Source organism: Streptomyces glaucosporus (assembly GCF_039533345.1).
GTDB lineage: Bacteria > Actinomycetota > Actinomycetes > Streptomycetales > Streptomycetaceae > Streptomyces > Streptomyces glaucosporus.
Map to the genome: position 1 here is coordinate 1 of NZ_BAAATJ010000035.1, position 55,509 is coordinate 55,509.

Sequence of the window (55,509 nt, forward strand, 5' to 3'; positions counted from 1 at the left end):
AGATCACCAGCCGAAACGACCAGGGGCCCTGCCGCGTTACGGCCCCCGACCACCAGACGCCCTCCTCACCCGCGAACCACAGGATGAGAAGCGTTCAGTGAATACCTTCTCGGATTCACCGGTCCCGGTCACCCAGTTGACCAACACATCACGAGGAGATTGATGGTTCTTTTCCGGGTGGGGGTCCTCTCCCCGCGCCGCGCGATCCAGCGCGTCGTAGAGATCGACGCCTATCGATCCCGTGGAGTCCGTGCCCGATCTCAGTTTTCCGGCGTTGAACCACATGTCGAGGCCGATGTTCGCCGTCAGAGTGATCGCCAACTCTTGATCGGCCAGGAAGGCGTCACGGAGAATTTCATCCAGCTCTCGTTGTGCCTCGGTCACGTCTTCGCCTTTACGGGGATCGGGCTGGTCCACAATGCACTGAGCCCTCTCCACCACCGCCTGTCCACCGTCCACGACGACAACCATGACCGCCCTCTGAAAACGAGTGACGGCGTCTTTCAGCCTGCGTTGCGCACTCTTGAGTTCGCCGACTCCGTCCTCCATGGTGCGTTGGACCGCGCGGGCCGTCTTGATGGCAGCCGCGACCTGACGCTGCATATTGTCGATCTGCGTCCAGGCGTAACCGTTCCCGGAACTCCCGGCGTTCGGCAGTCAGCTCGCTTCCTTGTGGATACCTCATGCTTCGGTGACACCGCACAGAGCAGGCCATGGTCAGCCCGTTACGGCATCACGAGTTCATCCTCAGTAGCACACCGGGTGGGGGCTCCGCTGGGGTTCACGGAAAGGTCGCCGCGCGGATGCCGGGGCTGGCCGCGGTCCGCTCGTGCCGGTGGAGTTTCTGATTGACGAGCAGGCTGAGGCGTACGGGAAGTTCGCCGAGGAGCCCACGCGTCCGGAGCTGGAGCGGTTCTCAAGATCGTGATCAATCTGAGCGCCAACGGCTGTACCGATGTTCCCACCCAAGGCAGGGCCCGCCGTGTCGGGCCAGGTCGCGGGCCCGGCAAGGCTGCTGCCGCGCACTACCAGTTCATGTCCGACCACACCGTCCGCACCAACCACACGCCGTAGGCCACCAGGCAAGCCGCCGCGATCAGGCCGATACAGCAGCCGAGCCACTCAGGCATGTCGGCTACATCTCGGGGGGAAACCTCGGGTACGGGAGCGTAGTAACCCAACTGGGTGACCTTGACGGCTCGCAACTTGCCTGCCTTGTCGAGCTTGAAGTCGAACGACACACGCTCGCCGGGTTCCAGGGTCTTGTAGCCGTTGCGCTGAATGTCGGTGCGATCGACATGCACTTCCCAGTGGGCGGGGACTGTGACGTCGGAGCCCAGAGGGCCGTCGAACCAGCGGCTGCCATCGTCGGGGACGATGAAGCCATAGCCCCGAACGTCATCGAACCATCGGACCGTGCCTTCGGCCATTGCCCCCCCTACGGTCGTACCTCACGCCCTTCCACTTACCCCGTCAGTCGCCGTCCGCCACCACCAGGAGCACGGGCACGCAGGAGGGAAGTCGGGATTCGGCGCCCGCTTACCGCGCGGCCTGACCAGCACCCGAAGACGGTCGGCCCGCCGCGGCGTGCAACACCTCCTGCGACCGGCGCGGCAACCCCGGACAGAGCGCAGTCCAACCGGGCCCCGGCCGAGGGCGGACCGCGGGCTCTGAAGTCGAGCGGTCCCGTCTCGCTGCCGCGGCTGAGCGAGGAGCAGTTCGCACAACTGGAGCGAGAGCCGGCCAAGGGGCTGGCCGCGCACGGCTGGGAGGACCAGCGCCGGCCCTGGGCCGGATCAAGACGGTGATCGGCCGACGCTTCCACCTGACCTACACCATTCAGGGTGTGTGCAAGCTCCTGGCCCGCAATGGCCGGTCCTGCCAGGTCCTCCCCCAGCCTTCGGCCGGGCGGTCCCCCCAGCCCGCCGGGGCATGGAACGCGACGACGAGGCCATGGCCGGATGGGTGAAGGTGGGGGTGCCCCCGCTTGCGGGGGAACGTGGCCCTGCGCGGAAGACTCGCGGCGGCCCATGGAGCCTGGCTCGTCCTCGAGGACGAAGCCGCGTTCTCCATGACGCCGCCGCACTCCCGCACCTGGTCCCGACGCGGCCATACCCCGGTGATCAGGGTCCGGGGCCGCCCCCGCCGACGCGTCTCCATCGCCGCCCTGACCTGCTACAAGCCCGGCGAGCGGTCCCGGCTGGTCTACCGGCCCCGCCGCGACGACGGCCGCCGCGACGGGCACAAGAGCTTCGCCTGGACCGACTACCGCGACCTGCTGATCGCCGCCCACCACCAGCTCGGCGGCCCCCTCGTGCCCATCTGGGACAATCTCAACGTGCACAAGGCCGCCGACCTGCGGAAATGGGCGGCAGCCCGGGACTGGCTGACCATCCACTATCTGCCGCCCTACGCACCCGACCTCAACCCCGTCGAAGGGATCTGGTCCCTACTGCGACGCGGTTGGCTCTCCAACATCGCCTTCAGCACTCCGGAGCACCTGATGCAGCGCATCCGGCGCGGTCTCCGCCACATCCAGTACCGCAGCGACCTCATCGACGGCTGCCTCACCGAAACCGGTCTGACCATCAGCCCCTGACCGGCAAAGACGACATCACAAGTCCAACCTCAGTGACGGCCCCGGCTGGCAGGCCGCCCGAAACCAGCCACGCGGCAGAATCCCCACTCCCCACCCGGACCGGGGCGGGCGCGGCTACGTGCGGTGACAGGGCGTTGGGAGACGGCGGCGCCGTCATGGCCTCATGCGGACCGGTGGCGGAGAGCTCCGGCGATTCGGCAACCCGTACGCCGCGTCGTCGTACGAGTACTTTCGGCGGACACCGCTCGTTGCCTTCCGTGAGCGTGGAGAGGCCGGCCGGGTGCGGCGGCCTGCGTACGGGAGGGATGACGGTCATGACGGACGGTGCGGTCGCCGGAAGCGGCGGGAGGGGGAACGAACCCCGGATCCAGCCCCCGGTCCAACGGTCGGGCGGCGGCGAACCGGAGACGTCGGAGGGCCTCAAGGCGTTCGGGGAGGTCGTCAAGGCGTTCCGGAGGCGGGCCGGACTGACGCAGGAGGCACTGGCCCCGAAGGTGCTGTACTCGCCGGAGACGGTCGCCTCCATCGAGCAGGGCCGCCGCTTCCCTCCGCACGCCTTCGTCGAACGCGCCGAGGAGGTCCTGGACGCGTTCGGCGCGATCCGGGGCGCGGCCCGCCACCTGTCGCGCAAGCCGGGACTGGCGAAGTGGTTCCAGCAGTGGGCGCAGTTGGAGGAGGACGCGATCAGCCTCTACACCTACGAGTGCCGCCTGGTGCCCGGCCTGTTGCAGACGGAGGCCTACGCACGCACGTTGTTCGCGAACCAGCTCCCGCCACTGGACGACGACCGGATCGAGGTCCAGTGGGCGGCGCGGGCGGACAGGCAGCGCCTGCTGCGGGAACGCCCCAACACGGCGTTCAGCTTCATCCTGGAGGAACACCTGTTCCTGCGCCGGACAGGCGGTCCGGACGTGACGCGCGAACTGATCGACCACGTTCTGGAGATCGCGGAGTTGCGGAACGTCGAGGTGCAGGTGATGCCGCTGGTGCGGGGAGCGCACGCTGGTCTCGCAGGCCCGGTTCAACTCCTGGAAACTCCCGATCACCGGTGGTTCGCGTACAACGAAACCCAACGCGGCGGCCTCTTCGTATCCGATCCCAAAGAGCTGAGCGTCCTCCAAATGCGGTATGCAAGGATGCGCTCACAGGCTCTCCCCCTCGAAGACTCCGTGAGCCTGTTGCAGCGGATGCGAGGAGCACAGTGAGCATGAGCGAACTGACCTGGTTCAAGAGCAGCTACAGCAGCAGCGGGGACGGCGACTGCGTCGAGGTGGCCTCCTGCCCCGGCACCGTCCATGTCCGTGACTCCAAGGACAGGGAGGGCCCGCGGCTCACCGTCACCCCCGAGGCGTGGAGCCGCTTCCTCTCGTACGCCGCCCGGCGCTGATCCCTGCGCGGCACGGCACCCGGCACGACCGAGCGGACGTCCCGGACAGGAGGGAAGCGGTGGACGTGGCACCACAGGACTGGCTGCGGGACTACGCGTTGCTGGCGCTGCGCGTCAACCGGCACATGGCGGGGGCCGCCACGGGGACGGTGCTCGTCTACCGGGGCCCGCGGGAGTGGAGCGAGCGGGTGGAGGGCGAGGAGCCGGTCCCGCCCGGCCGGCTGGCCGATGACGCCGAGGCGCTGCTGGCCGAGGTGCCGTTCACGCCCGACCGCGTCCGCTACCTGTCCGCGCAGGTGCGGGCGGTGCGGGCGGTCGCCCGGCGGCTGGCCGGGGAGGAGCTGCCACTGCCGGAGTACGCCCGCGAGTGCCTGGGCGTGCCGGTGGAGTGGCTGCCGGAGGAGCTGTTCGAGGAGGCGCACGCCCGTCTGGACGCCGCGCTGCCGCGCGGTGCCGGTTCGGTGGCCGAGCGGCTGGCGGCGTGGAAGGCGGCCCATTCGCTGCCGCAGGATCAGTTGGAGCGGCGGCTGCCGCCCCTGGTGGACCTGGCCGTCGCCGAGACCCGGCGGCGGACCGGCGCCATCGTGCCCCTGCCGGACGGTGAGGAGGTGTGCTGCCGGATCGTGCCCGGTGCGCTGTTCAGGGGCGCCGGGGACCACGAGGGCGGGCTGCGCTCGACGATCTACATCGGCGGCGGACGGCCGTTCAACCTGGCCGACCTGCTGTACGTCGTCGCGCACGAGGGGCATCCGGGGCACATCGCCGAGTCGCTGCTCAAGGAGCGCGCGCTGGTGGTGGAGCGGGGCCTGCTCGACCAGCAGGTGCGGTTCATGCTGGCGCCCGCCTTCGTGATCAGTGAAGGGCTCGGGCTGCACGCGCAGGAGATCGTCTTCCCCGGTGACGAGGCCCAGAGGTGGCTGACCGACCATGTGCTGGCCGCGGAGGGCATGGCCCCGGACGGCAGCGACTTCGCCGCGATCCACCGGGTGCAGAATCTGCTGTTCGGGGTGTGGGCCAATGCCGCGCTGCTGGCCGCCGAGGGCCGCCCGGACGGCGAGGTCGCCGCTTACCTGTCCCGCTGGGCGCTGCTCTCCGACGACGAGACCGCCAGGGCGCTCGGCTCGCTGCGGGCGGCGGGCATGGCGCTGTACATCTTCGCCTACTTCCACGGCTGGCGGCTGCTGGACGGCTGGCTCGCCGCGCCCGACCGGAACGCCCGGGTGCGGCGGCTGCTGACCGAGCAGCTCCTGCCGTCCGATCTGCACCCCGCGGCCTGACCTCCGTCCCGGCCGGCCGCCGCCCCGGGGCGGGCACAGCCGCGAGGAGCGCGGCGGGCGGTCACGCGGGACGGTCCCCCGCCGGGTCGCCGTGCGCGCGGGCCGCGTCCCCGGCCGGACGCGGCGCACCGGCGTCCCCGGTGGCGGCGAGGCTGCCCAGCAGGTCCAGGGCCTGCTCGGAGGGGCTGCCCGGCTCGGCGTGGTAGACGAGCAGTTGCCGGCCGGGGGCGCTGTTCACGGTCAGCGACTCGTATTCCAGCGTCAGTTCTCCCACCAGGGGATGGCGGAAGCGTTTGGTCCCATGGGTTTTCGAGCGGACGTCGTGGCGGGCCCACAGGCTGCGGAACGTCTCGCTGCGCAGCGACAGTTCGCCGACCAGCTCGACCAGTTCGGGGTCGTCGGCGTGGGCGCCCGCCGCCGCCCGCAGCCCGGCGACGGTGTCGAGGGCGACCTTCTCCCAGTCGGGGTAGAACTCCCTCGCGTCCGGGTCGAGGAACACCATCCGCGCCGGGTCGTCGGCGTGGGTGCGGCCGTCGTAGAGGGCGCGGCACAGCGTGTTCTGGGCGAGCACGTTCAGCCGAGGGCCCAGGACCGCCGCCGGGGTGCGGTGCCAGCTCTCCACCATCCGCAGCAGGTGCGGGCCGACCCGCTCCTCCCGCCGTGCGCCGGTGCGGCGGCGTGCGGCGGGGACCGGGCGTGCCAGCCGGTGCAGATGGGCGGTGGCCTCCTCCTCCAGGCACAGCACCCGGGCCAGCGCGTCGACCACCTGCGCCGAGGGGCTGCGTTCCCGGCCCTGCTCCAGCCGTACGTAGTAGTCGGTGCTCACCCCCGCCAGCACCGCGACCTCCTCGCGGCGCAGCCCCGCCACCCGGCGCCGGTCGCCGGCCGGCAGGCCCAGGTCCTCGGGCCGCACCAGCGCACGGCGGGCCCGCAGGAACCGTCCGAGCGGGTTCTCGCTGTCCATCGCGTCCATGCCGTCGACGGTACGGGCCGGAGGGGGTGCGCGGGAACCGGAAGGGTGGGTGGGTTACTCCCACGATCGTCTTCCCTCAGGGAGGAGCGGCCCGGTCGCCCCGCCGGGGCTCCCGCACGGTGGCGGGCATGACGAACTCGTCCGGAGCGTTCACCGTCGCCGCGAACCCGTCCCTTTCCCTGGCCGGGCGGACCGCCGTCGTCACCGGCGCCTCCAGTGGGATCGGCGCGGCCGACGGCCGACGGGGCGGCCGTGGCGCCGCCGTTCAGGCGCCGGGCGGCGCGGTGCGTTCGGCGTCGAGCCGGGCGACCAGTCGCTTCGGCGCGACGGTGCGGTAGCTCTCCTCCACCCAGTCGCACAGCAGCCCGGCGTCCGGCGCGCCCGGCTCGCCCAGCGGGACCGTCACCCAGCCCGCCCGGCCGAGCCCGTACCCGGTCGGCACGGCGCCCGGGGCGGACAGCGCGTGGGCGTGGGCCTCGGGATGGGCGAGTTTCACCGTGACGGTGGGCGGGGAGTCGCCCTGCCCGGCGACGAGGTGCCCGAGGAAGAGGAAGACGAAGATCTTCCGGTTGACCTTGATCACGCACTCGTTCCAGGGGAAGTCCTCGTACGCGCCCGGCAGTTCCAGTGCGAACTCCCGCACCCGCTCGCGCACCGCCGCCGCTTTCCGCTCCCTCACGCGCTCGTCCATGCTCCCACCGTAGGGTCGGGTACCGACAGAGGTTTCCGTCCGCTCCACCCTCGTCCCCAGGAGGCGCAGAGTGTCCCGCAACGACCGCGAGTACGACGTGGTGCTGTTCGGCGCGACCGGTTTCACCGGCGGGCTGACGGCCGAGTACCTGGCCGCCCACGCCCCCGACGGCTGCCGCTGGGCGCTGGCCGGACGCAACCGCGACAAGCTGCTGCGGCTGCGCGAGCGGCTGGCGGAGACCGACCCGGCCTGCGCCGGCCTGCCGGTGCTGCACTCCGACGCCGGCGACCCCGCCTCGCTGCGCGGGATCGCCGAGAGCACCCGTGTGGTCGCCACCACCGTCGGCCCGTACACCCTCCACGGTGAGCCGCTGGTGGCCGCCTGCGCCGAGGCCGGGACGGACTACGCGGACCTGACCGGCGAGCCGGAGTTCATCGACAGGATGTACCTGCGCCACCACGAGCGGGCCCGGGAGAGCGGGGCGCGGCTGGTGCACGCCTGCGGCTTCGACTCGGTGCCGCACGACCTGGGCGTGCTGTACACCGTCGAGCGGCTGCCCGAGGGTGTGCCGCTGCGGATCGACGGCTACGTCCGCGCGTCCGGCACCCTCTCAGGCGGGACGCTCGCCTCCGCGCTGACCGTCGTCTCCCGGCGGCGGCAGACGGAGGCCGCGGCCCGGGAGCGGCGGCGCGTCGAGCCCCGTCCGGCCGGACGCCGGATCAGCGCGCCGCTGGACCGGCCGCGCCGCAGCGCCAAGGCCGGGGTGTGGGCGCTGCCGCTGCCCACCCTGGACCCGCAGGTCATCGCCCGGTCGGCCGCCGCCCTGGAGCGTTACGGGCCGGACTTCCGCTACCGCCACTACGCGGGCGTGCGCCGGCTGCCCGTCGCCGTGGGCGCCGTGGCCGGGGCCGGGGCGCTCTCCGCCCTCGCCATGCTTCCCGCCGCCCGCCGCGCGCTGTCGGCCCGGCTGGCGCCGGGCGAGGGGCCGGGCCCGGAGCGGCGCGCCAGGAGCTGGTTCTCCGTCCGCTTCTTCGGGGAGGGCGGTGGCCGGCGGGTGGTCACCGAGGTGTCCGGCGGCGACCCCGGGTACGGCGAGACGGCGAAGATGCTGGCGGAGTCGGCGCTGTGCCTGGCCCTGGACGAGCTGCCCGAGACCTCGGGTCAGGTCACCACGGCGGTCGCGATGGGGGACGCGCTGATCGGGCGGCTGACGCGGGCCGGGATCGCCTTCCGCACCGTCTTCTCGTCGGAGCGCCCCTGAGGGCCGGGCTGCCGGACCGGCCCTCAGGTGCCCGTCACCCAGGACGCTATGACCCAGACCATGGCTATCAGCCAGCCCAGGGCGAGCGTGCCCGCGAGCGCGAACGCCAGCGCGGGGCCGCGCCCGAAGTCCGAGGCCAGGCCGGGGGTCGGAACCGTGGTGCGGTGTGCGTTCTGCATGATCCTCTCCATGTCATCAGGGTGCCGTCCACGACGGCGTCCAAACATCCGTACGTCTACTCAGATGCGTTGTCGATCAAGGTAGTTGCCTCCACTGACAATCCGATCCGGTTTCCGGGCGGCACAATGCGTGCATGGAGCAGCGGTCATGGGCCCGGCTGTGGGCCGAGCTGGGCGGCGATCCCGCCCTGTCCGAGTACGTCCGTCTCGTCCCCCGTGGCCCGGCGGACGTGCTGCCCGCGCGGCTGCCGGTGCGGGAGCTGGCCCGGGCCGCGGTCGCGGTGTGCGCCCTGGCGGCGGCCGAGTGGGCGGCCGTGCGCTCGGGCGGCCGGGTCCCGTCCGTGCGGGTGGACGACGGCGCGGTGGCCACCGCGTTCACCAGCGAGCGCCACCTGCGGATCGACGGCCGTCCGGCCGCCACGTTCGCGCCGCTGTCCCGCTTCTGGCGCACCGACGGCGGCTGGGTGCGCACCCACGCCAACTACCCGCACCACCGCGCCCGGCTGCTGTCCGCCCTCGGCGTCCGCGACGACGGCAGCGGCGGCGACGGCAGCGGCAACGAGGCGGCCCTGGTCGGGGCGGTCGCCGCCGAGCTCGCCGGCCGCCGCGCCGAGGACGTGGAGGAGCTGGTGTACTCCGCGGGCGGTCTGGCCGTCGCCGTCCGCACCCCCGGGCAGTGGGCGGCGCATCCCCAGGGCGCGGCCGTGGCCGGGCTGCCCCTGGTGGGGCGGGAGCGGCTGGACGACGCGCCGCCGCTGCCGCTGCCTCCCGCCGGTCCGCGCGTGCTGGACCTCACCCGGGTCATCGCCGGTCCCGTGGCCGGCCGCACCCTGGCGCTGCTGGGCGCCGACGTGCTGCGGATCGACCCGCCGCACCTGCCCGAGAGCGCGGACGCCCACGCCGACACCGGCTTCGGGAAGCGCTCGGCGCTGCTGGACCTGGCCTCGCCCTCCGGGCGCAGGACCTTCGAGGAGCTGCTCTCGGCCGCCCATGTGGTGGTCACCGGCTACCGTCCCGGCGCGCTGGACCGCCTGGGGCTGTCGGCCGGGGAGCTGGCCGAGCGGCGGCCGGGCCTGGTGGTGGCGGAGCTGAGCGCCTGGGGCGGGGCCGGAACGGGGCCGTGGGGCGGCCGGCGGGGCTTCGACAGCCTGGTGCAGGCGGCGAGCGGCATCGCGGTGGCCGAGGCGGGCGGGGACGGCCGGCCGGGCGCGCTGCCCGCGCAGGCGCTCGACCACGGCACGGGCTGCCTGCTGGCCGCCGCGGTGCTGCGCTCGCTCACCGGGCAGCAGCGCGACGGCGGCACCCGGCGCGTGCGTCTGGCGCTGGCCCGTACCGCGCACTGGCTGCTGCACGAGCTGGAGGCGCCCGCGGAGCCGGACGGTCCCCGGGAGCCGTACGACCCCGCCGGCTGGCTCACCGAGACGGACAGCCCCCTGGGGCGGCTGCGCCACGCCGTCTCCCCGGTGGAGTACGAGGGCGGGCCGCGGAAGTGGGCCCGCCCGCCGGGCCGTCCGGGCGCGGACGCGCCCGTGTGGGGGTGAGGGGGCGGATCACCGGTCCCGGTCGTCCGGCCGCCCGCCGTGACCGTGCCCGTGGCCGTGACCAGGGCCGCGGCCGTGGCCGTGGCCGTGATCATGCCCGTGGCCGTGATCATGCCCGTGGCCGTGCTCCAGGCGCCCGGGCTCCCGTTCCTCCCGCCGGCGACGCTCCGACTCCCGCTCCACGGGCTTGCGTTCGACCCCGACCCCGCCCCAGAAGGCGAGGCCCGTGATCACCACGCGCGGCGCCCCCGGCTCGCCCGAGCCGACGGCGCGGTGGTCGAAACCGCCCATGATGCCGATGCCGCGCACCTCGACCTCGGCCTCCGGAGGGACGGTGACGTGGATGCCGCCCATGAGCGCGAAGCAGCGGATCTCCACCTCGCGGTCCTCGAACCGGGCCTCGCGCAGGTCGACCTCCCCGCCGCCCCAGAAGGCGAAGCCGGTGAAGCGGCGGGGGACCGTCCACGGTCCCTTGCGGATGAAGGCGCCCATGATCGCCACCCCGCCGCGGGAGGTGGGCGTGCCGCCGAAGCGCTCCGCCCAGCGGCGGCGGCCGGGCCGCTCGGGCTCCCGCTCCCCGGTGGTCTGCGGCAGGTCCCGCACCAGCGGCGCCAGCTCGCCCTGGGTGCGGGCCCGGTAAGCGGAGTCCAGGCGCTCCTGGAACTCCTCCATGTCGAGCCGCCCCTCGGCCACGGCCTCCCGCAGCGTCTCGGCCACGCGTTCCCGGTCGGCGTCGGAGGCCCTCATCTCGGGCAGGTCGTCGGTCATACCGGCAGGCTACGCGCTCCCCGCGGCCCGGTCCCCGGCAGTCCTCGGACCGGGCTCCGGGGACCGCCGGGGGGATGTCTCATACCAGGTCAGACCAGGTCGATCCCCGGGTAGAGGGGGTGCTCGGCCAGCAGGTCGGCGGCGCGTCCGGCGACGGACTCGGCGACCTTGGGCTCCAGCAGGTACCGGGCCTTGGAGGGGGCGCCGGCCGCGGTGGTGCCCGGTTCGGCGGCGGTGAGGACGGTGTGGATCAGGTCGGCGACCTCGTCCATCTCCGCCGTGCCCAGGCCGCGCGTGGTCAGCGCCGGGGTGCCGATGCGGATGCCGGAGGTGTACCAGGCGCCGTTGGGGTCGCGCGGCACGGCGTTGCGGTTGGTGACGATCCCCGAGGCCAGGAGGGCGTCCTCGGCCTGGCGGCCGGTGAGGCCGTAGCCGGTGACGTCGATGAGCGCCAGGTGGTTGTCGGTGCCGCCGGTGACGAGGGTGGCGCCGCGGCGCATCAGGCCCTCGGCGAGGGCGGCGGCGTTCTCCACCACCTGCCGGGCGTAGGCGCGGAAGGCGGGCTGCCGGGCCTCGGCCAGCGCCACGGCCTTGGCGGCCATGACGTTGGGCAGGGGGCCGCCGAGGACCATGGGGCAGCCGCGGTCGACGTGCTCGGCCAGCGTCTCGTCGCACAGCACCATGCCGCCGCGCGGGCCGCGCAGGGACTTGTGGGTGGTGGTGGTGACGATGTTGGCGTGCGGCACGGGGTCGTAGTCGCCGGTGAACACCTTGCCCGCGACCAGGCCGGCGAAGTGGGCCATGTCGACCATCAGGGTGGCGCCCACCTCGTCGGCGATCTCCCGCATGATCCGGAAGTTCACCTTCCGGGGGTAGGCGGAGTAGCCGGCCATCAGGATGAGCGGGCGGAACTCGCGGGCGGCGGCGCGCACCGCGTCGTAGTCGAGCAGGCCGGTGGCCGGGTCGGTGCCGTAGCTGCGCTGGGCGAACATCTTGCCGGAGATGTTGGGGCGGAAGCCGTGGGTGAGGTGGCCGCCGGCGTCCAGGGACATGCCCAGCATCCGCTGCTCGCCCAGTTCGCGCCGCAGGGTCTCCCAGTCCTCGTCGGTCAGGTCGTTGACGTGCCGGGCGCCGGCGCGCTCCAGCGCGGGGCTCTCCACGCGCTGGGCGAGGACGGCCCAGAAGGCGACGAGGTTGGCGTCGATGCCCGAGTGGGGCTGGACGTAGGCGTGGTCGGCGCCGAACAGTTCGCGGGCGTGCTCGGCGGCGAGCCCCTCGACGGTGTCGACGTTGCGGCACCCGGCGTAGAAGCGGCGGCCGACGGTGCCCTCGGCGTACTTGTCGCTGAGCCAGTTGCCCATGGCCAGCAGCACGGCCGGGGAGGCGTAGTTCTCGCTGGCGATCAGCTTGAGGGAGGCGCGCTGGTCGGTGATCTCGGCGCCGATGGCGTCGGCGACGCGGGGCTCGACGGCGCGGATCACGTCCAGGGCGCTGTTGAAGGCGGTGGAAGCCGTGGAGGCGGCGGCGTTCGGGGTGGTATCGGTGGCCATGGGCCCTCCTTGACGTCGTCGACGACGGTGTGGACGGCCCAGGCGCGCGGCTCTTCTTCGCACGGGGCGAGGGCCGCTCCCCGATGGTCGATCCCATCTCTACGCGCCAGTCACGGCCCGGTCGGAGCCTAGCACTCGCGCGCCCCGGCGGCCTGGGGCACGGTGGACGGAGAGAACCCTTCGTGACCAACCCCTCACAGGAGGCCACCGTGACCAATCACGTCTACCGGGTGACCGAGATCGTCGGCAGCTCGCACGAGGGCGTCGACCAGGCGATCCGCAACGCGATCGAGCGCGCCTCGCAGACCCTGCGGCACCTGGACTGGTTCGAGGTGACCCAGGTCCGCGGCAACATCGCGGAGGGGAACATCGAGCATTACCAGGTGGGCCTGAAGGTCGGTTTCCGGCTGGAGGGCCCGGAGGCGGGCTGACCCGCCCTCCGCGCCGCCCGATCTCCTCCCCGCTCCCCCGCCGTGCTCCGGAAGGGGCCCGGATTCACACCCCCGGCCCCGCCGGAGCGGGGGTAGAGAGCGCCGCCGTGTGGCACTCGGCCGACCGGACAACCGCGTGATTCGGTCATTCCGGGAGGAACGCAGATGGGCTCGGCAGCCGTCAACAGCACGGTCACGGTCAGCGACTCGCCCGCCCACGGCCGGTTCGAGGCGCGGATCGGCACGGCGCTCGTCGGCTTCGCGGACTACCTCCGCACCGACGGCCTGGTGACCTATCCCAGGGTCGTGGTGTCCCGGCCCCTCCGGGGCCGGGGCATCGGCGACCGGCTCGCCCGGGCCGCCCTGGACGACGCACGGCGGCGCGGTCTGCGAGTCCGTCCGGCCTGCGAGTTCATCGAGAAGTGGATCGGCCTGCACCCGGAGTACCGGGAGCTGGTCGCGGTGGACGCGCAGGGCCCGGACGGCGCCTGAACGGCCGCGGCCGGCGGGGGCGGCGCACCGGCGCCGTCCGCCCGCCGGCCGCGGCCGGGGCGTGCCTCCCGTTCAGGTCCTCCGGGGCCCGGGTGCCGGGAGCCGGGTCACGGCGTGTTCCACTTCTGGTTGGCCGCTCCCGTGCAGGTCCAGATCTGCGTCTTGGTGCCGTTGGCGGAGTTGTTGCCGGTCACGTCCAGGCACTTGTCCGCGTTCGGGTTGACGATGTCCTTCGCCGGGGTGACGACCCACTGCTGGGCGGCCGTGCCGTTGCAGTCCCACAGCTGGACCTTGGTGCCGTCGGCCGTTCCGGCGCCGGAGACGTCCAGGCACTTGCCCAGCGCCCGGATGGTGCCGTCCGTGCCGACCGTCCACTGCTGCGCGGCGTTGCCGTTGCAGTCGTGGATCTGCACCGGGGTGCCGTTGGCGGTGTCCGCCCAGGCCACGTCCAGGCACTTGCCCGCCAGGCCGGTGATCGTGCCGGTGCGTCCGGTGCCGCCGCTGTCGCCGCCGGTGACGCGGACGTAGTCGACGACCATCTGCTGCGGGAAGGAGGTGCTGGAGTCGGGCAGGCCGGGCCAGTCGCCGCCCACGGCGAGGTTGAGGATCAGGAAGAACGGCTTGTCGAACACCCAGCGGTCGCCGCCCAGGTCGGCCGGGGTGCGGCGCTGGTAGACCTGGCCGTCCACCGACCACGTGATGGAGTTGGGGGACCAGTCGACGGCGAAGGTGTGGAAGTCGTCGGCGAACGCGCGGCCGCCCGGCAGGGTGTAGGAGGCGCCGATGCCCTCGCCGCCGGAGTAGCCGGGGCCGTGGATGGTGCCGTGCACCTTCCCGGGCTCGTGGCCGACGTTCTCCATGATGTCGATCTCGCCGCTGTTGGGCCATCCGACGCCGGGGTTGTTGATGTCCGCGCCGAGCATCCAGAACGCGGGCCACATGCCCCGGCCGCGCGGGATCTTGATGCGGGCCTCGATGTGCCCGTAGGTGGTGGTGAACTTCCCGGCGGTGTTCATCCGGGCCGAGGTGTACTCGCAACGGCCGTACCAGCACTGGTAGTTGCCCGGGTTCTCCTTGCGGGCGGTGATCACCAGCCGGCCGTTGCCGTCGAGCGCGGCGTTGGCGTTGCCCGGGGTGTAGTACTGCCGCTCGTGGTTGTTGCCGCTGTTGTCGCCGGTCTCCAGCTGCCACTTGGAGCCGTTGACGGCCGATCCGGCGGGGCCGTCGAAGTTGTCCTCGAAGAGCACCGCCATGGGCTCGGCCCCGGCGGCCTCCGCCTTCTTCGGGGCGGCGGCGCGGTCGTCCGCGGGGCCGGCCGCGGCCGTGCCGGTGAACGTCAGGGTCAGGGCCAGGCCCAGCAGGGCCGCCGCCGACGCCCACGGGCGCCGTCTGCGGGAGAGGGGCCTGTCGGTGTGGGGGGTGGGTCTCATGGAGCTCACTTCCGTCTGTCGGGCGGGAGTTCCGGTGGGGGTGTGCCGTACCGCCGGCGGCGGGGCGTCCACGGCCGCCGGCCGCGGCGCGGCCGGGTCCGCGGGGAGGCGGGACGGGCCGGGCGCCGCGGGCGGCGTGGACCCACCTCGTCCGCGGTGGGGGCGTACGCCGGTGGGGGCGGGCGGGCAGCGCTCGCGCGCCAACCGACCACCGTCCGGGCTCAGTTCAAGCCGTGAGTCAACTCCCGGAGAAAGCCGCTCGTCAAGAGCTTGGACGAGACCAATTGCCTTCAAGTCTTGAAGCTGAGAGCGCTCTTGAGAGCGCTCTCAAACGATCTGATTCAATTCCGACGTGAAGTCTTGACGCAGCCGCTCGCGGCCGTTTGACTCCCTGCCCATGCCCGGTACCGGTCCCGGAACCGGTTCCGCATTCCCCTGCCCCACCCCTGTCCCCACCCTCCCCTGCCCGCCTGCCGCGCCGACCCCGTGAGGAGTGCCCATGCGCGTCACCATCGCCGACGTCGCCCGCACCGCCGGGGTCAGCAAGTCGACGGTCTCCCGGGTGCTCAACGCCAAGGGCGAGGTGGACGCCGGCACCGCGGAGCGGGTGCGGGAGGTCATCGCGCGTCTGGGGTACGTGCCCAGCTCGCGCGCCGTCGGACTGGCCCGGGGCAGCAGCCGCACGGTCGGCATGCTCGCGCCCTCCCTCGCCTGGCCCTGGATGGCCGAGGTCCTCCAGGGCGCGGTGGACGCCGTGGAGGCGGCCGGATACGGACTGCTGCTGTTCACCTGCAACCGCGGCCGGGAGTCGATGGCGCTGTTCGCCGAACAGGTCTCGGCGCGGGCGTTCGACGGGCTGCTGGTGGTCGAGCCCGAGGACGGGATCGGCGCCGTCGTCCCGCTGCGCCGGGCGGGACTGCCCGTGGTGCTGGTCGACGACCGCGCCCGCCACCTGTCGTTCCCGTCCGTGACCACCACCAACGGCCTCGGCGGCGAACTGGCGGCGCGCCACCTGCTGGCGCTGGACCGCCGGGCGCCGCTGGTGATCACCGGCCCCCCGCGGTTCGGCTGCGTGCGCGAGCGGCTGGAGGGCTTCGTGCGCGCCTTCGAGGCGCACGGCCCCGGCCACGATCCGCGCCGCACGGCGGAGGGCGACTTCACCGAGCGGTCCGGCGAGGAGGCCGTGGAGAAGGCGCTCGCCGACGGCCTGGACATCGACGCCGTCTTCGCGCACAACGACCTCAGCGCGGCCGGCGCCCTGCGGGCGCTGCGCGCCGCCGGCCGGCGGGTGCCCGAGGACGTCGCCGTGATCGGGTTCGACGACATCCCGTTCGCCGCCTTCACCGATCCTCCCCTGACCACCGTCCGCCAGCCCCTGCGGGAGGTGGGCGAGGCGGCGGCGAACCTGCTGCTCGCCCTCGTCGGCGGGGGGCCGCCGCCCGGCTCCCCGGTCGTCCTGCCCACCGAACTGGTGGTCCGGGACTCCGCCCCGCACCCGTAAGCACCCCGCCCCCGTCCGGAAGACCGGATCCCAGCCGTACCCCACCCCGTTCTGAGAGCGCTCTCAGAACCAAGAGTCACCACCCCTCACCCACCGTCACACCCGGAAAGCCCATGGAGGAGACGCCATGAGAGTCCCCGCCCGCACCAGAGCCGCCGCCGCGGCGGCCCTGAGCACCACCGTCCTGCTCGCCGGCTGCAGCGCCGGCGCCGGCCAGGCCGGCACGCAGCCCAAGGGGGAGAAGGGCGTGCTGACCGTCGGCATGCCCAACGGCCCGCAGACCAACAACAGCAACCCGTTCCTGGGCACCTCCGCGGGCACCTCCCTGGGCTACCGCCACATGATCTACGAGCCGCTGGTCATGGTGAACGGCGTCCGCCCGGCCGAGAAGGGCACGCCCTGGCTGGCCAGCGAGTGGAAGTGGTCGGACAACTACAGGAAGCTCACGCTCACCGTGCAGTCCGGGCCCACCTGGTCCGACGGCGAGAAGTTCACCGCCGAGGACGTGGCCTTCACCTTCGAGCTGATCAAGAAGAACGAGGCGCTGAACCTCCACGCCGTCCCCTTCGACGGCATCAGCCTCAAGGGCGACACCGTCGAGCTGACCTTCCCCGAGTCGCAGTTCGTCAACCAGAGCAAGATCCTGACGACCTTCATCGTGCCCAAGCACATCTGGTCGAAGGTGAAGAACCCGGAGACCTGGCCCAACAAGAAGCCCGTCGGCACCGGCCCCTACACGCTCAAGAGCTTCACGCCGCAGACCATCACCCTCGCCGCCCGCGACACCTACTGGCAGGAGGAGCCGAAGGTCAAGGAGCTGCGCTACACCTCCTACAACGACAACAACGCGCAGACCACGGCCCTGGCCAACGGCTCCTGCGAGTGGTCCTTCGTCTTCACCCCCGACTACAAGAAGATCTACGTCGCCAAGGACCCGAAGCACAACAAGCTCTGGTTCCCCTCCGGCCTGGGCGTCCACGGCCTGTGGTTCAACACCGCCAAGAAGCCCTTCGACGACCCCGCGCTGCGCCGCGCGATCAACCACGTGATCGACCGCGAGGCCATCCACGTGCGGGCGCAGGCCACGCTCTACCCGAAGATCGAGAGCGTCACGGGCATACCGCTGCCGGCCGGCGAGCCCTTCATCGCGCCCGAGTACCGGGGCAAGAAGCAGACGGTGAACGTCGAGGCCGCCAAGAAGGAGCTGAAGAAGGCCGGCTACACCCTGTCCGGCGGCGTCCTCAAGGACCCCTCGGGCAAGCCGGTGACGATGACCCTCACCGACCCGGCCGGCTGGTCGGACTACCTCACCGGCCTGTCGATCATCAAGGACAACGTCAAGCAGATCGGCATCGAGGCCAAGGTCAGGACCCAGACCGTGGACGCCTGGACCACCGCGGTCAACGAGGGGAACTTCGACGCCACCCTGCGCTGGACCAACAGCGGCGCCACCCCGTACGACATGTACCAGAACGTCATGGACGGCGAGCTGTACCAGCCGCTGGGCAAGGCCTCCCCCGGGGGCAACTTCGGCCGCTTCCGCAACGAGGACGCCACCAAGGCCCTCAAGGAGTACGCCAACGCCGATGACGAGGCCACCCGCGCCGAGGCGCTGAACGAGCTCCAGCGGATCATGGTCGAGGAGGTCCCGCTCGCCGCCACCGCCGCCGCCCCGATCGGCGCCGAGTACACCACCCGCAACTGGGTCGGCTGGCCCTCCGAGGACGACCCGTACGCGCCGCCGCAGCCCACCCAGCCCAACGCGCTGGACGTCGTCCTGCACCTGAGGCCCGCCTCCTGACGAGGGCGAACAAGCCGTCCGCCCCGCCGCACGACCTGACCCCGATTCCCGCGCGGCGGCGGGGCGGACCACACCCCGCCCGCGGTGGCGACAGCGACCGCGGGCGGCGACAGGACGCAGGAACGACAGCCTCCGGCAGGAAGAACCAGCCATGTCCGAAGAACACACCGCACACCCCGCCGACGAGCGCGTGGTGCTGGAAGCCCGCGGGGTGAGCAAGCACTTCCCCGTGCGGCGCGGCCCGCGCTCGCTGCTCGGCGGTCCCCGCCGGGCCGTCCACGCCGTGGACGACGTCTCGCTGCGGCTGCGCCGCGGCTCCGTCACCGCTCTGGTGGGCGAGTCCGGCTCCGGCAAGTCCACCGTCGCCCGGCTGCTCGCCCAGCTCTACCCGCTGACCTCCGGGGAGATCCTGCTGGACGGCCGCCCCGCGCGGGCCGGCCGGGGGCGGGCGTTCCGCGCGTACTGCCGGCACGTCCAGATGGTCTTCCAGGACCCCTTCGCCTCCCTCAACCCCGTCCACACCGTCCGCTACCACCTGACCCGGGCGCTGCGCATCCACGGCCGCGCCGGGAACAGCCGGCAGGAGACGGAGGCGGCGCTGGCCGAGCTGCTGGGCCGCGTCCAGCTCACCCCTGCCGGACGCTACCTGGACTCCTTCCCGCACGAGCTGTCCGGCGGCCAGCGCCAGCGGGTGGCCATCGCCCGCGCCCTGGCCGCCGACCCCCGGGTGCTGCTGGCCGACGAGCCGGTCTCGATGCTGGACGTCTCCATCCGGCTGGGCGTCCTCAACCTGCTGCGCGACCTCAAGGAACGGCTGGACCTGGCGATCCTCTACATCACCCACGACATCGCCTCCGCCCGGTACTTCGCGGACACCACCCTGGTGATGTACGCGGGCCGGATGGTCGAGGGCGGCGACAGCGAGACCGTCACCCAGCGCCCCGCCCACCCCTACACCCGGCTGCTGCTGGCCTCCGCCCCCGACCCCGACCGGGTCACGGGCGGCGGGGACGCCGGCTCCGCGGCCCCGGAGGACGAGGACACCGACCCGGCCGCCGGCGAGCCGCCGAGCCTGATCTCCCCGCCGGCCGGCTGCCGCTTCCACCCGCGCTGCCCGATGGCGATGGAGCGCTGCCGCACCCAGACGCCGCCGCGCTTCGACCTCGACGACGGGCAGTGGGCGGCCTGCTGGCTGTACGACACCCCGGCCGCCGTCCCCGCCGGGACGTCCGGGGCGTCCGGGACGTCCGGGGCGGGATCGGAGGCGGCGTCGTGAAGTTCGTCCTCCAGCGTCTGGCCTTCTACCTGCTGACCGCGTGGGCGGCCATCACCATCAACTTCCTCATCCCCCGCCTGATGCCCGGCGACCCGGTGCAGTCGCTGATCGCCCGCTACCAGGGCCAGCTCTCCAGCAAGGCCATCTCCTCCCTGGAGACCCTCTTCGGGCTCGACCGGGACAGCTCGCTGTGGCAGCAGTACCTGGACTACTGGGCGAACCTGGCGCGCGGCGACCTGGGGCTGTCGTTCACCTTCTTCCCCACCCCCGTCTCCGAGGTCATGGCGCAGAGCCTGCCGTGGACCCTGGCCCTGGTCGGCACCACCACCCTGATCAGCTTCCTGGTCGGCACCGGCATCGGCATCTTCGCCGGCTGGCGGCGCGGCTCCTGGCTGGACGGGCTGCTGCCGGTGACCACCTTCATCTCGTCCATCCCCTACTTCTGGCTGGGCCTGATCGCCATCTCCCTGTTCGCCGTGGAGTGGCCCCTCTTCCCCGCGTCCGGCGGCTACGACACCAGCCTGGTCCCCGGCCTCGACGCGGCGTTCCTGTCCAGCGCGCTGTACCACGCGGTGCTGCCCGGCGTCACCGTCGTGCTCAGCGCGATGGCCGGCTGGATCCTGGGGATGCGGAACATGATGGTGACCGTCTCCTCCGAGGACTACGTGATGGTCGCCCAGGCCAAGGGCCTGCCGGAGCGCCGGGTGATGTTCTCCTACGCCGCCCGCAACGCGATCCTGCCGAACGTCTCCGGCTTCGCCCTCTCCCTGGGCTTCATCGTGGGCGGGACGCTGCTGGTGGAGATGGTCTTCTCCTACCCCGGCATCGGCTACGTCCTCTTCCAGGGCGTCAACGCCAAGGACTACCCGCTGATGCAGGGCGTGTTCCTGGTCATCACGCTCGCCGTCCTGGCCGCGAACCTCCTCGCCGACCTCCTCTACATGCTCCTCGACCCGCGCACCCGAAAGGAGGGCTGACCCGATGGCCGTCCAGGCGACCGATAGCGCCGTCGTCGGCGCCGCCGCACCCCCCGTGGCCCGCCGCGACCGGCTGCGCTTCCTGCGCAACGGCAAGACCGCGACCGGGCTGGCGATCCTGGGCCTGTTCGTCCTGCTCGCCGTCGCCGGGCCGTGGCTGGCACCCCACGACCCGTCCGCGATGAGCGACGACGTCCTCCAGCCGCCCTCCCTCGAGCACCCGTTCGGCACCACCCAGACCGGGCAGGACATCTTCTCCCAGGTGCTGGTGGGCACCCGCGGGGTGCTGGTGGTGGGATTCGTCGCGGGCTTCTTCGCCACGCTGCTGTCCGTGCTGGTCGGAGTGAGCGCCGGCTTCCTCGGCGGCGTCGCCGACGAGCTGCTCTCCGCGTTCAGCAACATCTTCCTGGTCATCCCCGGGCTGCCGCTGATCATCATCATCGCCAGCTTCCTGCCGGACTCGGGCGACGTGGTGATCGCGGTGGTCATCAGCCTCACCGCGTGGGCCTGGGGCGCGCGGGTGCTGCGCGCGCAGACCCTGTCGCTGCGCGGCCGGGACTACGTGCAGGCCGCCCGTGCCACGGGCGAGTCCACCTGGCGGATCATCGTCTTCGAGATCCTGCCGAACCTGACCGCCGTCATCGCCTCCGGGTTCGTCGGCACGGTGATCTTCGCGGTGCTGTCGGAGATCACCCTCGCCTTCATCGGCGTCGCGGACATCTCCCACTGGAACTGGGGGACCATCCTGTTCTGGGCGCAGAGCAACCAGGCCCTCGGCCAGGGCGCGTGGTGGTGGTTCGTGCCCGCCGGGCTGTGCATCGCGCTGCTCGGCACGGCGCTGTCCCTGATCAACTTCGGCATCGACGAGTTCGTCAACCCCCGGCTGCGCACCGCCGCCCGCGTGCGCGGCGCGGTCCGGATGCGGGTGGGCTTCACCCCCGTCGCCCGCGCGCCGCGCCGGGCCGCCGGGGACGCCCGGACCGCCGAGGACGCCGAGGACTCCGAGGACGCCGAGAGGACGGAGGGCACCTCCGCATGAGCACGCCCGAGACCACCCCCGTGACCGCCGCCGCCCCCGCCACCGCTCCCCCGGTGCTGGAGATCTCCTCCCTGTGCGTCGACTACGGCGTCGGCGAGGGAGCCGTCCGCGCCCTCCACGACGTGGACCTGACCCTGCGCCGCGGCGAGGTACTGGGCCTGGCCGGCGAGTCCGGCTCCGGCAAGTCCACCCTCGCCTACGCCGTCACCCGGCTGCTCTCCCCGCCCGGGGTGATCACCGGCGGGGACGTCCGCTACCACCCGCGCGAGGGCTCCCCGGTGGACGTCCTGGCCATGACCCCGCAGCAGCTGCGCGCCTTCCGCTGGCAGGAGGTCTCCATCGTCTTCCAGGGGGCGATGAACTCCCTCAACCCCGTGCACACCGTCCGCGCCCAGCTCACCGACGTGCTGAAGGCCCACCGGCCGCAGATGTCCCGGGCCGAACGCGTCGAGCGGGCACGGGAGCTGCTGTCGCTGGTGGGGATCTCCCCCGACCGGCTGGGCGCCTACCCGCACCAGCTCTCGGGCGGGATGCGGCAGCGGGTGATGATCGCGATGGCGCTGGCCCTGGAGCCGGAGATCGTCATCATGGACGAGCCGACCACCGCCCTGGACGTGGTGATGCAGCGCCAGATCCTGCGGCAGCTCGTGCGGCTCCGCGAGGAGCTGGGCTTCTCGGTCGTCTTCATCACCCACGACATCTCTCTGCTCATCGAGTTCTCCGACCGGATCGCCATCATGTACGGCGGCCGGATCGTGGAGCAGGCCGGGGCCGCCGACATCTACCGCGACCCCCGCCACCCGTACAGCGACGGGCTGCTGCACTCCTTCCCCGCGCTGCGCGGCCCGCGCCGCGAGCTGACCGGCATCCCCGGCTCCCCGCCGGACCTGAGGTCCATGCCGTCCGGCTGCGCTTTCCACCCCCGCTGTCCCAAGGCCTTCGACCCCTGCGGCCGGCGGACGCCCCGTCTGGCGCCCGTCGGCACGGACACCGGCCGCAGCGTCGCCTGCTGGCTGAACGACGACGACCACGACCGCCGATCTGGAGAGAAATGACCGCCCCCGCATCCGCGCCCGCACCGACCTCCCCCGCACCCGCACCCGCCGCCGAGCCCGTCGCCGGGCTGCCCGCGGACTTCCGCTGGGGGGTGGCGACCTCCTCGTACCAGATCGAGGGCGCCGTCGCCGAGGACGGCCGCACCCCCTCCATCTGGGACACCTTCTGCCGCGTCCCCGGCGCCGTGGCCGGCGGCGACAACGGCGACACGGCCTGCGACCACTACCACCGGATGCCGCAGGACGTGGAGCTCATCGCCTCCCTCGGCGTCGACACCTACCGCTTCTCGCTGGCCTGGCCGCGCATCCAGCCGGGCGGGCGCGGGAAGCCCGACCCGCGCGGCATCGCCTTCTACGACCGGCTGACCGACGAACTGCTGGAGCGGGGCATCACCCCGTGGGTCACCCTCTACCACTGGGACCTGCCCCAGGAACTGGAGGACGCCGGCGGCTGGCCGGAGCGCGACACCGCGTACCGCTTCGCCGACTACGCCGAGATCGCCCACGCCGCGCTCGGCGACCGCGTCCGGCACTGGACGACGCTGAACGAGCCGTGGTGCTCGGCGATGCTCGGCTACGAGCAGGGGGTGCACGCGCCCGGCCGCCGCGACTTCGGCGACGCCATGCGGGCCGTCCACCACCTGCTGCTGGGCCACGGGCTGGCCGCGCGGCGGCTGCGGGCCGCCGCCGACGCCCCCCGCGAGCTGGGCATCACCCTCAACCTGGGCACCTCCACCCCGGCCACCGACAGCGAGGCCGACCGGGAGGCCGCCCGCCGCGCCGACGGGCTCGGCGCCCGGATCTACCTGGACCCGCTGGTGCACGGGCGCTATCCACAGGACGTGCTGGACGACCTGTCCGCCAGGGGGGTGACCCTGCCCGTGGAGGACGGCGACCTGGAGACGATCTCCACACCGCTGGACGTACTGGGCGTCAACTTCTACTCCGGTCACGTCTTCTCCGGGGTCGCCGAGGACGGCTCGACCACCGGCGAGGACGGTCTGCCGGTGACGCGGATCATCCCGCAGGGCAGGCCGCGCACGGCGATGGACTGGGAGATCGTCCCCGAGCGCCTGACCGAGCTGCTGCTGCGGCTGGAGAAGGACTACGGCCTGCCGACGGTGATCACCGAGAACGGCGCCGCCTTCGACGACACGGTGTCCGCGGACGGCGCGGTCCACGACGCCGACCGCACCGCCTACCTGGCCGAGCACATCCGCGCGGTGGCGGCGGCCCGTGCCGCCGGGGCCGATGTGCGCGGCTACTTCGCCTGGTCGCTGATGGACAACTTCGAGTGGGCCTACGGGTACGCCAAGCGCTTCGGCCTGGTCCACGTCGACTACGCCACCCAGCGCCGCACGGTCAAGGACAGCGGGCTGTGGTACCGGGACACCATCCGCCTCACGCGTCAGGCCACCGCCGGCTGACGGGTGGGCGGCCCGGAACCGGATCCGGGCCGCCCTCCCCCGCCGGTGCCGCCTCCCCCGTCAGTGCCGCCTCCCCCGCCTCACGCGCCGCGCGGGACGGTGCCCGGGGTGGCGTCCCGCGCTGCCGGGGCTGCCTGGGCGCCGCCGTCCGGCCGGGCGGGCGGACATGAAACCGCCCGTCCCGGTCAAGTGATGGAAGGGGAGCGGACGAGTGGCCGGGCGGCGCGGCCGGGCCCGGCCGGAAGGGCGGCGAACGATGGGAAGCGGACGGATCGGGGTGCGGGCCGCCCGGGCGTCGGCGGTGCTGCTGGTGCTGGCCGCCGTCCTGGCGGGCTGCCAGGGCGGCGGCGTGCCGGAGGGGCGCTCCCCGTTCACCGGCGAGCGCGTCGGGGACCCGGCGGCGCCGGTGCTCGCGGTGAAGATCGACAACGTGCCGGCCGCGCGCCCGCCCACGGGGCTGGAGCGGGCCGACATCGTGTACGTGGAGCAGGTCGAGGCGGGACTGACCCGTCTGCTGGCCGTGTACTCCTCCGACCTGCCGCCCTCGGTGGGTCCGGTGCGCAGCGCCCGGGAGTCCGACATCGAGCTGCTGCGGCAGTTCGGCGAACCGGCGCTGGTCTACTCCGGGGCGCAGTCGAAGCTGGTCCCGGTGCTGGAGGACTCCCCGGTGCACCTGCTGCCGCCCGGCGCGGCCCCCGGCGCGTACTCCCGCGCCCCGGACCGTTCCGCGCCGCACAACCTCTACGTCGAGCCGGGGGCCGCGCTGGACGCCGCGCCCGACGGCGTGAGCGGGGCCGATGACATCGGCTTCCGCTTCGGCGCCGCCCCGGAGGGCGGCCGGCCCGACACCGGGGAGACCGTCCGCTTCCCGAACGCCGCCGTCTCCTTCACCTGGTCCGGCGCGGAGGACCGCTGGCTGGTGTCCATGGACGGCAGGCCCGCGACCACCTCCGGCGGCGACCGGCTGGGCGCTCCGACGGTCGTCGTCCAGCGCGTGGCGATCCGCGACTCCCGGTTCGGGGACCGCGGCGGCAACATCACCCCGTACTCCGACACCACCGGCTCCGGCGAGGCGACGGTGCTGCGCGGCGGGCGCGCGTACGAGGCGCACTGGTCGCGGCCGGCGCCGGAGGACGGCACGGAGTTCACCACCCCGGAGGGCGGGCCGGTGAACTTCGCCGAGGGGCAGGTGTGGGTGGTCCTCGCCCCGCGCTGACCGCCGGACGGCGGCCCGGACGCGGGATCTGAGGCGGGACCTGCCGCGGGCGGGGCCGTCAGGGCGCCGTGTGGCGGCGCAGGACGGCGCGGAGGTCGGCCTCGAAGGCGTCGTAGCGGCGGCGCAGCGCCGTGCCCGGCCAGTCGCCGGGCAGCAGTTCGGCGGGGAGCAGGGGGTCGGCGAGCAGGTGGCGCAGGGCCGCCGCCGCGACCGTGAAGCGCCGGGCCAGGTCCCCGGCCTCCTCGGCGGCGTCGGCGGCGTCCACCAGCGCGCGGGCCCCGGCGGCCCAGCCGTCCAGATCCCACAGGGCGGCGGCGAGGGCGGCCGGATCGCCCTCGGGGGCGCCGGTGAGGAGCGTGCACTGCTCGGCGACGACGGGCGGGCGGGGACGCACCAGGTTGGCGGGACGCAGCCAGGTGCCCTCGCGGAGTTCGGCCAGCCGCAGGACGGTCATGGCCTGGCGCAGCGCGCCCCGGTCGGCCGCGGCCCGGCGCTCGGCGGTGACGACGGCGATCTCCCACTCTCCCCGCCAGTCGCGGGTGCGGGGGGCGCGGCTGTCGTCCTGGCGGGCCTGGCGGGCGAGGAGGCGCCTGGTGAGGGCGTAGGCGCCGTCGGCGCGCTGGTCGAGGTCGCCGGCCGCGACCATCCTCGACAGCGCCACCCGCACGGTGCCCTCGGCGATCCCGAACAGCTCCCCCACCTTCACCAGGGTCCTGGCGGGCAGGGCGGGCGGGTGGTGGCCGAGCAGGGTGCTGAGCACGATCGAGCGGGCCGTCAGGGGGCGCGGGGCGGTCGGGGCGCCGCTGCCCGGGCGGGCGGGGACGCCCGTGCCGTCTGTTCCGTCTGTGCCGTTCATGAGCGGCGCCATCCTAGCCACCGGGCGCGTTACAGCCTTCCGCCACGTGTCCGGGATCTGTAATGTCAGAGTACGGGGCCCGCCCTTCCCGGCGTCCTTCCCCAGCCGTCCCGCCGTCCCGCCGCCTTCTGCCGCCGGAGGTCGCCGTGAGCGCCACCCACGAAGTGATCAACCAGCCCCCGCCGCTGACGTCCTTCACCGCGGCGGACGAGCCCGCCGTGCTGGAGGCGCTGCGCCGCCACGGCGCCGGGTGGGCCGAGCCGGAGGTACGGGAGCTGGGCGCCCTGGCGGGTTCCCCCGAGGTCCAGGACTGGGCCCGGATGGCCGAGGAGACCCCGCCCCGCCTGCGCACCCACGACCGCTACGGCCACCGCGTGGACGAGGTGGAGTTCCACCCGGCCTGGCACCGCCTGATGGCCGCCGCCGTGGAGCACGGACTGCACGCCGCCCCCTGGGCCGACGACCGCCCCGGCGCGCACCTGGTCCGCGCCGCCAAGTTCCACCTGTGGTCCCAGGCCGAGGCCGGACACGGCTGCCCCGTCTCGATGACGTACGCCGCCGTCCCCGCGCTGCGCGCCCAGCCCGGGCTGGCCGCCGCCTACGAGCCGCTGCTGACCGCCCGCGCCTACGACTTCGGGCTGCGGCCCCCGCTGGAGAAGGCCGGCCTGGTCGCGGGCATGTCGATGACGGAGAAGCAGGGCGGCTCGGACGTCCGGGCCAACACCACCGAGGCCGTCCCGGCGGGCGACGGCAGCTACCTGCTCACCGGCCACAAGTGGTTCACCTCCGCGCCGATGAGCGACGTCTTCCTGGTGCTCGCGCAGGCCCCCGGAGGGCTGACGTGCTTCCTGCTGCCGCGCGTCCTGCCCGACGGCACCCGCAACGCGATGCGTCTGATGCGGCTGAAGGACAAGCTGGGCAACCGCTCCAACGCCTCCTCCGAGGTCGAGTACGACCGGGCCGTGGCCTGGCCGGTGGGCGAGGTGGGCCGCGGGGTGCGCACCATCGTGGAGATGGTCAACATGACCCGCCTGGACTGCGTGCTGGGCAGCGCGGCGGGCATGCGCGCCGCGCTGCGGCAGGCCCTCCACCACACCACTCACCGGCGGGCCTTCGGCGCCGCGCTGATCGACCAGCCGCTGATGCGCTCCGTCCTGGCCGACCTGGCGGTCGAGTCGGAGGCCGCCACCACCCTGGGGCTCCGGCTGGCCGCGGCCGTGGACGCCGCGCAGGCGGGCGACGAGTCGGAGGCCGCCTTCCGCCGGCTGGCCTCGGCGGTCGCCAAGTACTGGGTGTGCAAGCGCGGCAGCGCGCACACGGCCGAGGCGCTGGAGTGCCTGGGCGGCAACGGCTACGTCGAGGAGTCCGGCATGCCGCGCCTGTACCGCGAGGCGCCGCTGCTGTCGATCTGGGAGGGCTCGGGCAACGTCGTCGCCCTCGACGTGCTGCGCGCCCTGACCCGGGAGCCCGCCGCGCTGGACGCGGTGCTGGCCGAGGCGGACGCCGCCGCGGGCGCCGACGCCCGGCTGGACGCGGCCGTCGCGGGCGTACGGGCCATGCTGCCGGAACTGAAGGACCCGGTGGGCGCCCAGTTGCGCGCCCGGGTCCTGGCCGAGCGGCTGGCGCTGGTCCTCCAGGGCAGCCTGCTGGTGCGCCACGGTTCCCCGGCCGTCGCCGACGCCTTCTGCGCCTCCCGGCTCGGCGGCGAGTGGGGCCACGCCTTCGGCACCCTCCCGCCCGGCACGGACCTCGGCGCGATCCTGGACCGCACCCGCACCGAGTGACGCCCCGCCCCGCCCCGCTCCTGGTATCCGGAGCGGTGCCCCAACTCCTTTGCTAACTTGGGCGCTTGACGCTGGGCATTACGGGCCGGGGGCGGCAGTGACGTCCGCGGGCGGAGCAGCCCGGACGTCACTGCCACGAGCAGCGCCAGGAGCGCGAGGGCGTCGGCAGACGACCCGCGTCACACCACCTCCCGGAAGGGTGTCCGTGCGTCGCACACTTCTCATCGCCATGGCGGTCGTCGTCGCGGTCGCCGCCGCAGTCGTCGGCTCGTTCGCCTACTTCGGCGACAAGGCGCTTTCCGACCTGGACAGGCAGGAGAAGGAGTGCTGCTGGGCGGACGGCGCCACCCCGGAGTGGATGAGCGAGGTGATCGGCGTCGAGATCCCCGCATCCGCCACCGACCGCCGCGCCGGATACAAGATCGGCTCCCGCCTCGACACCGGACTCCTCGCCTTCACCCTGCCCAGCAATGAGGCGGAGAAGTATCTCGTGGCGTTGAACCCGGGAGGGGCTGTGACAGTCGAGAATCTCCGCCCACAGCCCAAGGATTACAAACCCGCCGCGGCCTTCGCACATCTGGGGCTGCCGGAACCGGAGACGATCAGGGAGGCGCGGCGGGGCGGCTTCTGCGACGGTGATCTGGATTCACCCGAAGGCAAGGAAGCGAACTACTGCGTCAAACTCTTCGCCCATGAATTCAAGCCGGGCAGCACGCGGATCTACCTGCGGTCGACCATCGAGCCGGCCGTGAGTCCGCTGCCCACCCCGATCGTGTCGGCCGGGGACTGATCCGTCAGCAGGTGCGGAGCCAGGCGTCCAGGGCGAGGCGTTTGCGGATCGAGCTGAGGTCCAGGCGGCGCGAGGTGCCGCAGAACTCTCCGGTGGGCAGGGCGTATTCGGCGTGGAAGACGGCCTTGCCGCTCGCCGTGAACGGGGCGAGTTTCGCGCACTCGCCGAACTCGGCGCACTCCTCGTTGACGGCGAAGTCGAAGTCGTCCACCAGTTCCGGGATCTGGTCGAGGTCGTTCTTCAGTCCGACCGCCAGTCCCCGCTCGTGGGCGAGCCGCGCGACCATGCGGTTGAACGCCAGTTGGTGGGCGGCGGTGAGGGGGAAGCCGGTGTCGTTGCGGTAGCCGTCGAGGAGGTCGGGTTCGACGGCGTCGAAGCCCTTCTCCGCGCACATGTCCATCCGGGCGGCCAGGATCGGGCGCAGCGCGTCCAGGCGGCGGATGTCCACCCAGCGTTCGCCGGGCCACCCGTTGCCGCGGCCCAGGAGGGAGGGCGGGTAGGCGTCGCGGTCGGGCCGGAAGTCCTCCCAGGCGCCGGCGTTGAGGTAGCAGATCACCTTCCGGCCGCGGGCGTGGAGGGCTGCGACGGTCTCCGCGCCGTTCTCGAAGCCGTCGATGTCGTAGACCTCCGCGTCCACGTCCATCTCGATCCGGCCCTGGAGCTGCCACTGCCAGGTGGTGCCGGGTTCGGGGCGCCAGCGCTCGCGGGACGGGCCGGGTCCCGGGCGGCCGGGGTCCGAGCCGGGGTCGGAGCAGGCGGCCGTGAGCAGCAGCAGGAGGGCGCAGAGCAGCCGGGCGACCGGGCGGCGGGTCATCCGGCCTCGCCTCCGCAGGCGTCCGCGGCCAGGGGTGCCGACCGCCAGGGGTTGGCGCCCCGGCCCGGCACCGCGCAGTGCACCGCGGCGCCGCGCTCGTGCGCCGTGCGGGCCGCCTCGCCGCCCAGGTGCTCGGGCACGGCGTACACCAGGTGGCAGAAGCGGTACGGCGGGTGGGAGCGGGTCCACTCCGGGACCGCGGCGCGGCGGTAGTCCTCCCAGCGTCCCTCGAAGGTGACCAGCAGGTCGGCCAGGTGCGCGTAGCGGGGGTCGGGGTGGGTGCCCGGGTTGAGGACGGCGGTGGCCGCGCCCAGCAGCCGGGCGGCCCGCACGGTGCGGCGGTAGCGGGGCAGGGACGCCGCGTCGGCCGCGACCCGGTCGAGGAAGACGCCGTCCGCGCCGTACCAGCGGCGGTGGCGGTGGACGTCGCGGAGCACGGTGCGGGCCGGGCGCGCGCCGTAGGCGGTGTCCACGTACCCCAGCAGCGGCACCCCGGCGCGGCGCAGCCGGGCGGCGGCCGCGGTGAAGGCGGGGTCGGGGTAGGGTCCGGGGCCGTCGGCGGCGTTGAGGACCACCCCGTACAGCCTTCCTGACTCCCCGGCGAGCACCTCCCACGCCTCCGGGTCCACGGAGGGGTGGACGTACAGCGGGACGAGGAGGTGGCCGCGGGGTTCCGTCGTGCTCACCGGGGCGCCCCCTCGCGTGCGCCCGCCGTCTCCTCCCACAGGTCGGCGAGGGACTCCTCCAGGGTGCGGCGGGGCCGCCAGCCGAGGGCTTCGAGGGCCGCGGCGATGTCGGCCCGCTGCCAGGCGACGGCGGCCGAGCGTGACGACCCGGCGCCCTCCTCGTCGATCCGGCCGCGGAATCCGGCGGCCCGGGCCAGCGTCCGGGCGATGTCCCGCACGGGGCGGGCCCGGCCGCCGGCGATGTTGAGCACGGGCGGCAGCGGGCCGGGGGCGAGGGCGGCGTCGGCCGCGGCGCGGGCGACGTCGCGGACGTCGACGAAGTCGCGGTGGGCGGACAGGTCGCCGACCCGCACCACCCCGTCGGGGGCGGTGCGGCGCAGTTCGGCGGCGAGCCGGCCGGGCAGGGAGGCGGGCGGCGCGCCGGGGCCGACGGGGTTGAACACCCGCAGGACGACGGCGTCCAGGCCGGAGCCGGTGACGGCCAGGGTGCCGGCCAGTTTGGCGGCGCCGTACAGCCCCACGGGGCGGGCGGGGTGGGCCTCGGCCAGGGGGCGGCCCGGCTCGCCGGGCCCGTACTCCGCGGCCGAGCCGAGGTGGACCAGCCGGGCGCGGGGCGCGGCCTCGCGCAGGGCCGCGCAGAGGGCGGCCGGGCCGCGGGCGTTGGCGCCGGTCAGCGCCACGGCGTCGCCGCCGACCGCGCCCGCGCAGTTGACCACGGCGTCCGGGCGCAGGTCCGCCAGGAGCGCGGCGAGTTCGGGCACGGGCACGGCGGCCAGGTCCACGGCGAGGCCCGCGGCGGGTTCCCCGGCCGGGCCGGGGGCCGGGGAGGGGCCGGGGGCGCGGCCCGCGCCGAGCACCCGCACGCCCGGTCGGGCGCGCAGGTGCTCGGCGGTGTGCCCGCCCAGATAGCCGGTGGCTCCCAGGACGAGTACGCGCATGTCGGAGGGTCACGCTCCCTTGATCAGCCGGCCGCGGCGGGCGGTGAACTCGGCGTTGGCCCGGTCGTAGTCGTCGGGCCGTCCGATGTCGAGCCAGTAGCCGTCGAACTCGTAGGCGTGCGGCGGGGTGCCGTCCGCCAGCAGGTCGAGCACCACCTCGTCGAAGCCCAGCGGCAGTCCGGGGGTGTAGCGGGTGAGGGTGTCGCGGGAGACACCGTAGACGCCCATGGAGACGCGGTAGTCCATGCTGGGCTTCTCGGCGAAGCCGACGACCTTCCCGGCCTCGGTGTCGAGCACGCCGAAGTCGATGTCGACGGTGCGGACGTGGGTGGCGATGGTCAGCGGCGCCCCGGCGTCCCGGTGGGTGCGGAGCACCTCGGCGAAGTCGAGGTCGGTGAGGATGTCGCCGTTCATCGCCAGGAAGTGCTCCGGGAGCCGGTCGAGCATGGTCAGCAGCGGCCCCATGGTGCCCAGCGGGCTGTCCTCGGTGGTGTAGTCGACGCGCAGGCCCCACTGGGAGCCGTCGCCGACGTAGGCGCGGATGATGTGGCCGAGGTGGCCGATGGCCAGGGTGCAGCTGGTGAACCCGGCGTCGGCGAGCTGCCGCATCACGATCTCCAGGATCGCGTGCCGGTCGCCGATGGGCACCAGCGGCTTGGGCAGGGCGGTGGTGTAGGGACGGAGTCGGACACCCTTGCCTCCGGCCATGATGACTGCGTGCATCGGTGCTGTCCTCTCCACGAGAGCGGTGACGGATGGGTGGGACGGCGGTGCTCGGGTTCGGTCGTGCGGCGGGCGGTCCCCGGCCCGGTCCGGTTCGGGCCGGACGCCGGGTCGGGCGCCGGGTCGGACGTTGTAGCCGGGTCAGACGTTGTAGCCGGGTCAGACGTTGTACAGGTCGGTCTTGTAGCGGGCGAGGTTCGCCGGGTCGCGGAAGAAGTCGATGGTGCGGGCCAGGCCGTCCTCCAGGCTGTGGCGCGGCGCCCAGCCGGTGGCGGCGCGCAGCCGGGAGGCGTCGCAGACCAGCCGCATCACCTCGGAGTCGGCCGGCCGTACGCGCTGCGGGTCCTGGACGACCTCCACCTCGGCGTCCATCAGCTTGCCGATGAGCGACACCAGGTCGCCGATCGCGATCTCGCCGCCGGTCCCGGCGTTGAGGGTGCGGCCGACGACGTCCCCGGCGGGGGCGGTGCCCACGGCGAGGAAGGCGGCGGCGGTGTCCTTCACGTAGGTGAAGTCGCGGGTGGGGCGCAGGTCCCCGAGGGTGATGGTGCGCTGTCCGGCGGCGATCTGGCCGATCACCGTGGGGATGACGGCGCGCATGGACTGGCGCGGCCCGTAGGTGTTGAACGGCCGCAGGGTGACCACGGGGGTGCCGAAGCTGGCGTGGTAGCTGTCGGCGAGCCGGTCGCCGCCGGCCTTGGAGGCGGCGTACGGGGACTGGGTGTTGATGGGGTGGTCCTCGGTGATCGGCACGGTCTGCGCGGTGCCGTAGGTCTCGCTGGTGGAGGTGTGCACCAGGCGCGGGATCCGGAGGTGCCGCACGGCCTCCAGCACGTTGAGGGTGCCGGTGACGTTGGTCTCCACGTAGCTGTGCGGGGCCCGGTAGGAGTAGGGGATCGCGATGAGCGCGGCCAGGTGGTAGACGGTCTCGACGTCCTTGACCAGGCCGTTGACCGAGCCGGGGTCGCGGACGTCCCCGAGGACGATCTCGACGTCCTCCAGCACGTCCTCCGGCAGGGTCTCCAGCCAGCCGAAGGACGAGAAGGAGTTGTACTGGACCATCGCGCGCACCCGGTGGCCCTCGGCGACGAGCGCCTCGACCAGGTGGGAGCCGATGAATCCCTCGGCGCCGGTGACGGCGACCGTTGGTGCTGCGGACACGGGTCTCTCCTCTTCCACCGGTTCTGCACCGGTTCTCCTGCCGGTCCCGGGCCTGTTCCGGGCCGGTTCCGGGTCGGTTTCTCCGTCGGTTCTCGTGCCGGTCGTTCCGCCGGCCGCCGCCGGGGCGGCAGCCGGCGCGCGGGGCCGTGGGGCCGGCGCGCGGGCCGGGTCAGCGGTGGGCCGTGATCCGGCCGAGCAGGGCGGTGACCGCGGCGAGCAGGACGACGGCCGCGGCGCCGCACACGGCGAGCTGGACGGCGGCGGGTCCCGTCGCGCCGGGCGCCCGCCACACGAGCGCGGCGGCGGCGGCCCGGGCGGCGGCCAGGACCACCGCGGCGGGGGTCCGGGCGGCGCCGAACGCCTGGAGCAACAGCCCCGTCCACAGCACCGCGCCGAGGGCCAGGACCGCCGCCGGCCGGACCGGGTCCTCGGGCGGCCCGCCCGTCCAGATCCCGCCGACGGCCAGGACGAGGGCGGCCAGGACGGCGAGGTACCCGGCCAGGCACAGGCCCAGGGCCCGCGCGGCCCGCCACCGCAGGCCGGCGGGGGTGGAGGAGGCGGCCAGCGCGGCGAGCGCCAGGCCCCGGCAGCGGTACAGCAGCCACTCGGCCGCGCCCATGCTGAGGGTGAGGGCGACGACCACGGGTCCGGCCGGCGCGGCCCCGGCCCCGTGCCCGGCTGCGGCACCGAACGCCCCCCCGAGCGCGTCACCGAGGGCGGCCAGGGTGGTCAGCACACCGCAGCCCAGGCCGAACAGCCCGTAGGGCAGGGACTCCGGCCAGGCGGGGACCGCGCCGCCCGGACCGCCGGGCCCGTCCCGGTCGCCTGCGGCCCGGACCGTCTCCCGCGCCGCCACCGCCGACACCGCGCAGACGGTGCCGGCGAGGACCGCGGCGCGGAGCGCCGCGGGCGGGTCGGCCAGGGGCAGCAGCGCCGCGCCCGCCGTCAGCGGCAGCAGGGCGGCCAGCAGCAGCCTCTCGCGGCCCAGCACCAGCAGGGTTGTGGCCGCCGCCAGGTACACCGCCTGCCCGGCGGCGAAGGCGAGTGCCGCGCCGGGGGTGGGGACGGCGGCGGGGAACGGCAGGGCCGCCAGGGCGGCCACCGCCGCGCCCGCGGGGGCGCCCGTCCGCAGGACCCGTCCGGCCGCGGCGCGTCCGCCCGTGGCCAGCGCGGCGTACGCGCGGTGGGCGAGCGCCTGGTTCCAGGCCCAGCCGGCGAGCGCGGAGGCGGCCAGCGCGCCCGTGCCGGCGGGCAGTCCGAAGCGGTCGGGCGCCCCGGTGAGGAAGGGCGCGGCGAGGGCGTAGCCGAGACCGGGGAGGGTGAACACCAGCCCCCTCAGCAGCGCGGCGAGCGGGTCGGCCCGCCAGGGGTCGGGGGCGGGCGGGGGTTCGGGGAAGGCGCGCGGCACCCGGGCGTACAGCTCGGCCGCGGCCTCGAAGGTGTCGCTCCGCCCGTAGCGGCGCTGGATCTGCTCGTTCGTCAGGCCCTGGGCCTCCAGGTGGGCGGCGATCTCGTCGGGGTGGACGGCCGCGGCGCACACCTCGGCGGTCTCCTCGGCGAGTTCGTCCAGCGGGTCGGCGGCCCAGCTCGGCCGCCGCCGCGGCCGGCGTGCCGGGGCGGTGCCGGAGGCGTGGCGGGCGCCCGGGCCGGGGCGCGGGGCGGGGTCCCGTGCGGGGCGGGGCAGTGCGCGGGGTTCGGGCGCGCCGGGGACGAGTCTGAGCATTCCGCTCACCGGGCGCCTCCCGCGGCCCGTGCCAGGGCGAGGATGGGGGCGTCGGCCCGCTCGTCGTACCGTCCGGTGCGCCGTTCGCCGTGCCGTCCGGGCCCGGCGAGTTCGTGGTAGATGTCGCGGAAGGCGCTGATGGTCTGCCGGAGGGTGAACTGCTCGATCACCCGCAGCCGGGCGCCCTCGCCCATCCGGGCCCGGGTCTCCGGTTCGTTCAGCAGCCGCAGCGCGGCCCGTGCCATGGCCTCCGGGTCGCGGGGCGGGACGACCAGGCCGCACTCCCCCACCGCCTCGCGCACTCCGCCCACGTCCGTGGAGACGGTGGCGCGTCCGCAGGACATGGCCTCGATCAGGGTGAAGGGGAAGCCCTCGCTGACGCTGGAGAGCATCACCACGTTCCCGGCGGCGTAGGCGTCGCGGATGTCCTCCACGCGCCCTTCGAAGGAGACGCCCTCGGCGACGCCCAGTTCGGCGGCGAGCTTCTCCATCTCCGTCCGGTACGCCTCCGAGACCTTCGGGGTGCCGCCGAAGATCCGCAGCCGGGCCGCGGGGATCTCCTTGCGGACCAGGGCGAAGGCGCGGATGAGGGTGGCCAGGTCCTTGATGGGGTCGATGCGTCCGGCCCAGCTCAGCGTCGGTTCCGCCGGTTCGGGGCCGGCGGGCGGGAACGCGGCGGGGTCGACGCCGTTGTAGACGGTGCGTATCCGCTCGGGCGGGGTGCCGCCGTGCTCCTCCCAGCGGCGGTTGTAGCGGTTGCCGGGGGTGACCAGCGCGGCGCGCCGGTAGCCCTCCTCGGCCAGCAGCCGGAAGAAGCCCAGCATCACCGCCTTGACCGGCCACCGGTACGGTTCGGCGCGGCTGCTCAGATAGCGTTCGCGCAGGTAGACGCCGTGTTCGGTGAGCAGGAACGGTACGCCGCGCCGGTGGTGGGCGACGAGTGCCGGCAGGGTGGCCAGTCCGCCGCTGACCGCGTGGGTGATCCCGTCGGTCACCGGTGGGGCGGCCAGGGGGCGCAGGGCGTGCTCCAGCAGGTCGACGGCGGTCAGGGCGTCGTGGAGGGTGGGCCGCGCGGCGGCGGTCGGCAGGCCGGGCCGGTTCCACAGGCGGGCGAGGGTGCGCGCGGCGCCCTCCGAGCGCAGGGCGGGCGAGAGTTCGCCCCGGTCGGCGTGGTCGGCGAGGGTGTGGAGCGCGGCGGGGAACAGCTCCTCCGCCCCGGGGTCGAGGAGGCCGAGCAGGAAGTCCTCCAGGTCGGTGAGGAGGCGGCGCAGCCGCGCGCCGCGCGGGGCGCGCCCGGGCGGGGGCGGGCCCCACAGCGGGACGGTGCGGACCTCGCGGACGTGGGCGGGCAGGTCCCAGACGGGTGTCTCGTCCCCGGTGCCGGTGACGGCCAGGACGCGGAAGTCGACGTCCGGCATGCCGTGCACCAGCTGGTCGCACCACACGCTGACTCCGCCGTGGCTGTGGGGGTAGGTGCCCTCGGTGAGCAGGGTCACCGAGGGTGTGCCGAAACGGGGTTCGGCGAGCGGTCCGTGCATGGCGGTTCGTCGTCTCCGGAAGGCGTGACGGCGGTCGGGCCGGCGTCTAGCGGACGGTGGTGTCCCCGGGGCCGTACGGCACGGGGTCGGCGACGCCCGCGGGCACGGGGGGTTCCCCGGCGGGTTTCCCGCCCGGTGCCGCTTCCTTGTCCGGTGCCGTCTCCTTGTCCGGTGCCGTCTCCTTGTCCGGTGCCGTCTTCCCGTCCGGCGCGGGGGACCGCGCGGTGTCCGGGGTGATCGCGCCGCACAGCTTCTCCAGCAGGCCCAGGAGGTCCAGCAGGCGCAGGAACTCCGGGAGGCACCGGGGGTCCTGCGGGTCGCCGGGGGTGTCCGGGTCGTCAGGGGTGCCGGGGTCGTCCGGGGTGTCCGGCTGCTCCCCGGGGGCGCCGTCCAGTCGGAAGACGGCCGCCTGTCCGTCCCCGGCGGGCAGCGCCCAGCCCGAGCGCAGGCCGGCGTAGGGGCCGCCGAAGGCCCGGTCGGTGCCGTCCGTCCGCCGGGTGGCGCCCTCCGGCAGGGTGAGGGGGACGTGCATCCCGTCGGGGGCGGTGACGGTGACGGTGTCCCCGGTGCGGTGGGCGGTGACGTCCCCGGCGTCCAGCGCCGCCTTCCAGGCCGCGCGCCGCCGCAGTTCCTCGCCGATGTCCTTCATCGGCAGGTTGACCAGCGGGGTGTTGCCGGCGAAGAGGTCCGCGTAGCCGTCCAGGATCCGGTTGAGGACGGGGTAGGCGATGCGGTCCTCGGCCAGGTTGGACTGGTGGACGAAGTGCGGCCGCGGGTCGTTGGCCAGGACGTGCCGCAGGGCGATGTCGGCCTCCAGCGGAACGATGTACGACTCGTAGCCGGTCTCCGGGTCCAGCGGGGCGTCCAGGCAGGTGGTGGTGGAGGAGCCCTCGCAGATCCCGCTGCCGCCGTCGGAGGCGCGGGTGTAGAGCCAGTTGTACTCGTCGACCTGCTCGGCGGCGCGGCCCGCGTTGTAGAAGACGTTCATCGGGTGACGGGGGACGGTGCGGGCGGGGCCGGCGGTGCGCTGCCCGGGCTCGCGGGAGGCGTCGGAGGCCAGCCAGGTGACGCCGGTGTCGGTGAGCGCGGGGCCGAGTTCGGGGTTGTCCCGCGGCTGCTGCGGCAGGACGGCCAGGCCGGAGTGCTCGCCGGTGACCAGTTCGGCCGGGTCCACGGTGAGGCCGTTGGCGGCGGCCCAGGCGAGGTTGTCCCGGATCTGCGCGGTGATGGCGGACCGGTCCGTCCAGACGGTGTCGCCCCGCTCGTCGGTCTCGCACCGCCACGGCACCGCGGTCACGTTCTGCACGCAGCCGAGGAAGGGGTGGTCGTAGGTGTGGTTGATCCAGCGGTGGGCGTCCCGGTCGGCCAGGAGCCGGTCGGCGAGGGGGTCGGCGCCGCCGTTCTCCGCGCGGTGGGTGACGCTGCCGCCGCCGTTGAAGGCCAGGTCCAGGGTGAAGTCTCGGTCGGCGGACCACTGCGCGGCGTACTCGGCGTCCGCCGGGGTCATGCGGATCGTGTCGGGCTCCAGGCCCTCGCCGGCCGTGCCGCAGTCCACGTCGCCGGGGGTGCAGTTCAGCTCGGTGTTCCAGCGGTCGTCGGCGGCGAGGACGTCGTCGACGTGGACGGCGAAGTGGTTGCGGTCGGCGCCCAGGTGGACGCCCTGGGTCAGCCAGGCCACGATGCCGCGGGCCAGCAGCCGGAACTGCCGCTGGTACCGGTTGTAGACGAAGGTGACGACCAGTTCGCGGCGGCCGTCGTGGGCGTACTCGCCGACCAGCGAGCCGCGTGCGGTGCTGCCGGGGACGGGCGCGTCGACGTAGGAGGTGAAGGCGGCGCCGTCCGGCGGGTCGGCCAGCGGGGTGGCCAGGTAGCCGTAGCTCTCGTCGATTCCGGGGTCGTTGTCCTCGAAGGGCACCTCGCCGTCGAGGTAGCCGAACGGGCCGGCCTTCCCGGCGTCCGTGACGTGGGCGGTGATCCCGTCGAGGGGGCCCGCGTAGCCGGGGTCCTGGGGCCGGTTGAGCCCGACGGCCGGGGAGGCGTAGGTGTAGGCGTTCACCTGCCGGATCCCGAACGCCGCCTCGTAGGCGGCCAGCGCGGCCGTCTCGGGCGAGCCGGCGCCGAAGGGGTTGTCGTGGGGCAGCACCACGCCCTGGTACTTGGCGCGCGGGCGTCCGTCCACGGTGTCGGCGAGGAAGTCGGCGTCCACGGTGGGGCGTTCGCCGTCGGACAGGTCGACCGTGGTGTACGGGGTGCCCGCGCCGTCGAGCGCGGCGGTGACGGCGTCGATGGCGGGGCCGCCGTCGTCGACGACCAGGACGCGCAGGTCGATGCGTGGTTCGAGGTTCTCCGCGGGGTCGGCGGCGGCGGCGCCGACCGGTATGAGGGCCGCCAGTAACGCCGCCGCGACGCAGGTCGCGGCGGCACGGATCGTTCGCCTCATGGCTGTTCTCCCCCCGGGGCGGCGCGCGAGCGGGGCGCGCCGGCCTGTGTGAACGGCGCTCGGACACCGTGCGGCGGTGCCCGTCCGCGCCTGTTTCTCCCCTTCGGCAGGTGGTGGCCGGCCGCACCCGGGGCTCCCCTCCCCGGTCGGTGTGCGGCGGACACCGCGGGCGTCCGGACGCGGCCGGGTTCCCGGGACGGTGCTCCCCGGGTGCCGTCGGCCTGTCGGTCGCCCAGCCTTATAGTGCGCCATCGCCGGTCCTCCCGAACGTCCCCTCACCAAGACGTCGGGAGCCGTTCGTCTTTCCGTGACCGGAATTCAACGGAGCGCGACCGCCGCGGCGTGCTCCGCCGGTCCTTCCGTGCGGGGCGGCGCTCCCCTCGCACGCTGCACCATTAATGGTTTAGACCAGTTCTCGGGACGGAATGCGCCGCAGCGCACGGAAGCGACGCTTCCGACATACGCTCACCCGAAAATCGGCCGAATGACGACGGTTCGCTTTGCCGCCTTCCCCACGCCTTCGCCCCATTCGACCCCTCCCCATTCGCCCCGCCCCGCACGGCTGCGGCCGGGGGCGGGCGGCACCGGACGACCGCGTCCGGGCCGCGCGCCGCTCCCGGCCGCGTCAGCGCCGGACGTACCAGGTGACGGTGACGTCGTTGGCGAACGACCTGCGGTCGGCGACCTTGAAGAGGGTGGGGCCGAACTCCCCGTTGAACGCCGGGATCCCGGCCCCGGCGACCACCGGGTAGCTCTTGACGACCAGTTCGTCGATCTCGGGCAGCAGCGCTCCGGCGAGGAGGCCGCCGCCGCAGAGCCAGATGTCCTTGCCCTCCTCCTGTTTGAGGTCGCGGACCAGGGTGAGCGGGTCCCCGGAGACCACGGTGACGGCCGGGTCGGTGTCGGGCGGGAGCGTGCTGGACACGACGTACTGGCGCAGGTGGGCATAGGGGCTGGTGATGCCCGCGTCCAGCGCGGGGCGGTAGCTGCCGAGCCCCATCAGCACGGTGTCGAAGCGCCGGTTCGGCGCGTCCTCCACCCCCATGGAGGCGCGCCCGACGGTGGGGACGGTCTCGGGGTAGCGCTCGCTCATCCAGGCGCTGTAGGCGGCGCCCTCCTCCCCCTCGCCCACGGGGAAGAAGTCGTACTCCCCGCCGGGCCCGGCGATGCGGCCGTCGAGGGTGACGGCGACGTAGTACACGAGCTTTCGCATGGGATGACTTCCTTCGTAGTACTGTATTTATAGTGGTCACAACGTAGTACTACGAGCGGAGTGGTGTCAATGGTGCGCAGGAACGACGAACGGAGGGCGGCCCTCCTCGACGCCGCCATCGAGGTCCTGGCCGGGCGGGGAGCGCGGGGGCTGACCTTCCGGGCGGTGGACACCGAGGCCGCCGTGCCCGCCGGCACGGCCTCCAACTACTTCGCCAACCGCGACGAGCTGCTCTTCCAGACGGCCGCGCGGGTCTACGAGAGGCTGCACCCCGACGAGGCGACGATCGCGCGGCAGCGGGCCGCCGAACCGAACCGCGAGACCTACACCGTGCTGATGCGTGAACTGGTCGGCCGGGTCAGCTCTTTCCGGTCGGGCTACCTGGCCCTGCTCGAACTGCGTCTGGAGGCCACCCGGCGTCCGCGGCTCCGGGCACTGCTGACCGAACGCATCCGCGCCGACGTCGACGCCAACGTGTCCTACCACGAGGAGTCCGGCCTGCCCGGCGACGCGACCGCGGTCCGGCTGCTGTACCTGGCGCTCAACTGGCTGATCGTCGAGCAGCTCACCCTGCCCGAGGTGTTCCCGGAGGCCGAACGCGAACAGCTCGTCGCCGCCGCGGTCGAGCGCATCGTGACGCCGTAGCCGGGCGCGCGGAACCGGCCCGCGCGCCCGGCGGACGGCCCGTGGCCGCCGGACACGCGGACGGGCCCGGACTCCCCCTACGTCAGCCGCACGCCCTCTCCAGCCAGGGAGTCCCCTCGGGCAGGGCGTTCTTGACCCGCTGGATCTGCCTCAGCAGCCGGACGGGGTCCTGCCGGGGGTCGGCGAGGAACTCCAGGACCTTCTCGTGGAAGATCCTGCGGATCGTGGGCGGCATGACGTCCGAGGCGTCCAGGCACAGCCGCTCGGCCTGCCGGAACTCCCGCACGATGCGCCGGCTGACGGTGTCCTCCTCCGGGTACGCCTCCTGGGTGACGCCCCGGTGCGCGGAGAAGAAGGGCGGCTCGACGCCGGTGGCCCAGGCCCGCTGGGCCTCCAGGGAGGCCAGGAAGCGCATCAGGTCCCTGGCCTGCTCGCTCTCCTTGAACATCGCCGCGAAGTCCCCCGACACCTCGCGGTACCCGCTCTGGCCGTCCGCGCCGGGCAGCAGCATCGGGGACGCCACGAAGTCGGCCCGCGAGGCGTCGTCGCCGTACAGGTTGCGGGCGAAGCTGCCCTGGTGCTCCAGGTCGCAGTCGCGGCCGCGGTCGAACAGCAGCCCGTTCCCGCCCTCGGGGCCGCGGTGGTCGGTGGTCAGCGCGGTCTCGGCCGCCCGGTCGTCGCGGGACATGAACGCGCCCCAGGTGCGCCAGGCGTCCACCACCGGTTCGGCGGTCCAGTCCATCTCGCCGGTGGCCCAGGCGTCGTAGGCGTCGGCGCCGGACCGCTGGAGCAGGATGTCCTCGATCCAGTCGCTGCCGGGCCAGCCGGAGGTGGCGTCGGAGCCCATGCCGATGCACCAGCGGGACACGTCCTCCCGGGCGGAGGCGCCCGGCGAACTCCCCTTCTCGTACCAGACGATGCTCTTGAGGTCGACCTTCACCGGCAGCCAGTAGCGTGCGGACAGCCCGGTCGGCTGCGACAGCCAGGGGCCGCCGTACTGGTCGTCGTCGACGATGTCCTCGCCCAGCCGCCACAGCTGCTTCCGCTGGACGTAGTCGGCCAGGTCGCCGAGGACGGGCAGCACCGCGACGTCCGGCGGGTCGCCGGCCAGCACCCCGGAGAGCAGCACCTCGCGGGTGGCGGTGGTGCCCTGGTAGTCGACGCGGACGCCCTCGTGCTGCTGCTCGAAGCGGTTCAGCAGGTTCCTGAAGGACTTCTCCTCCCGCCCCGTCCAGGGCCCCAGGACGGTCAGGACGTGGTCGGTCTCGTCCCCCTGCCGGGCGCAGCCCGCCGGGCCCGCCGCGAGCAGCAGGCACAGCAGGCCGGCCACGGCCCGTCTCGCGCGCCCCGCGCGGTTCACCAGCGGAACCTGTACTGGCGCAGGTGCCGCTGGAGTCCGGCCAGGGACAGCGCCGCGACGGCGACCCCGCCGACGACGATCGCGGCGACCCCGGTCCCCCGGTCGGCCGTGGCGTCCATGTCCTGCGTGACCTCCTTCAGCGCTCCGGCGGTGACGTTCCTCATCCGGTCCAGCTCCTTCCCCTGGAACCCCTCGTCGGCCCACACCCCGCTCTGCCGGTTCACGACCTCCACCAGCTCCCGGCGGGCGTCCTCCATCAGCCGCTGGGTGCCCTGCGCCCACGTCACGGGCTTGACCGAGGCCAGGAGGATCAGGCACGCCGCCAGCAGCCAGGGGTTCAGCCGCTCCGGGAAGCGCCGGTACAGCACCACCTGGACGGCGGCCAGCGCCACCGCGAGCAGGACCAGGGCCGCCACGGCCGACTCCCAGCCCGCCCGCCTGGCGCCGGTGAACTTCGTCTGCTCGGACAGCTCGTCGAGCTGGTCGCGCTGGAGTTCGTCGAGCCGGGCCAGGATGCCGGTCTGCTTGCGGTTGAGGATGGTGTCGGCGCTGTGGAACCACGCCCTGCCCAGGGCGCCCCGCTCGGCGTGCCGCACCGACAGGACGATCGTCTCCTGGTAGACGACGAGCAGGGCGTTGACGGTGCTCAGCGCGCGCCTGCCGTCCTCGCCCGCGACCTGCCGGTCGCCGATCTGCGACACGCTCTGGACGGCCGCCGCGATCTGGGTGCGGTACGTCTCGTCGGTGCCGGCCTCGTCGGTCAGCCCCGAGGCCAGGTGGCCGCGCGCGGCCACGTGGGCGCTCATCAGCGCACTGCGGGCGGCGGCGACCTCCAGGACCGCCGGCGCGGTCCGGTCCCGTACGGCATCGGGGCGGCGGTGGGTGTCGTCGTAGGCAGCGGCCAGAAGCGCCGTGGCGAGCCCGGTCAGCGCGATCAGCGCACCGAGCTGGAGCCACAGCAGCCGCCGGGTGCCCGTCACCGCTCCTCCGTTCCGGAGCCGTCCGTGCTGCCGGGGGCGCCGTCGAGGAGGTGCCCGCAGTTCTCGCAGAACCGCGCCGGCCGCACCTTCTCGAGGCAGCGGGGGCAGACGACCGGCCGGGCCGCGCCGGACGGCGGGTCCGCGGACGGGGCGTGCCCGCTCGGCGGGGGCGTTGTGTGCCTGCTGAGGACCACCAGCTCCTGGACTCGTCCGGGGGTGATGTCGTCGCGGATCGTCACCTTCCCCATGGCCGTGTTCTCGACGGTCACCACGTTGCGCAGCCGCGCCAGGTGGGCGTCGTCCTTGAGGCGGTACGCCAGGCGCACCGCCTTGCCCAGTTCCCGCTCCGCCCCGGCGGTCCTGCCCTGGTACAGGGCCCTGGCGCCGGCGCGGATGGCGTCCCTCAGCTCGTCCTGGTGCCGGAAGTGCCATCCGACGGTGCCGGTGTCGGTGAGCGGCGGCTCCTCGCCGGTCCACCGGACCGTGACGTGCTCCTCCCCGGGCAGCGCCACCTCCTCGAAGTCCCGGGCCGCCAGCCGCAGCGAGGCGATCCGCTCGGTGTGCGGCTCCCGGCCGCCGGGATCGCCGGGGCCGCCGGGGCCGCCGGGGCCGCCGGAGGGGCCGGGGTCGACGCGCAGCCTCAGCTCGTACCAGCGCTGCTCGTCGCCCCAGGCGCCGGTGGGGAACAGGACGCGGTCGCCCTCGTCGACGGCGGTGTCCGTCAGGTCCAGGACGGTCGGCTGGAGCTGCCGGAAGAGGCCGACCGACAGGTGCCGCCCGGTGCGGACCTCCAGGGTGAGCTGCGGCAGGGTCCGGCGGACGGAGGCCCCGACCAGTTCGCGGAACAGCCCGGTGAGCTGCGCCTCGAACTCCTCGGCGCCGTCCGCGACGACCGCCTCCGCCCGGCCGTGCAGCCGGTCGGCGATCCGCTGGAGCTGTTCGGCGTCCCAGTCCTCGCCGATGCCCAGCGCGTCGCAGGTGAACTCGCCCGCGCAGGAGTCCAGGACGCGTTCCAGCTCCCCGGCCCGGCCGTGCTCGTCCTTGCCGTCGGTGAGCAGCAGCGCGTGCCGGAACGGGGCGTCGGGGCGTGCGGCGAGCAGCCGGTGGGCCAGGGAGAGCCAGGCGGAGATCCGGGTGCCGCCGTGGGCGTCCAGGGTGAGGGCGGTGCGGCGGCCCTCCTCGCGGGTGGCGTTGGTGGCGGCCACGGTGGCGGGTTCGGCCGGGTCGGCGAGCCGGTCCCCGGTGGGGTAGGCGAGCCGGGCGGTGTCGGTGCCCGCGACGAGGGCGAAGTGGGTGCCGTCCGGGAGCTGCCCGATCGCCGCCGCGGCGGCCTTCCTGGCGGCGGCGATCTTGCGGAGGGTGGGGTGCGCCATGGATCCCGAGCAGTCGATGATGACGACCTCGGACCGCTGCGGGGCGCGGCGCGGCACGACGGCCTCCAGGCCCTCGACCCGGATCTCCAGGTGGACGGACACCTCGTGGGCGCCGGGGCCGCCGCCGGGTGCGTACTGGTCCCGGTCGTACTCCGCGGTCATGCGGACGCGGGGCCGCCGGGGGGCGGTGCCGGGTTCCGGGCGGGCGGGGCGTCCCGCCGGGCGGCCCGCGGTGTCGTCGGCGGCGCGGTCTGCGGTGGGGTCGGTCATCGGGTCGGCTCCTCGGCCGGTCGGACGAACCAGGTGCGGGGGAAGACGGCGTTGGAGCAGTCCACGAGGTGTTCGCTCCTGGCCCGGTCGACGCCGGGCTGGCGGGCCAGGTCCCGGAAGAAGCGCGACAGCAGCATGCGCAGGGCGCGTTCGGTGGGCGGTTCCCCCGGCCTCCCGCCGAAGAGGGGGCCGCCCAGCTCCGCCAGGTGCGCGCCGCCCGCCCCGTCCGCGCCCCTCGCGGGGGCGTCCCCGTCCGCCGCGGTGGCCTTCTGGATCCAGTCCAGCGCCCACTCGCGGATCTCGGCCTCCAGCCGTGCGCGCTCGCCGGCGTCGAGGGCCAGGCGGGGCATCTCCCGCTGCACGGCCGCCAGGTCGCTCCGGTCGGGCAGGCCCTCCCGTCCGGGGGAGAGCCGGGCGGCCCGGATCCGCACCGCGGCGATCCGGGCGGCGTCGTAGTGCCGCGACATCGGCGGCACCCGTTCGAGCACGTCGGCGGCCTCCTCGCGTTCGCCCCGGGCCAGGTGGACCCGGGCCAGGCCGAAGGCGGCGCTGCCCTGCTGGGTGTTGCGCCGCCACACCGCGTGGTAGTAGCGCTCGGCCCGGTCCAGGGCGTCGCGGTGTTCGGCGCAGTAGCCCAGGGCCAGCTTGGGGGCGTACTCCCCCGGGAGCGCGCCGTGGACCTCCTCGAAGTGCTTCTCGGCGGCTGCCACCTCGTCCCGGGCGAGGCGGACCAGGCCGCGGTGCCAGGCGATGCGCCAGTCGGGGACGGACTCCCTCCCCGAGGGGAGGCCGAGGATCTCCTCCGCCTCCCTCAGCCGCCTCTCCGCCTCGCGGAGTCTGCTGCCGTGCTCCCGGTCCCCCGGCGGCATCTGGTCGCGGACCTCCAGGTGGGCACGGCACAGCCGCAGCCGGACCTCCACGCTGGGGTCCTGTCCCTCGCCGTCCAGGAAGCTCTCCAGTTGCCGCACGACCGCGCGGGGTCCCTGCGGCGCGGGCAGGCGCAGTTGGACGCCGGCCGGGTCGTCGCGGCGCGGCAGCGGCACCGGCAGCCCCACGGCGACCCGGGAGGGGGCGGGGCGGCCCGGGTCCAGCGGGGGGCTGCCGAAGGCCTTGCGGTAGGCCGCGGCCCGGCGGCCCAGCCAGCGCTCGATGCCGGGTACGGCGCCGAGGCCGGCGTCCAGCAGGGCGGGCGTGGGCGCGAAGACGCCGGAGGGCCGGGTGTACTGCCGTCCCGTCCGCAGCGATATCAGCTCCCGCAGGACGCCCTCCAGTTGCTCGGACATCTCGGCGGCGGAGGAGAACCTCCGCTCCGGCTTCGCGTGGGTGGCGCGCTCCACTAGCCGGTGGAAGGAGTCGTGGCCCTGACCTGCGCCGGCCGCGCCGTCCACGGCCGCCGCGGCCAGTTCCTCCAGCGTCCTGCCGACGGTGTGGATGTCGTGCGCGACGGTGGGCGGCTCCCTCCCCTCCTCGACCTCGGGGGCCGCGTAGCCCTTGGTGGTGACGGGGGTGCGGTCGAGGTCGTCGGGCCGCTGCACTCCGCCCAGGTCGATGAGCACCACCCCCCTGCCGCGGTGGATGACGTTGTCGGGCTTCATGTCGGAGTAGACCAGGCCCCGGTCGTGGAGGACCTCCAGGGCGCCCAGGATCCGGCAGCCGTAGCGGGCGACGTGCTCCAGGGTCAGGGGTTCGCCGGGGCCGAACGGGCCCGGGGGCCGCCCGGCGTCTTTCAGGATCCCGCGGAGCGACCTGCCGCCGACGTACTCCATCACGATGTAGTCGGCCGGGATCCTGGAGTCGCCGGGCTCGTGGGGCACGTAGTCGAAGATGCGGACGATCGACTCGTGGTTGATGGCGATCATCCGGTCCCGTTCCTCCAGCATCCGCTCCCGTGCCTCGGTGTCGAGCGGGTTGAGCACGCCCTTGAGGACGATCGGGCGGTTGCGCAGCCGGGTGTCGACCGCCAGGTAGACCCAGCCCAGACCGCCGTACGCCAGCGGGCCGCGCACCTCGTAGCGGCCGCCGTCGAGCGGTTCCCCGGACCTGAGCTGGGGGCGCAGGGAGTAGCGGGTGCCGCAGTTCGGGCAGAAACCCTCGTACCGGACGCGCGTTCCCGGGTAGTGCGTGCCGACCGGGCGGCGGCACCTGGGGTTCCCGCAGGGGCGGCCCTGGCGGGGCGGGGCGGGGTTCCTCAGGACGAGGGACCCGGGGTCGTCGGGCGGGAGCACCTCGGGCAGGTCCAGCAGTGTGCGGTCCGCGCCGGCGGGTTCCGGTGCCGCGCCGTGCGCCGTGTGCCGTCCGTTCACCGCTCCTCCTCCGCCTCCCCGTGCTCCCCCGGCTCCCGGTGCTCCCCCGGCCCTCCGTATTCTCTCGGCTCCTCCTGCCCGGCCCTCTCCTCCGGGGGCCAGCCGAGCACGCGGCGGACGGCGTCCACGTATCCGGCGACGGCCTTCCCGGCGCTCTCCGCCTCGAACCGCCCCCGGTGCAGCGCCTCGTGGGCCGCGCGGTACACCCCGTCGAGCTCGACGTCCTCGATCCGGCCGTGGCGGGCGGCCAGTTGGCGGTAGGTCCGCAGCTCCCCGCGGAGCTCCGCCCGTCGCTCGTACCCCTTCCGGGCCGCCTCCTCCGCGGTGTCCGCGTCCCGCTCCGCCCGCCGGGTGCGGCGCTCCAGGCGCTTCAGGCGGTCCTGCGCGGTCCGTGCCCACCCGGGTGCCGCGTCCTTGCCGGTGCGGTGGGCGTGCCGCAGCAGGGACAGGTTCAGGTGGAGGTCCGTCACGGCGTCGTCCGGGGGTTCGACGCCGGCCAGCCGGACCCTGGCCGGCGCCAGCCGGCGCAGCCGTCCGTCGAGCGCGTCGAGACGTTCGGCCAGGACGCCCATGCGGTGCCGCAGCGCCAGGTCCTCCTCGGTCGCCTGGTCGACGCGGGTGTCGCTGCCGTGGAAGACCAGCAGCAGACGGCAGCCCAGTTCGGCGAACTCGCCGCACAGCGCGAGCAGCCGCTCCGGTTCGGCGGCCTCGTTCACGCCCAGCACGGCGACGGTCAGCGGTACGCGGCCGGCGCGCAGCCGCTCCCGGGCCCGTGCCGGATCCGGCTCCTTGAGGTTCATGCGCCCGGCGACCCGCGCGGCCACCTCGTCGGCCGTCGCCCCCCGCGCGTCGACGGCCAGGTCGAGGCTGCCGACCGGGGGCACGGTCCCCGCGGGGTCGGCGGAGGTCACGGCGGGCGCGTCCGCGGACAGTTCGCGGTCGGCCAGGGCCAGGGCGCGCTGGAGGGTGCGGTCGCGCGCGGAGCCGCGCTCCACCTCGGTGACGTAGACCGGAGAGGGGTGCCGGCCCCCGAGCCAGGCGGCGAGCCGTTCGGCGTAGCCGGGGTCGCCGGTCCGCCCGGAGGCGGCCGAGGGGACCAGGCGCGGGTCCACCCCCGGGGGCCCGCTGATACAGGACCGTACGTCCGGCAGGTACCTGGCGATGGTCTCCACCGGGATCATGTGCGCGATGACCGGCGGCTCCGGTCCGACGGATTCGAAGTACCGGGTGACGACGATGCCCAGCACCCCGGACGGGTCGTCCGTGTCCAGCACCGGGCCGCCGCTGAGGCCGCGCCGCGGCAGGCGCGGGGAGTGCGGGTCGAGCCGGACCCGCTCCCCGGACGGCGGGCCCGCGGTGGCCGTCAGCTCCACGCCCCGGGCGTCGCGGACCGGGTCGGCGTACCCGCACAGCCGCACCCGGGTGCCCCGCGCCACCGCCGCCCGCAGCAGCGGCGCGGAGAGGCGGCCGGGCGGCGGGCGGTGCAGACGCAGCAGGACCACGTCCCCGCGGTCCTCGCCCCGCGGCGGGATCCAGCAGCCGTTGACGACGGTCGCGGTGGAACCGGCGGCCCCTTCCGTCCCGGGGAAGTCGACGATGACGGGCGATGTCCGGTCGGCCAGTACGTGGGCGCAGGTCAGGACCTTGTCACCGTCGATCAGCACACCCGATCCGATGACCCGGTCCGACCCCTGGGAGCGTAAGCGGACACACCACGCCTTTTGCCGGACGTGGCCCATGGTGTCCGATGTTCCCCGTGTGACACCTTCCCCCATGGCTCGGCAGCATACGCGCGTACCGCTTCTCTCTGTAACCTCTCGGTGTCAACTCGTAGAAGCGGCAAGGGAATCGGGCCACGCACGGGGGCCGGGCGGCGGCTGCTTCCGGGCCGGCCCGGAAGCAGCCGCCCGGTCCACCGGGCGGGGTCCGTCCGCCCGGCCGGGGCGTCAGAGCGCTTCGAGGCCCTGGCCGAAGGAGGGCCGCACACCGGCCCCCGCGAAGTGCTCCCGCCAGGCGCGCACCTCGTCGGGCGGCGCCCCTTCCGCGCGCCACAGCCGTACGAGGGTCTTGCCGTCGGGGGCGGGCGGCGTCCGGCCGTCGGCGGTCGTCAGCGCCCCTCCGGGAGCGGTCGGGCGGGCCGTCTCCCGGCCTCCTCCCGTATCCCGGAACTCCCAGACCAGCCCGCGCGAGACCACGCCCGTGACCGGGTGGTCGCGGTAGAGGTGCGCCCACTCCTCGAAGGTCCAGTCGCGGTCCTCCCCGGCCAGGCGGCGCAGCCGTTCGCGTTCGCCGTGCACCGCGGCGAGCACGCGGCCCGCGTACCGCCGCATCCACTCGACGCTTTCGGGATGGTGCCGCTTCTTGAAGCCGTGCGGTGCGGCGAACGGGTGGACGGTGCGCTTCTCCACCTCCCGGTCGGCGTAGACGAGGCTGACGGTGTGGGCGTCCTCGACGGTCACCAGCGCGGAGAACGTGGCCAGGAGCCAGTGAACCCCCCGCCCGAACCGGCCGCCGAACGCCACGGACCCGTCGGCCCGCAGCCCGTGGGCCGGGACGGTGCGCTCGGCCTGCCGCTCCGGGGGGATCCCGAGCCGGTCGGCCGCCTTGGGCAGCAGCCTCGCGTACAGCCTGTCGTGGGGTCTGCCGGGGAGCAGGTCCCGGTGGAGCGCCCACAGCGTCTCCAGCGCCGCCGGGTCGGTCCACTCCGCCAGCGCGTGGATCAGGGCGTCCATCAGCTGGTCGCACGGGGAGAACTCCGGCAGGTTCCCGCCGATCCGCCGGCCGACCGCCGCCAGGTCGGCGAGCACGGTCGTGTCGCCCGTCAGCGTGGCGGCCCACAGGAAGCCGCGGGCCACGCCCAGGTTGGGGTGCCCCACCAGTCCCCTGTCGTCCCAGGAGGCGGAGTAGACCGGGACGCGTCCGGGGCCGCACCGGGTGAGCAGCCGCACCCCGTCGTACACCGCCGCCCGCGCGTCCCGGTCCTCCAGCAGTCCCAGCGTGCGGCGCTTCCAGGTCTGCTTGGGGCGGGCCGTGTCCAGCGAGGCCAGGTGCGTCACCAGCTCGACCACCCGGGGCGGGGCGCCCTCCAGACGCCGGCGCAGTGCCCCGGCCCAGTTGTCGACCGGTTTCACCGCGTCCCCGGGCAGACTGATCGTTCCGTCGGTCATGCGGGCATCATGGCAGCGCCCTCCGACAACTCCCTTCCGCTCGGCTCGTGTTCAGGGCACGAGCGGGCGGACCTCCTCGGCGGCGAAGCGGATCAGGCCCTCGATGTCCGGTTCGTCGGCGGTGGGCTGGAGGACGACGGTGTCGGCCCCGGCCTCGGCCAGCCGCCTCACGGCCTCCGCGACCGCCTCGGCGTCCCCGGCGACCCCGAACGCCTCCTCCGGGGGGACCGGGCCGCGTTCGAGTTCGGCCGCAAGGCGCGCGTCCGCGTCCGGCCCGGTCGCGGTGTGGAGGTAGACGACCACCCGGTGGCGGCCGGTGCGTCCGGCCGCCTCGCGTCCCTCGTCGGCGAGGCGGCGGGCCCGGCGCACCCCGTCGGGCGGGGTGTCGGCGGTGAGGATGGTGCCGTCGGCGGCCTCGCCGGACAGCCGCAGCGAACGCGGCCCGGTCACCCCGGCGAGCACGGCGGGCGGCGTCCGCGGGGGCCAGTCGAGGGCGACGGCGTCGAGCCGCACGTAGCGGCCCTCGGTGGTGACCTCCTCGCCGCGCAGCAGCGCCCGCAGCGCGTCGAGGTACTCGCGCAGCAGCGTGAGCGGCGACTCGGCCCGTGCGCCGACCTGTCCCATCCAGCTCTGCACGCCGTGGCCGACGCCCAGGGCGAGGCGGCCGGGGAACATGCGGTCCAGGGTGGCGGTCTCCATCGCGGTCAGGGCGACGTTCCGCAGCGGCACGGGCAGCAGGCCGATCCCGACGCGCAGCCGCTCCGTCCAGGCCAGGGCCGCGGCGGCACTGGCGATGCCGCTCTCCAGGAAGCAGTCCTCCCACAGCCACAGCTCCTCCAGCCCGGCCGCCTCGGCGGCACGGGCCGCGTCGCGGAGCCGTTCGGGGGGCAGTTGGGGCCGGAACACCACGCCGAGAGCAGTCATGCGTGCCTTCCTACCGGCCCGCCTCGCGGCGGGCAACGGCATTACCGGACGGGGGCATTACCGGACGGGGCTTCCTCCGGAACCCACCACTTTCCGGGGCGGGGCGAAGGCGTTCAGCGTCCGCTGCGCGGCGATCGGGTGCGCCCCTCCCCGGTTCGCGCCGACGCAGCGGCGCGGTCAGCGCCTCGCGTGCCCGGCCCGCCGGAGCGTCCGCGGGCAGCACGCGACGGGCGCGGCCGGGCGGACCGGCCCGGACCGGCCCGGGCGTTAGGGTTTCCCCGTGGCAGCGACGCACCTTCTGATCATCGGCGACCAGGAGCCGCTCACCTGGGTTCTCACGGCTCAGCGCATGGCCTTCCCCCGGGGCCGGGTCCCGTCGTCCCTCGCCGAGGGCGACGAGCTGCTCGTCTACACGACCCGCGGCTGCTTCCACAATCCCACCCGCGACCTGGGCCGGGTCATGGCGCGGGCGCGCGTCGCCGGGCCCGTCCGCGTCCTGCCCGAGCCGGTGCGGTTCGGCGAGCGCGAGTTCACCGAGGGGTGCGGGCTGCGGATCGAGGGCCTGGCGCCGTTCCGCCAGGGGCTGGTGCTGCGCGATCTGGTGCCGCGCCTGTCGGTCTTCCCCGACCCCGCCTCGTGGAGCGTCCGCCTGCGCCGGACCGTCCTGACGCTCCCCCCGGCGGACGCCGAGCTGATCGGCCGTGAACTCGCCCCGCATCTGCGGCCCTACGAGGAGACCGTCGCCGGCTACCGCGCCGGCTGACGGCCCGCCGCGTCACGAGGCGCGTTTGAGGCTGCGGCGCTCCTCCTCGGAGAGGCCGCCCCACACGCCGTAGCGCTCGTCGTGGGTGAGGGCGTACTCCAGGCACTCGATGCGCCCCTCGCACGACTGGCAGATCCGTTTGGCCTCGGCAGGTGTCCTGCCCGGTTCCGGGAAGAACGGTTCGGAGCCGATCTGCGCGCACAACGCGCGCTCCCACCATCCGGGGAGTTGCCTGACTGGGCCGGAGAAATCGATCGCCATACGAGCACCCTGCCCGCCGGCGATCAACGAAGTGTCAACATCCAATCAACGCGCGATGATTCTCCACCGGGCCTCCCCGGTTCCGGCTCCGCCCACGGACATCGCACCGGGCACCGGCCACGCTCCCACGCCGCACGGACCGCCCGCCAGTGCATCCGGTCCCGGGCGTGTCAGCGCACCGGGACGGTGCGGGCCGCCGGTCGCCGGTCGCCGGTCGCCGGTCGCCGGTGCCGAACGGCGGATCTCCCTCACGGGGTCGGGCCTCGGCGAGGGCGAAGGCGGCAGCGGTCCGCGGGGCGCACCCTTTCCCGCGCCTCCGAGGAGCCACGTCTCAGGTGGGCCTCAGCGGGCGGTGTGGGCGAGGAAGTCCGTCCAGGCGGTCGGGGAGACGGGGAGGACCGGTCCGTCCTGCTCCTTGGAATCCCGGACGTACACGGTCTCGGGCCGGTACGCGACCTCCACGCAGCTGTCCCCCTGGGAGCCGCTGTAGCTGCTCTTGAACCAGTTCAGCTCGTCGCCGGTGCTCATAGCGCCCCTCGCATCCGCTTCAACAGGTCGACCGAGTCCGCCGGGGACAGGGCCTGTGAGCGCATCCTGGCATACCGCATCTGCATGAGGCTGACGTCTTTCGGCTCTCCCACCAGTTGTCCGGTCTGCTGCCCCTCCGAGTAGCCCAGCCACTTGTGCTCCTGGGTCTCCACCAACTGCATCGGCCCGTCCGAGCCGGCGTGGTACGGCTGGCGCAGCGGCATGATCTGGAGCTCCACGTTCCACAGCTCCGCGCACTGGATCAGGTGGTCGAGTTGCTCCCGCGTGACCTCGTCGCCGCCCGTGCGGCGGAGCAGCACCGCCTCCTCGACGATGAAACTGAACGCGATCGGCGGCTCGCGCCGCAGCAGCTTCTGCCGGTCCAGCCGCGCGGCGATCCGCTCCTCCAGTTCCTCCTCCGTGGGCGGCGGCGGGACGTTGAGCATCACCGCCCGCGCGTACTCCTCGGTCTGGAGCAGGCCGGGCACCACCCGGCACTCGTACGTGCACAGGCTCACCGCCGCCGCCTCCAGCCGAGCCCACAGCCGGAACCACGACGCCAGTCCCCGTCTGCGGGCGATGTGCCGGGCCGCCGCCCGCAGCGCACCAAAGGCGTCCAGGGCCTCCTCCGCCTGCTCCACGAAGTCGTCGGGCGGCATGCGTCGCCCCTGCTCGATGGAACCGACCAAGTGCGGTGAGTAGTTGACCCGTTCCGAGAGTTCGCCCTGGGTGAGGGCGGCCCGCTCACGGAAGACCTTCAACACCGCCCCGAACGCCTTGAGACCCTCGGACGGCTCGGGTTCGCCGCTGCCGTGCGCCATGTGTTCCCCCTCGTACGTGTCGCGCTCGCCGTGCCCTGCCCAACGAGCCGGAGGCGCGGGGGTGCTCGTACGCCGGGAGCCCCCGACTCGTACAGCGCGCTCCGGACGAGCTGCGGCCGTGGCGTGTCGCCCGCCGTCGCTCGGGGCGAGCGCCTGAAGCACAGGTCCACGCTCCCGGCAGTGTGTACGGATCGGGCGCGGTTCTGTACGGGTCGGGGGCCGTGACCGGGGGTGGGCCTCGCGGTTGGTCCGGATGGACCAACCGCGAGGGGGTACGGAACGCATGACCGACAAGCGGCAGCGACGGCGGAGCGCCACCAACCACGACGACCCGCCCGGCATCTGGCTCGGCTACGGCCAACTCCTCAGGCTCCACCGCAGACGGGCCGGAATGACCCAGGAGCAACTGGCCGACGCCATCAGCTACTCCGTCGAGCAGGTCGCCTCCGTCGAACAGGGGCGGCGTCCGGCCAAACCCGCCTTCACCCGGGCCGTCGAGCACACCCTGGAGGCGGGTGGCACCCTCCTCGCCCTCCAGGACCAGGTGGACATGGCTCGGCTGCCGAGGTTCTTCCACGACTTCGCGAGCCTGGAAGCGGATGCCATCAGCTTCTGCTGGTACGGCGGCTACGTCGTTCCGGGACTGCTCCAGACCGAGGACTACGCCAGGGCCCTGCTCAACGCCCATTTCCCACCACTGGACGAACAGACCGTCGAGGAACGGGTCGCAGCCCGGATGGACCGGCAAGCGCTTCTGTCCCGAACCCGTCCCCCACTCGTGGCCACCTTCCTGATCGAGGAAGTCGTGCTGTACCGACCGGTGGGCGGCCAGGAGGTGATGAAGGCGCAACTCCGCGGGTTGCTGGAACAGGCGAAGCAACCCAACATCCAAGTCCAGATCATGCCGACATCGTTCGGCGCGCACTCCGGCCTCAATGGCTCGATGGTGCTGCTGGAGACCATCGACCACCGCAGGATCGCGTACACCGAATCGCAGGACATCGCCTCACTCGCCTCCGATCCGGATCAGGTCGGCGACTTCTGGCTGCGCTATGGAATGCTGCGCTCGCAGGCCCTCAACCTTGAGGAGTCGGTCCGTCTCATCGAGCGTGCAGTGGGAGAGCCATGAGCAACGAACACTCCATGAACCGTCCCGCCGGTCTGTCGTGGTTCAAGAGCAGCCACAGCGGCACCAGCGGCGGCGAGTGCGTCGAGGTGGCCGCCGCTCCCGGCGCCGTCCACGTACGCGACTCCAAGGACGAGCGGGGTCCCGTGCTCCGCTTCCCCGCCGCGGGGTGGGCAGCGTTCGTCGCCCACGCCAAGGGGGACTGACCCGGCCGTTCGCGCGGGGATGCCGCTGCCGTCAGCGGTACCCCAGGCCGGCCGCTCGCACCGGTTCGAGCGCGGACGCGGCCGGCCCCCACCGCCTCCGGCCTCACCGCTGCCCCCTCGCGGTCTCGCCCCGTGTGGTGGGACCGTACGAATTCCGCCAGGAGCCGCTCTGGCACCGGGACGCACCTGCCATGATCTTTCGCGGCCCGCTCGCCAGGTGTCCGGAAACCGTTCGGTGGCCAACGAGCGTGTATGCCACAGTGATTGGCCGGTCGGCAAGGGGCCGGTGCAGGCGGTGAGGGGGGATGTCCGGTGGCGGTGGTGCTGCCCGACGGCGTGGACGCCATTCTGGATCTGATCGGGGTGGGCTGGCCCAACGTCGACGAGGACGCCTACCGGGACATGGCCAAGGACCTGCGGGACTTCGCCGACGACGTCGACGACGACGCCCACACCGCGCACCAGGGCATGCAGCGGCTGGTCTCCTCCGGGGAGAGTGAGGCGCTGACCGCGCTGAACGGCTACTGGGACAAGGTCAGGGGCAAGCACCTGACCGACCTGGCGGACGCGGCCCGGATCTTCGCCGGCGCGATGGACGCCGCGGCCGACATCATCGAGGGCCGCAAGTGGGTCGCGGTCGGGGAGCTGACCGCGTGCGCGGCCTCGGCCGGGATCTCGCTGGCCGCCGCCCCGTTCACCGCCGGGCTGTCCACCCTGATCGGCGCGGGCGCCATCCAGGCCTGCCGGATCGCGGTCAAGCGGGCCATCAAGGAGATGATGGACCTGGCGGTCCAGGAGATCGTCACCGCGATGACCGCGCCGGCGGCGGCCGCGCTGGAGAACATGGCCGCCGAACTGGTCGTCCAGCTCGCCGCGGACGGCCTGGGCCTGCAGGACGGCGTCGATATGGACAAGGTCGGCGACGCGGGCAAGGAGGGGTTCAAGGACGGGATGCAGCTGGCCTCCGCCGGCGACCTGCCCCGCCTGGGCGGGATGCTCGGCAGCCTGGACATCGACGAGAACGAGCACGACCGGGCCGCCCTCAAGCTCAACGGCGTCAGCGCCTCCCTCAACGGCCGCACCACCGGCAAGCTGACGAAGGCCAAGTCCAGCCACAACCGCACCCGCGGCCGCGACGAGATCGCCCAGGCCATCGACGCGGTCGCCGACAAGATGATGGGCTCGCTGGAGAAGGCCACCAAACAGCTCGGCGACCACCTCGGCGGAGCGCTACCCAAGGGCGTG

At 74.0% G+C, this 55,509-nt stretch carries 50 protein-coding genes, 1 pseudogene and 1 riboswitch (1 of these 52 only partly in view); of the genes and pseudogenes, 23 read left to right on the top strand and 28 right to left on the bottom strand.

Features of this window, described 5'->3' with window-relative positions; translation table 11 throughout:
* Window positions 1-36: 36 nt before the first annotated feature.
* A complete protein-coding gene (locus ABD358_RS25975; RefSeq protein ID WP_344633580.1) occupies window positions 37-603 on the bottom strand; it encodes a hypothetical protein in 567 nt (188 codons plus the stop codon).
* Between the two features lie 422 nt (window positions 604-1,025).
* Entirely contained in the window at window positions 1,026-1,430 is a 405-nt protein-coding gene (locus ABD358_RS28515; RefSeq protein ID WP_425576429.1) for a cold-shock protein, read from the bottom strand.
* A gap of 225 nt (window positions 1,431-1,655) precedes the next feature.
* On the opposite strand from ABD358_RS28515, the pseudogene ABD358_RS28520 reads away from it, so the two are divergent.
* The 4 genes and pseudogenes from ABD358_RS28520 to ABD358_RS26000 all read left to right on the top strand — a co-directional run.
* Window positions 1,656-2,599 (top strand): annotated as a pseudogene (locus ABD358_RS28520) (IS630 family transposase); the annotation flags it as partial.
* A 305-nt stretch (window positions 2,600-2,904) separates the two neighbouring features.
* On the top strand, window positions 2,905-3,804 hold the full coding sequence (locus tag ABD358_RS25990) for a helix-turn-helix domain-containing protein (RefSeq protein ID WP_425576428.1): 900 nt from the start codon (window positions 2,905-2,907) through the stop codon (window positions 3,802-3,804).
* 2 nt (window positions 3,805-3,806) lie between these two features.
* Complete coding sequence (locus ABD358_RS25995) at window positions 3,807-3,986, top strand: DUF397 domain-containing protein (protein ID WP_344633582.1); 180 nt, start codon at window positions 3,807-3,809, stop codon at window positions 3,984-3,986.
* Between the two features lie 59 nt (window positions 3,987-4,045).
* Complete coding sequence (locus ABD358_RS26000) at window positions 4,046-5,263, top strand: hypothetical protein (protein WP_344633583.1); 1,218 nt, start codon at window positions 4,046-4,048, stop codon at window positions 5,261-5,263.
* Window positions 5,264-5,324: 61 nt separating this feature from the next.
* Here the strand turns inward: ABD358_RS26000 and ABD358_RS26005 are convergent, their stop codons facing one another.
* Both ABD358_RS26005 and ABD358_RS26010 read right to left on the bottom strand, forming a co-directional pair.
* Window positions 5,325-6,227 carry a helix-turn-helix transcriptional regulator gene (locus ABD358_RS26005; RefSeq protein ID WP_344633631.1) on the bottom strand — a complete coding sequence of 301 codons (903 nt, stop codon included), beginning with the start codon at window positions 6,225-6,227 and terminating at the stop codon, window positions 5,325-5,327.
* Window positions 6,228-6,501: 274 nt separating this feature from the next.
* Window positions 6,502-6,927: an MmcQ/YjbR family DNA-binding protein gene (locus tag ABD358_RS26010; RefSeq protein ID WP_344633584.1), complete on the bottom strand. Its 426-nt coding sequence runs from the start codon at window positions 6,925-6,927 to the stop codon at window positions 6,502-6,504.
* A gap of 70 nt (window positions 6,928-6,997) precedes the next feature.
* Between ABD358_RS26010 and ABD358_RS26015 the strand changes: the two genes are divergently transcribed.
* Window positions 6,998-8,188 carry a saccharopine dehydrogenase family protein gene (locus ABD358_RS26015; RefSeq protein WP_344633585.1) on the top strand — a complete coding sequence of 397 codons (1,191 nt, stop codon included), beginning with the start codon at window positions 6,998-7,000 and terminating at the stop codon, window positions 8,186-8,188.
* Between the two features lie 23 nt (window positions 8,189-8,211).
* Here the strand turns inward: ABD358_RS26015 and mmpA are convergent, their stop codons facing one another.
* Window positions 8,212-8,367 (bottom strand): morphogenic membrane protein MmpA, encoded by a 156-nt coding sequence (gene mmpA / locus ABD358_RS26020; protein ID WP_344633586.1) that lies wholly within the window; start codon window positions 8,365-8,367, stop codon window positions 8,212-8,214.
* Window positions 8,368-8,501: 134 nt separating this feature from the next.
* Between mmpA and ABD358_RS26025 the strand changes: the two genes are divergently transcribed.
* Window positions 8,502-9,908: a CoA transferase gene (locus tag ABD358_RS26025; protein ID WP_344633587.1), complete on the top strand. Its 1,407-nt coding sequence runs from the start codon at window positions 8,502-8,504 to the stop codon at window positions 9,906-9,908.
* 9 nt (window positions 9,909-9,917) lie between these two features.
* On the opposite strand, the gene ABD358_RS26030 is transcribed toward ABD358_RS26025, so the two are convergent.
* Both ABD358_RS26030 and ABD358_RS26035 read right to left on the bottom strand, forming a co-directional pair.
* Window positions 9,918-10,676 carry a DUF1707 SHOCT-like domain-containing protein gene (locus tag ABD358_RS26030; RefSeq protein ID WP_344633588.1) on the bottom strand — a complete coding sequence of 253 codons (759 nt, stop codon included), beginning with the start codon at window positions 10,674-10,676 and terminating at the stop codon, window positions 9,918-9,920.
* A gap of 89 nt (window positions 10,677-10,765) precedes the next feature.
* Window positions 10,766-12,226 (bottom strand): glycine hydroxymethyltransferase, encoded by a 1,461-nt coding sequence (locus ABD358_RS26035; RefSeq protein WP_344633589.1) that lies wholly within the window; start codon window positions 12,224-12,226, stop codon window positions 10,766-10,768.
* Window positions 12,227-12,255: 29 nt separating this feature from the next.
* Window positions 12,256-12,350, bottom strand: a riboswitch (ZMP/ZTP riboswitch).
* Window positions 12,351-12,435: 85 nt separating this feature from the next.
* Here ABD358_RS26035 and ABD358_RS26040 point away from each other — a divergent pair.
* Entirely contained in the window at window positions 12,436-12,657 is a 222-nt protein-coding gene (locus ABD358_RS26040; RefSeq protein ID WP_344633632.1) for a dodecin, read from the top strand.
* A 165-nt stretch (window positions 12,658-12,822) separates the two neighbouring features.
* Window positions 12,823-13,149, top strand: coding sequence for a GNAT family N-acetyltransferase (locus ABD358_RS26045; RefSeq protein ID WP_344633590.1), 327 nt, complete (start codon window positions 12,823-12,825; stop codon window positions 13,147-13,149).
* Between the two features lie 107 nt (window positions 13,150-13,256).
* On the opposite strand, the gene ABD358_RS26050 is transcribed toward ABD358_RS26045, so the two are convergent.
* Complete coding sequence (locus ABD358_RS26050; protein ID WP_344633591.1) at window positions 13,257-14,579, bottom strand: ricin-type beta-trefoil lectin domain protein; 1,323 nt, start codon at window positions 14,577-14,579, stop codon at window positions 13,257-13,259.
* Window positions 14,580-15,078: 499 nt separating this feature from the next.
* On the opposite strand from ABD358_RS26050, the gene ABD358_RS26055 reads away from it, so the two are divergent.
* The 8 genes from ABD358_RS26055 to ABD358_RS26090 all read left to right on the top strand — a co-directional run bounded on the left by ABD358_RS26055 (window position 15,079) and on the right by ABD358_RS26090 (window position 24,871).
* A complete protein-coding gene (locus tag ABD358_RS26055; protein ID WP_344633592.1) occupies window positions 15,079-16,080 on the top strand; it encodes a LacI family DNA-binding transcriptional regulator in 1,002 nt (333 codons plus the stop codon).
* A 127-nt stretch (window positions 16,081-16,207) separates the two neighbouring features.
* On the top strand, window positions 16,208-17,881 hold the full coding sequence (locus tag ABD358_RS26060; RefSeq protein WP_344633593.1) for an ABC transporter substrate-binding protein: 1,674 nt from the start codon (window positions 16,208-16,210) through the stop codon (window positions 17,879-17,881).
* Window positions 17,882-18,032: 151 nt separating this feature from the next.
* Window positions 18,033-19,157 carry an ABC transporter ATP-binding protein gene (locus ABD358_RS26065; protein ID WP_344633594.1) on the top strand — a complete coding sequence of 375 codons (1,125 nt, stop codon included), beginning with the start codon at window positions 18,033-18,035 and terminating at the stop codon, window positions 19,155-19,157.
* Window positions 19,154-20,134, top strand: a complete 981-nt coding sequence (locus ABD358_RS26070) for an ABC transporter permease (RefSeq protein ID WP_344633595.1) — start codon at window positions 19,154-19,156, stop codon at window positions 20,132-20,134. The genes ABD358_RS26065 and ABD358_RS26070 overlap by 4 nt, the downstream gene beginning before the upstream one ends.
* A gap of 4 nt (window positions 20,135-20,138) precedes the next feature.
* Window positions 20,139-21,173 (top strand): ABC transporter permease, encoded by a 1,035-nt coding sequence (locus tag ABD358_RS26075; RefSeq protein ID WP_344633596.1) that lies wholly within the window; start codon window positions 20,139-20,141, stop codon window positions 21,171-21,173.
* Complete coding sequence (locus ABD358_RS26080) at window positions 21,170-22,228, top strand: ABC transporter ATP-binding protein (protein WP_344633597.1); 1,059 nt, start codon at window positions 21,170-21,172, stop codon at window positions 22,226-22,228. The genes ABD358_RS26075 and ABD358_RS26080 overlap by 4 nt, the downstream gene beginning before the upstream one ends.
* Window positions 22,225-23,655: a GH1 family beta-glucosidase gene (locus ABD358_RS26085; RefSeq protein ID WP_344633598.1), complete on the top strand. Its 1,431-nt coding sequence runs from the start codon at window positions 22,225-22,227 to the stop codon at window positions 23,653-23,655. The genes ABD358_RS26080 and ABD358_RS26085 overlap by 4 nt, the downstream gene beginning before the upstream one ends.
* A 256-nt stretch (window positions 23,656-23,911) precedes the next feature.
* The gene (locus ABD358_RS26090) at window positions 23,912-24,871 is read left to right on the top strand and encodes a DUF3048 domain-containing protein (protein WP_344633599.1); all 960 of its coding nucleotides are present in this window, start codon (window positions 23,912-23,914) and stop codon (window positions 24,869-24,871) included.
* A 58-nt stretch (window positions 24,872-24,929) separates the two neighbouring features.
* Here ABD358_RS26090 and ABD358_RS26095 read toward each other — a convergent pair whose 3' ends face one another.
* Window positions 24,930-25,727 (bottom strand): PaaX family transcriptional regulator C-terminal domain-containing protein, encoded by a 798-nt coding sequence (locus ABD358_RS26095; RefSeq protein WP_344633600.1) that lies wholly within the window; start codon window positions 25,725-25,727, stop codon window positions 24,930-24,932.
* A 146-nt stretch (window positions 25,728-25,873) separates the two neighbouring features.
* On the opposite strand from ABD358_RS26095, the gene ABD358_RS26100 reads away from it, so the two are divergent.
* Both ABD358_RS26100 and ABD358_RS26105 read left to right on the top strand, forming a co-directional pair.
* Window positions 25,874-27,511, top strand: a complete 1,638-nt coding sequence (locus ABD358_RS26100; protein ID WP_344633601.1) for an acyl-CoA dehydrogenase family protein — start codon at window positions 25,874-25,876, stop codon at window positions 27,509-27,511.
* A 229-nt stretch (window positions 27,512-27,740) separates the two neighbouring features.
* On the top strand, window positions 27,741-28,301 hold the full coding sequence (locus ABD358_RS26105) for a hypothetical protein (RefSeq protein ID WP_344633602.1): 561 nt from the start codon (window positions 27,741-27,743) through the stop codon (window positions 28,299-28,301).
* A gap of 4 nt (window positions 28,302-28,305) precedes the next feature.
* On the opposite strand, the gene ABD358_RS26110 is transcribed toward ABD358_RS26105, so the two are convergent.
* The 9 genes from ABD358_RS26110 to ABD358_RS26150 form a co-directional block, all read right to left on the bottom strand.
* Window positions 28,306-29,115 (bottom strand): endo alpha-1,4 polygalactosaminidase, encoded by an 810-nt coding sequence (locus tag ABD358_RS26110; RefSeq protein WP_344633603.1) that lies wholly within the window; start codon window positions 29,113-29,115, stop codon window positions 28,306-28,308.
* The gene (locus tag ABD358_RS26115) at window positions 29,112-29,801 is read right to left on the bottom strand and encodes a spherulation-specific family 4 protein (RefSeq protein ID WP_344633604.1); all 690 of its coding nucleotides are present in this window, start codon (window positions 29,799-29,801) and stop codon (window positions 29,112-29,114) included. Before ABD358_RS26115 ends, ABD358_RS26110 begins: the two co-directional genes overlap by 4 nt.
* The gene (locus tag ABD358_RS26120) at window positions 29,798-30,739 is read right to left on the bottom strand and encodes an NAD-dependent epimerase/dehydratase family protein (protein WP_344633605.1); all 942 of its coding nucleotides are present in this window, start codon (window positions 30,737-30,739) and stop codon (window positions 29,798-29,800) included. The genes ABD358_RS26115 and ABD358_RS26120 overlap by 4 nt, the downstream gene beginning before the upstream one ends.
* Window positions 30,740-30,748: 9 nt before the next feature.
* A complete protein-coding gene (locus tag ABD358_RS26125; RefSeq protein ID WP_344633606.1) occupies window positions 30,749-31,462 on the bottom strand; it encodes a nucleotidyltransferase family protein in 714 nt (237 codons plus the stop codon).
* Window positions 31,463-31,621: 159 nt separating this feature from the next.
* Window positions 31,622-32,623 (bottom strand): SDR family NAD(P)-dependent oxidoreductase, encoded by a 1,002-nt coding sequence (locus ABD358_RS26130; protein WP_344633607.1) that lies wholly within the window; start codon window positions 32,621-32,623, stop codon window positions 31,622-31,624.
* Window positions 32,624-32,792: 169 nt separating this feature from the next.
* Entirely contained in the window at window positions 32,793-34,346 is a 1,554-nt protein-coding gene (locus tag ABD358_RS26135; RefSeq protein ID WP_344633633.1) for a hypothetical protein, read from the bottom strand.
* A gap of 5 nt (window positions 34,347-34,351) precedes the next feature.
* The gene (pelF, locus tag ABD358_RS26140) at window positions 34,352-35,884 is read right to left on the bottom strand and encodes a GT4 family glycosyltransferase PelF (RefSeq protein WP_344633608.1); all 1,533 of its coding nucleotides are present in this window, start codon (window positions 35,882-35,884) and stop codon (window positions 34,352-34,354) included.
* Between the two features lie 46 nt (window positions 35,885-35,930).
* Entirely contained in the window at window positions 35,931-38,324 is a 2,394-nt protein-coding gene (locus ABD358_RS26145) for a hypothetical protein (RefSeq protein ID WP_344633609.1), read from the bottom strand.
* A 625-nt stretch (window positions 38,325-38,949) separates the two neighbouring features.
* Window positions 38,950-39,537 carry a dihydrofolate reductase family protein gene (locus tag ABD358_RS26150; protein WP_344633610.1) on the bottom strand — a complete coding sequence of 196 codons (588 nt, stop codon included), beginning with the start codon at window positions 39,535-39,537 and terminating at the stop codon, window positions 38,950-38,952.
* 69 nt (window positions 39,538-39,606) lie between these two features.
* Here ABD358_RS26150 and ABD358_RS26155 point away from each other — a divergent pair, with 69 nt between their 5' ends.
* Entirely contained in the window at window positions 39,607-40,182 is a 576-nt protein-coding gene (locus ABD358_RS26155) for a TetR/AcrR family transcriptional regulator (protein ID WP_344633611.1), read from the top strand.
* Between the two features lie 82 nt (window positions 40,183-40,264).
* Here the strand turns inward: ABD358_RS26155 and ABD358_RS26160 are convergent, their stop codons facing one another.
* The 7 genes from ABD358_RS26160 to ABD358_RS26190 all read right to left on the bottom strand — a co-directional run bounded on the left by ABD358_RS26160 (window position 40,265) and on the right by ABD358_RS26190 (window position 50,559).
* A complete protein-coding gene (locus ABD358_RS26160; protein WP_344633612.1) occupies window positions 40,265-41,542 on the bottom strand; it encodes an ABC transporter substrate-binding protein in 1,278 nt (425 codons plus the stop codon).
* Window positions 41,539-42,522, bottom strand: coding sequence for a hypothetical protein (locus ABD358_RS26165; RefSeq protein ID WP_344633613.1), 984 nt, complete (start codon window positions 42,520-42,522; stop codon window positions 41,539-41,541). The genes ABD358_RS26160 and ABD358_RS26165 overlap by 4 nt, the downstream gene beginning before the upstream one ends.
* Window positions 42,519-44,165 carry a VWA domain-containing protein gene (locus ABD358_RS26170; RefSeq protein WP_344633614.1) on the bottom strand — a complete coding sequence of 549 codons (1,647 nt, stop codon included), beginning with the start codon at window positions 44,163-44,165 and terminating at the stop codon, window positions 42,519-42,521. Before ABD358_RS26170 ends, ABD358_RS26165 begins: the two co-directional genes overlap by 4 nt.
* The gene (locus ABD358_RS26175; RefSeq protein ID WP_344633615.1) at window positions 44,162-46,468 is read right to left on the bottom strand and encodes a serine/threonine-protein kinase; all 2,307 of its coding nucleotides are present in this window, start codon (window positions 46,466-46,468) and stop codon (window positions 44,162-44,164) included. Before ABD358_RS26175 ends, ABD358_RS26170 begins: the two co-directional genes overlap by 4 nt.
* Entirely contained in the window at window positions 46,465-48,243 is a 1,779-nt protein-coding gene (locus ABD358_RS26180) for a trypsin-like peptidase domain-containing protein (protein WP_344633616.1), read from the bottom strand. The genes ABD358_RS26175 and ABD358_RS26180 overlap by 4 nt, the downstream gene beginning before the upstream one ends.
* 171 nt (window positions 48,244-48,414) lie before the next feature.
* Complete coding sequence (locus ABD358_RS26185) at window positions 48,415-49,635, bottom strand: DUF4132 domain-containing protein (RefSeq protein WP_344633617.1); 1,221 nt, start codon at window positions 49,633-49,635, stop codon at window positions 48,415-48,417.
* Window positions 49,636-49,686: 51 nt separating this feature from the next.
* A complete protein-coding gene (locus ABD358_RS26190) occupies window positions 49,687-50,559 on the bottom strand; it encodes an LLM class flavin-dependent oxidoreductase (protein WP_344633618.1) in 873 nt (290 codons plus the stop codon).
* A gap of 280 nt (window positions 50,560-50,839) precedes the next feature.
* Here ABD358_RS26190 and ABD358_RS26195 point away from each other — a divergent pair, with 280 nt between their 5' ends.
* Window positions 50,840-51,322 carry a hypothetical protein gene (locus tag ABD358_RS26195; RefSeq protein ID WP_344633619.1) on the top strand — a complete coding sequence of 161 codons (483 nt, stop codon included), beginning with the start codon at window positions 50,840-50,842 and terminating at the stop codon, window positions 51,320-51,322.
* Between the two features lie 12 nt (window positions 51,323-51,334).
* On the opposite strand, the gene ABD358_RS26200 is transcribed toward ABD358_RS26195, so the two are convergent.
* The 3 genes from ABD358_RS26200 to ABD358_RS26210 form a co-directional block, all read right to left on the bottom strand.
* Window positions 51,335-51,583 carry a WhiB family transcriptional regulator gene (locus ABD358_RS26200; protein WP_344633620.1) on the bottom strand — a complete coding sequence of 83 codons (249 nt, stop codon included), beginning with the start codon at window positions 51,581-51,583 and terminating at the stop codon, window positions 51,335-51,337.
* A 342-nt stretch (window positions 51,584-51,925) separates the two neighbouring features.
* Window positions 51,926-52,111: a DUF397 domain-containing protein gene (locus tag ABD358_RS26205; protein WP_344633621.1), complete on the bottom strand. Its 186-nt coding sequence runs from the start codon at window positions 52,109-52,111 to the stop codon at window positions 51,926-51,928.
* On the bottom strand, window positions 52,108-52,932 hold the full coding sequence (locus ABD358_RS26210; RefSeq protein WP_344633622.1) for a helix-turn-helix domain-containing protein: 825 nt from the start codon (window positions 52,930-52,932) through the stop codon (window positions 52,108-52,110). The genes ABD358_RS26205 and ABD358_RS26210 overlap by 4 nt, the downstream gene beginning before the upstream one ends.
* Before the next feature lie 283 nt (window positions 52,933-53,215).
* On the opposite strand from ABD358_RS26210, the gene ABD358_RS26215 reads away from it, so the two are divergent.
* The 3 genes from ABD358_RS26215 to ABD358_RS26225 all read left to right on the top strand — a co-directional run.
* Complete coding sequence (locus ABD358_RS26215; RefSeq protein ID WP_344633623.1) at window positions 53,216-54,061, top strand: helix-turn-helix domain-containing protein; 846 nt, start codon at window positions 53,216-53,218, stop codon at window positions 54,059-54,061.
* A complete protein-coding gene (locus tag ABD358_RS26220) occupies window positions 54,058-54,264 on the top strand; it encodes a DUF397 domain-containing protein (protein ID WP_344633624.1) in 207 nt (68 codons plus the stop codon). Before ABD358_RS26215 ends, ABD358_RS26220 begins: the two co-directional genes overlap by 4 nt.
* Window positions 54,265-54,576: 312 nt before the next feature.
* Window positions 54,577-55,509: the 5' end (the start) of a DUF6531 domain-containing protein gene (locus ABD358_RS26225; RefSeq protein ID WP_344633625.1), read on the top strand. The gene runs 3,864 nt beyond the window's last position; 933 of the gene's 4,797 nt are visible here — the first part of the coding sequence; its start codon is at window positions 54,577-54,579; its stop codon lies beyond the right edge, outside the window.

What these genes read in the sequence shown, in the direction of transcription:
- ABD358_RS26145 (WP_344633609.1), bottom strand. Translation starts at nt 38,324, where the DNA reads ATGAGGCGAACGATCCGTGCCGCCGCGACCTGCGTCGCGGCGGCGTTA.
- ABD358_RS26180 (WP_344633616.1), bottom strand. Translation starts at nt 48,243, where the DNA reads ATGGGGGAAGGTGTCACACGGGGAACATCGGACACCATGGGCCACGTC.
- ABD358_RS26030 (WP_344633588.1), bottom strand. Translation starts at nt 10,676, where the DNA reads ATGACCGACGACCTGCCCGAGATGAGGGCCTCCGACGCCGACCGGGAA.
- ABD358_RS26010 (WP_344633584.1), bottom strand. Translation starts at nt 6,927, where the DNA reads ATGGACGAGCGCGTGAGGGAGCGGAAAGCGGCGGCGGTGCGCGAGCGG.
- ABD358_RS26220 (WP_344633624.1), top strand. Translation starts at nt 54,058, where the DNA reads ATGAGCAACGAACACTCCATGAACCGTCCCGCCGGTCTGTCGTGGTTC.
- ABD358_RS26035 (WP_344633589.1), bottom strand. Translation starts at nt 12,226, where the DNA reads ATGGCCACCGATACCACCCCGAACGCCGCCGCCTCCACGGCTTCCACC.
- ABD358_RS26200 (WP_344633620.1), bottom strand. Translation starts at nt 51,583, where the DNA reads ATGGCGATCGATTTCTCCGGCCCAGTCAGGCAACTCCCCGGATGGTGG.
- ABD358_RS26045 (WP_344633590.1), top strand. Translation starts at nt 12,823, where the DNA reads ATGGGCTCGGCAGCCGTCAACAGCACGGTCACGGTCAGCGACTCGCCC.
- ABD358_RS26120 (WP_344633605.1), bottom strand. Translation starts at nt 30,739, where the DNA reads ATGCGCGTACTCGTCCTGGGAGCCACCGGCTATCTGGGCGGGCACACC.
- ABD358_RS26170 (WP_344633614.1), bottom strand. Translation starts at nt 44,165, where the DNA reads ATGACCGACCCCACCGCAGACCGCGCCGCCGACGACACCGCGGGCCGC.
- ABD358_RS26125 (WP_344633606.1), bottom strand. Translation starts at nt 31,462, where the DNA reads ATGCACGCAGTCATCATGGCCGGAGGCAAGGGTGTCCGACTCCGTCCC.
- ABD358_RS25995 (WP_344633582.1), top strand. Translation starts at nt 3,807, where the DNA reads ATGAGCGAACTGACCTGGTTCAAGAGCAGCTACAGCAGCAGCGGGGAC.
- ABD358_RS26205 (WP_344633621.1), bottom strand. Translation starts at nt 52,111, where the DNA reads ATGAGCACCGGCGACGAGCTGAACTGGTTCAAGAGCAGCTACAGCGGC.
- ABD358_RS26105 (WP_344633602.1), top strand. Translation starts at nt 27,741, where the DNA reads ATGGCGGTCGTCGTCGCGGTCGCCGCCGCAGTCGTCGGCTCGTTCGCC.
- ABD358_RS26055 (WP_344633592.1), top strand. Translation starts at nt 15,079, where the DNA reads ATGCGCGTCACCATCGCCGACGTCGCCCGCACCGCCGGGGTCAGCAAG.
- ABD358_RS25975 (WP_344633580.1), bottom strand. Translation starts at nt 603, where the DNA reads ATGCAGCGTCAGGTCGCGGCTGCCATCAAGACGGCCCGCGCGGTCCAA.
- ABD358_RS26065 (WP_344633594.1), top strand. Translation starts at nt 18,033, where the DNA reads ATGTCCGAAGAACACACCGCACACCCCGCCGACGAGCGCGTGGTGCTG.
- ABD358_RS28515 (WP_425576429.1), bottom strand. Translation starts at nt 1,430, where the DNA reads ATGGCCGAAGGCACGGTCCGATGGTTCGATGACGTTCGGGGCTATGGC.
- ABD358_RS26210 (WP_344633622.1), bottom strand. Translation starts at nt 52,932, where the DNA reads ATGGCGCACGGCAGCGGCGAACCCGAGCCGTCCGAGGGTCTCAAGGCG.
- pelF (WP_344633608.1), bottom strand. Translation starts at nt 35,884, where the DNA reads ATGCACGGACCGCTCGCCGAACCCCGTTTCGGCACACCCTCGGTGACC.
- ABD358_RS26025 (WP_344633587.1), top strand. Translation starts at nt 8,502, where the DNA reads ATGGAGCAGCGGTCATGGGCCCGGCTGTGGGCCGAGCTGGGCGGCGAT.
- ABD358_RS26050 (WP_344633591.1), bottom strand. Translation starts at nt 14,579, where the DNA reads ATGAGACCCACCCCCCACACCGACAGGCCCCTCTCCCGCAGACGGCGC.
- ABD358_RS25990 (WP_425576428.1), top strand. Translation starts at nt 2,905, where the DNA reads ATGACGGTCATGACGGACGGTGCGGTCGCCGGAAGCGGCGGGAGGGGG.
- ABD358_RS26085 (WP_344633598.1), top strand. Translation starts at nt 22,225, where the DNA reads ATGACCGCCCCCGCATCCGCGCCCGCACCGACCTCCCCCGCACCCGCA.
- ABD358_RS26080 (WP_344633597.1), top strand. Translation starts at nt 21,170, where the DNA reads ATGAGCACGCCCGAGACCACCCCCGTGACCGCCGCCGCCCCCGCCACC.
- ABD358_RS26075 (WP_344633596.1), top strand. Translation starts at nt 20,139, where the DNA reads ATGGCCGTCCAGGCGACCGATAGCGCCGTCGTCGGCGCCGCCGCACCC.
- ABD358_RS26060 (WP_344633593.1), top strand. Translation starts at nt 16,208, where the DNA reads ATGAGAGTCCCCGCCCGCACCAGAGCCGCCGCCGCGGCGGCCCTGAGC.
- ABD358_RS26155 (WP_344633611.1), top strand. Translation starts at nt 39,607, where the DNA reads ATGGTGCGCAGGAACGACGAACGGAGGGCGGCCCTCCTCGACGCCGCC.
- ABD358_RS26215 (WP_344633623.1), top strand. Translation starts at nt 53,216, where the DNA reads ATGACCGACAAGCGGCAGCGACGGCGGAGCGCCACCAACCACGACGAC.
- ABD358_RS26135 (WP_344633633.1), bottom strand. Translation starts at nt 34,346, where the DNA reads ATGCTCAGACTCGTCCCCGGCGCGCCCGAACCCCGCGCACTGCCCCGC.
- ABD358_RS26005 (WP_344633631.1), bottom strand. Translation starts at nt 6,227, where the DNA reads ATGGACAGCGAGAACCCGCTCGGACGGTTCCTGCGGGCCCGCCGTGCG.
- ABD358_RS26190 (WP_344633618.1), bottom strand. Translation starts at nt 50,559, where the DNA reads ATGACTGCTCTCGGCGTGGTGTTCCGGCCCCAACTGCCCCCCGAACGG.
- ABD358_RS26110 (WP_344633603.1), bottom strand. Translation starts at nt 29,115, where the DNA reads ATGACCCGCCGCCCGGTCGCCCGGCTGCTCTGCGCCCTCCTGCTGCTG.
- ABD358_RS26150 (WP_344633610.1), bottom strand. Translation starts at nt 39,537, where the DNA reads ATGCGAAAGCTCGTGTACTACGTCGCCGTCACCCTCGACGGCCGCATC.
- ABD358_RS26185 (WP_344633617.1), bottom strand. Translation starts at nt 49,635, where the DNA reads ATGACCGACGGAACGATCAGTCTGCCCGGGGACGCGGTGAAACCGGTC.
- mmpA (WP_344633586.1), bottom strand. Translation starts at nt 8,367, where the DNA reads ATGCAGAACGCACACCGCACCACGGTTCCGACCCCCGGCCTGGCCTCG.
- ABD358_RS26090 (WP_344633599.1), top strand. Translation starts at nt 23,912, where the DNA reads ATGGGAAGCGGACGGATCGGGGTGCGGGCCGCCCGGGCGTCGGCGGTG.
- ABD358_RS26095 (WP_344633600.1), bottom strand. Translation starts at nt 25,727, where the DNA reads ATGAACGGCACAGACGGAACAGACGGCACGGGCGTCCCCGCCCGCCCG.